We start from the raw sequence: 54,897 nt of genomic DNA on the forward strand, positions 1-54,897 counted from the left end.
CCGACATGCCGGAGGCGGCCGAGGCCAAGGCCCCGCTGATGGAACTCACCTATAACTGGGACCCCGAGGACTATTCCGGCGGTCGCAACTTCGGTCATCTCGCCTTCGAGGTCGACGACATCTACGACACCTGCCAGAAACTCATGGATGCCGGCGTGACGATCAACCGCCCGCCCCGCGACGGACGCATGGCTTTCGTAAAGTCGCCCGACGACATTTCCTTCGAACTTCTGCAGAAAGGCGATGCGAAGGAGCCTGCCGAACCTTGGAGTTCGATGCAGAACACCGGCAGCTGGTGAAAATGACTCGCCTCAAACCCTAAAAAGTTGTAAACGTCCTTTCGCCACAATACGGCCATAGAAGAAAATGGGTCGGTGTGCGGCCTCGACCGTCGGTCACATCCGGCGGCGCCTCGATGGGGATCGGGGCAGTCGCGCGCCATGGCACTTGCGGGGTCTCGAGTTTCCGCAAGGCCATGCGAACGACCTTCAACAGTCGAGCATCGGTGCGGTCGGACACGACCTCTCGAGGCTCATGGGGCGACAAGCGGGACACCGGGTTCGGTCGATAGGCTGACCCGGAAGAACAATCGGCGGAATGTCCGCCGGGGGGATGACGGGCCGGTCCGCGGCGCCGTCATGGAGAGGGGAAGACCTTGACGGCCATATCATCGGTCGCCACGGGCCGCGCGTTCGGTCGGGCGCTTGTTGCAGGTGCGCTCCTCGCAGCGCTCCCAATCGTCAGTTCCTGCGTCTCGGCAGTGGACGACACCTCCGCCTTCGGCTTTGCCACCGCTTCGAACAGCCAGCCGGCTGCCGCCGCTTCCGGCAGCGGCGATCCGGCGGCTGCCGCGAGCGAGGGCGCCACGACCAGTGCCGAGGAGATCGCAGCGGCCGCTGCTGCCAAGCCCGAAGTCGCGGACGACGCCTCTGCCGGGACAGCCGTCGCCGCCGCTTCTTCCGACAAGCCCGATGAAAAGGGGGCGAAGGTCGCCGGCGAGGCGGGATCGCTGCGCGACCGCATGACCACCGCGCGGGCCGCGGCCTTTGCCGGCGGAACCGTCGCCGAGGGCGATGCGGTCGGTGAGCCGTCCGAGCGCAAGGTCGGCGAAAAGTCGCTGTTTGCCTCCCTCTTCGCCCGCGAAGCGGCAAAGACGCCGCTCGCCAATGCCGAGAAAGGCAAGAGCCGGCGCATCGTGCTGAAGCGCGACGAGCCGGTCGAGCAGGGCGGCGGCGGCATCGCCGATCTGCCAGGAGTCGATCCCTCCTCGCTGTTCGAGATCGGCCAGAAGGCCTCCGCCAACGAGGACGCCATCGACGACGTGATGTCGTCCTATCAGGTCGCATCGCTCGGCGGCTTCGCGCGGCTCGCGCCGAACGGCCTCAGCGTTGCCCGGGACGACGTCCAGACGTCGTGCTTCCCGGCCGATCTCGTCGGACAGATCCGCGCCATCGAGCGCCGCTTCGGCGCCAAGGCCGTCATCACCTCCGGCTATCGCAGCCCGGCCCACAATGCCCGCGTCAACGGCGCCCGGCGCTCCCAGCACATGGGCTGCAAGGCGGCGGACCTGATCGTGCCCGGCGCCAATCCGATGAAGGTCGCGGCCTTCGTGCGCGCCTTGCCCGGCCGTGGCGGCGTCGGCACCTATTGTCACACCCAGGCGATCCACATCGACGTCGGGCCGAAGCGCGACTGGAACTGGCGCTGCCGCCGGCGCCAGTAGGCGCTTCGGCGCATTGCCTCGCGGCGCGCCGAAAAACCGCAGCCGGTCGCTTGCGGTCACGGAGAATCATCCGTATACAGCGCCTCGCTGCGCCCATCGTCTATCGGTTAGGACGCCACCCTTTCACGGTGGAGAGAGGGGTTCGATTCCCCTTGGGCGTACCATTTCAAAGCCCTTTCCGCAGTCTGCCCCTGACCCTGGCTTCGCAGCGATCGCTCCGGGCTGGCCTCTGGGCTGAACAGCACTTCGGGCGCTTCTCGTAAGTGTAGAATGGTCCGTTCTCCGCCGCGCCTTCCGGCTGACGCCTCCTACAGCATCCCCTCACCCGAAACTCTTGGCCACACGAAAAACCCGGGCAGATCGCTCCGCCCGGGCTGGCTGCAGGTGCATTGTCCGCAAAGGCCTCAGACCGCCTTGACCTTCGGCTCGCGGTCCCAGTGCCGCAGCTTGCGGCACATCTCGATGAAGCTCGCCGCCTTGGTCTTGGGGCCGAGCTCGAGACAACCCTCGTCCATGTCCGAAGCGATGCCGGCCTTTTCGAACAGCGGCATCGCTTCCTTCGAATAGGCGATGAACTTGCAGTGGGCGAAGGCATCGGAGACGAAGTCCTTCGCGGTCGGCTCCTTGGCGAGCATCGCCGCACCGTCGGCCGACAGCAGCACCGCCACCGCATCATAGAGAACCGAGGGGCCGCCATCGACCTTCTCGTCGCCCTCGATCATCGAGCCGTCCGAGGCGGTGACGCCGCCGATCATCGGTGCCACGATCTCGACCATCGCGCCTTCCGCCTTGGCCGCCTTCTTCAGCCCGGCGAGCAGCTTGGCGTCGACGCCATCGGAGACGAGGATGCCGATCTTGCGGCCCTTAAAGCTCTCCGGCCCGTTGAGGATGATCGAGAGGGCCGGCGATGCCTTAAGGTCCATTCTCGTGGGACGCGCCGCCGGCGCCGGATCCGGCAGGGTTTCAAGCCGCAGGCCCCTGGCGACGGTCTTGGCGAGATCCTCGTCGATGTTGAGGAGATGCGAGACGACGCGTGCACGGATCGCCGGCGTCTCGACCTTCGACAATTCGAAGGTCAGAGCGAGCGCCATGTGACCCTGTTCGACCTCGGTCTGCGACAGGTAGAACTGCCTTGCCTGGCTGTAGTGATCGGCAAAGCTCTCGGCGCGGGCGCGCCGCTTCTCGCCGGCGACCTCGGCCGGATAGCTCTTGAAGCCCCGCTCTGGATTCTCGCGCGGGCCGCCCATCTCGCCGCCCCAGGAATTCGGCTCGTAATTTGCCCGCCCCTTCGGATTGTGCATCGCCATGTGGCCGTCCTGCTGAAAATTGCAGACGGTGGCGTTGCGCGGGGCATTGACCGGGATGTGGGTGAAGTTCGGCGAGCCGAGGCGCTTCAGCTGGGTGTCGAGATAGGAGAAGTTCCGGCCCTGCAGCAGCGGATCGTTGGTGTGGTCGATGCCCGGCACGAGGTTCGCCGTGTGGAAGGCCACCTGCTCGGTCTCGGCGAAGAAGTTCTCGACGCAGCGGTCGAGGACCATTTTGCCGACCCGCTTCACCGGCAGGATCTCCTCGGGAATGATCTTGGTCGCGTCGAGGATGTCGAAGTCAAACTTATCGGCAAAATCGTCGTCGAAGAGCTGGAAGCCGAGTTCCCATTCCGGATAGTCGCCCATCTGGATGGCGTCCCAGAGGTCGCGGCGATGGAAATCCGGATCGGCACCGTTGATCTTCAGCGCCTCGTTCCAGACCACCGACTGCATGCCCTGCTTCGGCTTCCAGTGGAACTTGACATAGGTCGACTTGCCCTCGGCATTGACGAACCGGAAGGTGTGGATGCCGAAACCTTCCATGAAGCGGAAGGAGCGCGGGATGGTGCGATCCGACATGATCCACATCACCATCGCCATCGCTTCCGGCGTCAGCGACATATAGTCCCAGAAATTGTCGTGGGCCGTCTGCGCCTGCGGGAAGCCGCGGTCCGGCTCCTGCTTGGCGGCATGGATGAGATCGGGAAACTTGATGGCGTCCTGGATGAAGAAGATCGGGATGTTGTTCCCGACGATGTCCCAGTTGCCCTCCCTGGTATAGAATTTGACGGCAAAACCACGGACGTCGCGGGCGAGATCCGGCGAGCCCTTGTTGCCGGCGACGGTCGAAAATCGAACGAAGACCGGCGTCTTCTCGCCGGCGCGCTGGAAGAGATCGGCGCTGGTGATGTCGGCCAGCGACTCGTAGGGCTCGAAATAGCCGTGGGCGCCGTAGCCCCGCGCATGCACGACGCGCTCGGGAATGCGCTCGTGGTCGAACTTGAAGATCTTCTCGCGAAAATGCTGGTCTTCCAGCAGCGACGGACCGCGCTCGCCGGCCTTCAAAGTGTTCTGGTCGTCGGCGACCGGGATGCCCTGCTGCGTCGTCAGCGTCGGAACGTCGCCGCCCGCCACCTGATGGACTTCGCCGCCCTGCCCGCGATGAACGTCGACATCGCCGAATTTGGCCTTCGTCCAGCGCTCGTGATCATTGACCATTGTGGACCCCATTGGCTGATTTGAGATGGGCGATCCTTTCGGCGAAGGACGCCGAAGCCGGATCGTCGCTGCCAGAACTGCGACCCCCTGCCGCCGTTCCGGGCCAATTCATTGGTCGCACAAGGGTTTATCGGGAATTTTAGAGCTGTCGCAGGGTGACTCGCGCCGAAAGACTCAGTGAGTTTGGAGCGGCTTCAGACGCTTTTTCGGAGCGGAAACAACGCTCGCCGTCGCTGCAACCTGGCGTCGGCGACCGGCTGGACGTCGTGACGACGAGACGCGAAAGCGGAGGCTCGGCGACGGCGCAATCTTCGTAGCCGGCGAGCGAATGCCGGCAGGGTGCGGCAGCGAGTGGGTCGTGGCCGTTCGAGGTTGATGCCGTGTGCAGCATACCGCCGCCGGAAAGCCTCAGGCCGCGCTGCTCGATCCCTCGCGCCTTGCGATCGCGTCGAGCACACGCTTGCTGCCGTCGGTGATCGCCCGCTCGATGGCGGCGCGGGCGGCGTTCGGATCACGCTCGCGCATCGCCGCGAGAAGATCGTCATAGTTGGCGTGCTCGGTGACCCTGCGAGCCTCCTCAGGGTAAAGATAGTTGAATCCGGGACCGGCTTTCAGCCAAAGCATCTCGATTACGGCAAGAAGTGTTGGCATACTGGCAGCTGTATAGACGACGAAGCGAAACTCCTTGTTGACGGTCAGCGCCAGATGCGGATCACTTGCCGACTTCGCCTCCAGATAGCGGGTAAGCAGCGCTTCCATCTCGTTGATCTCGGCGGCGGAGATGCGCACGGCCGCATTCGCCGCGGCGAGCCCCTCCACCGCCTTGCGCACCTCGCAGATCTCCGAGTATTGCGCGACGCCGAGCGTCGGCACCCGGAAGGACTGCGACGGCTCGGCGGTCAGCACTCCCGACGCAACGAAACGGACAAGCGCCTCGCGCACCGGGGTGATGCTCATCCCGAGGCTGTCGGCGAGTTCGCGGGTGACGAGACGCGTCCCCGGCTCCAGCCGCCCCTCGATCAGCGCTTTGCGAAGCACGTCCTCGACATGGGTGACGAGGCTCCGCCGCGGCGCGGCGCCGAAGCTCTCGGCCGCGTCCCGCCTGTCCCAGGCCAGTTCCCTCATCTGCTGCCGCCCGCCCTCATCCCGGCCCGATCCGCCGGCGGAAGATTCTGCCATCCTGCCGTCCGCTGTCCCGACTTATCGCTTTGCCGGCCGCTGCCGCCGGCGACCAACTGGAGCGTTTCCTCATGAAACATGTTCGAGTTCTCGTCCTGGCTGCATTCGCGCTGGCGACGCCGCTGTTCCCGGCAGTCGCCGCGGACAACGAGATCACCATCGCCCGGTCGGTCTCGACGACGGCGCTCGACCCCGGCTTCCTGCGCGAGGCGGCGACGATCGTCGACAACATCTTCGATACCCTCGTCATGCGCGACGAAGACATGAAGCTGGTGCCCGGACTTGCAACATCGTGGAAACCGATCGACGATACAACCTGGGAATTCAAGCTCCGCACCGGCGTGAAGTTCCATAACGGCGAGGATTTCGACGCCGAGGCGGTGAAATTCACCATCGAGCGCATTCTCGACCCGGCCGCCAACGCCCCGACGATCTCCTACATCCGGACCATCGCAGGCGTCGAAGTCGTCGATCCGGAGACGGTCAGGGTGAAGACCAACGGGCCGGATCCGCTCCTGCCGACGAGGATGAGCCGCTACCCGACCTACATCGTGCCGCCGAAATATGTCGGCGAGGTCGGCAGCGACGTCTTCGCCACCAAGCCGGTCGGCACGGGGCCCTACGAATTCGTCGAGTTCATTCCCGACCAGCATGTGATCCTCAAGGCCAATCCCGCCTACTGGCGCGGCGAGCCGGCGATCGACAGGGTCACCTGGCGGGCGATCCCCGACGGCACGGCGCGGGTCACGGCGCTTTTGACCGGCGAGGTCGACCTCGTCGAGAACGTTCCCGTCGATCTCGTTCCGATGACCCGGGAAAGCCAGGACGTCGATCTGGTGCAGGTGAAGAACGGCGGGCTGACGATCTATCTCGGCCTCGTCATGAAGGAGCCGCCGCTGGACAAGCTGAAGGTCCGCCAGGCGCTCGACGCCGCGATCGACCGCAAGGGCATCGTCGACAACATTCTCGGCGGCATGGCGACGGTGAAGGGCACGCAGGTCGGACCGGCCGACTTCGGCTATGTCGACATTCCGCCCACTCCTTATGATCCTCAGAAGGCGAAGGAACTGCTCAAGGAGGCGGGAATGCCGGACGGCTTTGCGATCAAGATGGAATCCAGCCATCGCTACATGAAGGACGGCGAGGTCGCCCAGGCGATCGCCCAGCAGTTCGGCGATGTCGGCATCAAGGTCGATCAGAACGTCCTCGACTGGTCGGTCTATACCAAGCAGCTGCCGCCGCCGGGGCCGATCTACATGCTCGGCTGGGGATCCACCCAGACGCTCGATGCCGACGCGGCGATCTACGCCATCATGAAGAGCGGCGAGCCCTATTCGACCGCCAGCATCCCGGAGCTCGACGAGCTCCTCGAGGAAAGCCGCAGGATCGTCGATCCGGAAAAGCGCAAGGCGGTCCTGGAGAAAATCCAGAAGGTGGCGGCGGAACAGGTTCCGCTGCTGACCCTCTACCAGGAGGATGCGCTCTACGGGAAAGCCAAGGACATCGTCTTCGAAGGCCGGCCGGACGCCCGGATCCCCGTCTTCGACATCAGGCGCGAGGCCGCCAACTAGCCGATGACGCGGTTCTGGCTCGTCCGGCGCAATGCGGATGCGCTTTTCGCCGTCACGCTGCTGGCGGCGGTGGCGGCCCTCTGTGTCCTCGTGCCGCTCTTCTGGCCGCTCGACCCGGCCAGGGGCGTTCTGACGGCGACCTTCCGGCCGCCGATGTCGGTGGTCACCGGCGAGCTGCATCCGCTCGGCACCGACCAGCTGGGGCGTGACCTTCTGGCGCGGCTCGGCCTCGGGACGGCGATCTCGCTCGCCATCGTCCTACTCGCGGCAGCGATTTCCGTCACTATGGGGACAGTGCTCGGCATGCTCGCCGGCTATTTCGGCGGCTGGCTGGACATCGTCATCATGCGGGCGGTCGACATCCAGCTGGCGATCCCCTTCATCCTTCTGATCCTGCTGATCGTCGCGGTGGTCGGCCCGTCGATCGGCAATCTCGTCGCCGTCCTCGGCATCACCGGCTGGGCGATCTTTGCCCGGGTCGCGCGGGCCCGCACCCTCGAAGTGCGCGAGCTCGAATATGTCGAGGCCTGCCGCGCCATTGGCATGTCCGACCGGGCGATCATCTTCCGCCATGTCCTGCCCAACATCGCCGGGCCGCAGACCGTGCTCCTCACCCTCGACCTGCCGCGCCTCGTCATCCTGGAAGCCTCGGTCGGCTTTCTCGGCCTCGGCGTCCAGCCCCCCACCCCGACGCTCGGCAACCTCATCGGCGAAGGCCGCGCCTTCATCCTTCTCGCCGACTGGCTGGTGCTCTATCCGGGGCTGGTGATCGGCGCGCTCGTCGTCGGGTGCAATCTCCTCGGCGACTGGCTGGTCCGCCGATCCGACAGCAGGACTGCGTGAGACGCGTTGAAGAGCCTGTCCTTCATTCTTGGTCGGGCCCTGCAGGGGGTGGTGGTGATGACCGGCGTCTCGCTGATCGTCTTCTTCGCTCTGTTCCTCACCGGCGATCCGGCGGCGCTGATGATGCCACCCGACGCCAACCGGGCCGAGATCGAGGCCTTCCGCCACGCGATGGGCTTCGACGATCCGCTTCTCGTCCAATATGGCCGCTTCGTCGGCGGCGTTTTGACCGGCGAACTCGGCAATTCGCTACGCTTCCACCGGCCCGCGCTGGAGCTTCTGTTCGAGCGCCTGCCGGCGACGGCGCTGCTGGCCTGCGTGGCGCTCATCTGGAGCTCGCTGCTCGGCTTCCTGCTCGGCACCATCGGGGCGCTGCGCAGGAACAGCGCCGTCGACTTCGCCATCCGGGTGATCTCGCTGCTCGGCCAGGCGATCCCGGTGTTCTGGCTGGCGCTTCTGCTGATCATCGTCTTCGCGCTCGACCTGCGCTGGCTGCCGAGCAGCGGCATCGGCACGCCCGAGCAGCTCGTCCTCCCCTCGATCGCCCTCGGCGCCTATTACTTCAGCGCCATCACCCGGCTGGTGCGGGCGAGCCTCATCGAGGTGCTCGGCCAGGACTACATCCGCACCGCTCGCGCCAAGGGCATCTCCAGCTGGCGCATCGTCGTCCACCATGCGCTGCGCAACGCACTGATCCCGGTCATCACCGTTCAAGGCATGTATTTCGCCTCGCTGCTCGGCGGCGCGCTGATCACCGAGATCATCTTCGCCTGGCCGGGGATCGGCCGGTTGGCGGTGGATTCGATCCAGACCAAGGATTTCCCCGTCGTCCAGGCAGTCGTGCTCTTTGCGGCCTTCGTCTTCGTGGTGATGAACTTTCTCGTCGACATCGCCTATGTCTTGCTCAATCCGAGGATCCGGCTGTGACAGAGGCGACGGACAGTTTGACGGCAACGGCCCTGGCGCTCGCCCGCGAGTGGTGCGCCATCCCGTCGGTGCGCGGAAACGATGCCGCCCTCGCCCGCCAGGCCGGCGCGATCGTCGACTGGCTGCGCGGCGACCTCGGTGCGACGATCGTCACCGCCGCTTCGAGCCGTGGTCGCCCGCCGGTGATCCACGCCCGGATCGACACCGGCGCGGAGAAAAGCGTCATCCTCTACAACATGTACGACGTGATGCCGGCCGACGAGGTCGGCTGGCTGGCACCGCCCTTCGAGGGAGGAGTCGTAGACCTCGATGGCATCGGGCCCTGTTTCGTCGCGCGCGGCGCGGAAAACAACAAGGGTCCGCTCGCCGGGATGCTGGCAGTGGTCGGCGACCTTGCGGTACGCGGCGAACTCGGCGTCAATGTCGAGATCCTAGTCGAGGGCGAGGAGGAGAGCGGCAGCGGCGCAATACGCGACTATCTGGCCGAGGCCGACTGCCCTCTGCGCCCTTCGTCTGCCGCCCTCTTTCCGTCCTTCTGCGAATATGGCGGCGGGCCGCCGCGCCTCTATCTCGGCTTTTCCGGCATCGCCAAAGGCCGGATCGGCGTTGAAGGCGGCGCCTGGGGCGGCCCCTATGAGGCGATCCATTCGAGCAATGCCCCATGGATCGCCAACCCTGCGAGCCGGCTCGTCGCGGCGCTGGCGCTGTTCGGCCAGTCGCCCACCGGCCGGCTCGGCGAGATCGCCCTCGACGACAATGCCCGCGCGATCCTTGCCGATCTCGCCCGAAGCTTCGACCCGGACGCCGAGCTGACATTCCGAAAGGCCGAGCGCTACGCCGTCGAGGGCGATGCCGAGGCGCTTTTGACCAGGGTGCTTTCGACCGCCTCCGCGACGATCTCCAGCCTCGCCACCGATCCGGCGGCGGGAGACGCCGTCATTCCGTCCGTAGCCCGTGCAGGCTTCGACCTTCGCTGTCCGCCCTCGCTCGATCCGGCCGATCTGATCGCGGCTTACCGGGAAAAGCTGGCGGAGGCGGGGCTCGACGGCGTGACCGTGGAGGTGGCGGAGAGCTATCCCGGCTGCCGCTTTTCCCGCAACGCCCCCGGTGTCGACTACCTGATCGCCGCCTATGAGACGACGTCCCGCACGCCGCAGATCTGGCCCTGGGCGATCGGGGCTGCGCCTGCCTACGCCTTCATGCCACACACGCGATCCTTCCTCATCGGCGGCGCCGGTCGGGGCGGCAACGCCCACGGCGCCAACGAATTCTTCAGCATCGAGGCCTATCCGCGCTTCCTGACGTCGATCGAACTCTGGCTCCGCGCCATGGCAAGAAGCGAGGCTGCATGATCACGCTGCGCTATCTCTCGCGGGACGATGCCCTGGCGGCTGGCGCCGGCGACTTTCGACTGGCGGTCGAGGACGTCCGCGAGGCAACGCGGCTCTTGCGCGCCGGCGAGGCCTCGATGGTGGCCGAGAGCGTCCTGCCGACCGGCGCCGATCCGCGGGAGAAGGCCTATGGCCTCGCCGCCTCGCTCGGCGGGCGCTACGACGCAGCGGGGCTGAAATGGGCGATGCACCGAGCCTCTCCTCGCGACGACCTGCCGAGCATCACCAGCACGACCTTCGTCAATCGTCTGTCGGCCGGGCGTCCCCTCGGCCTCGTCGAAAGCGCCCTCCTCACCCGTATGCGCACCGCTTCGGTCACGGCGATCGCCATGGAGATGCTGCCGCGTGAGGCGATCCGCACCGTGGTGGTTCTCGGCGCCGGGGCGCAGGCAAAGACCCATGTCGCGATGCTGCAGGCGCTCTTCCCAACCGCCCGGACCATCCGGATCTGGAACCGGACGCGCACCCACCGCGACGCGATGATTGCCGAATGCCGCTTGCCGGCCGGTCCCGTGCTAGAAGCTGCCGACGAGGTTCCGGCAGCGGTCGATGGAGCCGACGTCGTTCTTTGCTGCACCACGGCGCCGGAACCGATCGTCGAGAAGGCTGCGGTCCATCCCGGCCGGCTGATCGTCCAGATCGGCTATCACGAGGTCGCCTTCGAGGCGATCGATGCCTCGGACCACGTCGTCGTCGATCTCTGGGGCGACTTCGCCGAGCGGAGCGCCAAGAGCCTCTTCCAGATGTATCGTGCCGGGCGCTTCACGCCGGACCGGGTCTCGGCCGACCTCGCCGACCTCGTCGTCGGCGGCTGGCGGCCAGCGGACAGCGCCTCGGTCTATGTCTCGAGCTTCGGGCTGAACCTCTTCGACATCGCCCTTGCGGCAAGGGTGCTGCGCCGGGCCGAGGCAGAGGGCATCGGCACGGTGCTGCCGTTCCTCTGACCCGCGCTTTGGCCGGGCGGCTCCCCTATGCCGCCTCGGCTGCCCACTCCTTGCCCGGGATCTGCACGCGGTGGCCCGGCGAGACGGTCCGCCATTGGCGCTGTGGCGGCAGATAGTCGAGCGGCCGGATCGGGTTGAAGATCTCGGCATCGTCGATGGACCGCCGGATATCCCTGCGGGCCGGATCGGGGATCGGCACTGCGGCGAGCAGCCGCCGCGTATAGGGATGCTGGGGGTTCTCGAAGATCGCCGCACGCGGCCCGATCTCGACGATCTCGCCGAGATACATCACCGCCACACGATGGCTGATGCGCTCCACCACCGCCATGTCGTGGGAGATGAACAGGAAGGCGAGGCCGAGATCGCGCTGGAGGTCGAGCATCAGATTGATGACCTGCGCCTTGATCGAGACGTCGAGGGCCGAGACTGCCTCGTCCGCGACGATGAGTTTCGGCGCCAGCGCCAGCGCGCGGGCGATGCAGATCCGCTGGCGCTGGCCGCCGGAGAATTCATGCGGATAGCGCTCCGCCATCGCCGGATCGAGGCCGACGCGTGGCAGCAGCTCGTCCACCTTTCGGCGGGCCGCCTCGCGGCTCGCAAGTCCGTGGACGAGAAGCGGCTCGGCGATCGCCGCGCCGACGCGCATGCGCGGATCGAGGCTGGCGAACGGATCCTGGAAGATCATCTGGACGCTGCGCCGCAGGAAGCCGAGATCGCCGGCCCTCGCTTCGAGCACCTCCTGCCCGTCCAGCCTGACCGAGCCCGCGCTTGCCGCAACGAGCCGCATGATCGCCCGCCCCGTCGAGGATTTGCCGCAGCCCGACTCGCCGACGAGGGCAAGGGTCTCGCCAGCGTGAAGGTCGAAGGACACGTCCTCCACCGCATGGACGCGGCCGGTCACCCGGCCGAAGAACCCCGAAGCCGCATCGTATCGGGCGGTCAGCCCGCGCAACTGAAGCAGCGGCGGGTGGGTATTTGCAGGCGCAATGCCGGTTTCCTCGACTGGACTTCCGGTTCGCTCGCCGGGCAGTGGAAATCGCGCCGGCAGCCGGCTGCCGCGCATCGATCCGAGCTGCGGCACCGCCAAGAGAAGCTGGCTCGTATAGGCGGCTTCCGGAGCCCGAAAGACCGCGGCGGTGTCGCCGGTTTCGACGATCTCGCCCTGCCACATCACCGCCATGCGGTCGGCGACCTCGGCGACGACGCCCATGTCGTGGGTGATGAACAGGACGGCGAGATCGTCTTCGTCCTGCAGCACCTTGATCAGTTCGAGGATCTGCGCCTGGATGGTCACGTCGAGGGCGGTCGTCGGCTCGTCGGCGATCAGAAGCTGCGGCCGGCAGGCGAGCGCGATGGCGATCATCACCCGCTGGCGCATGCCGCCTGACAGCTGATGGGGATAGTCGTCGAACCGCCGGGCCGCCGCCGACATCCGCACCTTGTCGAACAGCCGCAGCGTCTCGGCCTTCGCGGCGCGGAACGACATCTTCCGGTGCTGCATCAGCACCTCGGAGATCTGGTCGCCGACCGTCAGCGACGGGTTGAGGCTGGTCATCGGCTCCTGGAAGATCATCGCGACCGCGTCGCCGCGGATCCTGCGCATTGCCGATTCCGGAAGCCTCAGGAGATCGCGGCCTTGAAGCTCGACCCGGCCGGCGAGCCGCGTCGTCTCGCTGGGAAGCAGCCGCATGATCGACAGCGCGGTGACGCTCTTGCCCGAGCCGGATTCGCCGACCAGCGCCAGAGTCTCGCGGGGCCGGATCTCGAAGGACACGCCTCGCACCGCCGGGTGCCAGCCGCCCTGTCGATAGAAGGCCGCGCCGAGATTGTCGACGCGCAGGATCGGATCGGTCATCAAGCTTTCCGTCGCCATCGCCTCGCAGCAGCAAAGGGTCTCGCCGCAGCATAAGACCACTTGCCGAGCCGCCGGAAGAGCTGCGATGGATCTTTCGGATGGCGGCAGCAGCGGGCGGCGAAACATGCGGAAAAACGGCAGGACGCGCGGAGCCAAAGCCAGCCCGGGCAAAACCGGCCGCAGCGCTGCTGCCGGCAGAAGCAAATCACCGGGCGCCGACGGACAGGCCGCCACGGCCGCCTTTCTCGCGGCGGTCTCGCGCGGTGATTTCACTGCCGCCGCCGAGGCGCTGGACATCCTCGTCGTTGTCGAACCGGACAACGCCAAGCTCCATTACAACCACGCGCTCGCGCTGCGCCTTTCGGGCCGGGTGAAGGACGCCCTCGCCGCGGCGCGCCGGGCCCGTAGCCTCGACACGGCGAATGCCAAGGCGCTGTTCGAGATCGCCGCGAGCGCCCTCGAAGCCGGCGAGCCTGCCGCCTCGCTGGAGGCCGGCAGCGCCTATCTCGCCGACCATCCCGGCGATGCCGACGCGGCGCTGAATGCCGCCCGTGCCGCGCTGCTCGTCGACCGGCCGGACGCCGCCCTCGCGCTGCTCGAAAGCGTTGCCGCAGCTGACGCCACCGACGCCCATCGCCTCTGCCGCGGCGAGACGCTGCGCGATCTCGGTCGATTCGAGGAAGCGGAGAAGGCCTGGGCGCAAGCGGCACCGACACTTGCCGGACAGATCCTGTCGCTGCGCTCGAAGGGGCCGCGGGGGCGCATGGCGCTCAATCCTTCGCGCCCCTGAACCGCTTGCGATAGACGCCGGGATCGGCATCGAGCGCGTCCTGCAGGTCGAGGCTCGCCGAAAGCTCCGCCTCGTCCATCTCGCGGCAGGTGAGTGTCAGTGGCTCCCGTCTCACGAGAACGGCCTGCGCCACCGGCGTCCCGGCAGGGACGACGCCGCTGAAGGACGGGTCGGTCCAGATGGCTGGGAAATGCACAAAGCCGTCCGGAAAGGCGTCGACGAGGCCGGTCAGGGTGCGGAACGGCAGGTCGAGCCGGTTGTGTGGGTGGGAAAACAGCATCGACCATCCCTCCGGCATGTCGATCGCCCAGGGATTGGTGAACTTGACGGCGAAGCGGCCCGGATCGGCACCGGGAAAGCCGGTCAGCTGTTCCGGCAGATGCACCCCGACCGGAGACCGGGTGAGCCGCGCCAGCGGATGGGCGGGCAGCCCGCTGTCCCATTCGAAGACGCCGTCCTCGACGCGAAGATCGGCGATCAGCGGAAACAGCACGCCGGCGCTCATCGCATCGACGAAAGGCGGGCACTGCTTCACCGTGCGCACCTCGCCGCCAAGGAGCGGGGCGACGGCGCTGCGCGGCATCGCCTTCAGCCAGTCCGGCAGGTTGGCTGCGGCGATGCGAGGTTCGGGCATCCTGCCCTTCCAGCCGGGAAGGCAGCGGAACTGAAGCTTCATGGTATCGATCGTGGCGAATTCGCGCCGGCCAGACAAGCACCGAGCGGGTCGGATTGCGGCGGTACAGGCGAGGTCAGGCGGCGGTGCGCCCCCGCCGCTCGGCCCTGATCCGGCCACTCGCCCAGACCAGCGACGCGGCGATGGTGACGGCGATGAAGATGACGCCGATGGCGTTGATCATCGGCGACAGGCCGAAGCGCATTCGGCTGGCGATCTCGGTGACCAGCGTATAGTCCGGCCCGATCGAAAAGAAGGTCGTCGGAAAGTTCTCGATCGACTGCAGGAAGGCGAGCACCGAGGCCGTGCCGATGGTCGGCGCGAGGAAGGGCAGCGTCACCCGCCGGAAGGTGAAGAACGGCGTCGCCCCGAGGTCGGCCGCCGCCTCGTCGAGGCTGCGGTCCTGGCGGGCGAGGCGCGCCATGAACAGGAGCAGGCAGTAGGAGGCGATGAAGGAGGCCTGCGCCATCATCGCCGTGAACAGCCCGGCATCGACGCCGAAGGCGTCGCGCCAGAAGATCATCGAGGTGCAGCCGAGCACGATCCCGGGGATCATGATCGGCGCGACGAGGACCGTGTAGAGGATGCCGTTCGCCCGGCTCTCCAGCCGGGTGAGCAGCAGCGCGCCGGCGAGCCCGAGCGGGATGGCGATGACGATCACCCCGGCTGCGACCAGCAGCGAGTTCATCAGCCCGGTCATCATCCGGGCGTCGTGGAAGATCGCGGCGAACCATTTCAGCGTGAAACCCTGCCAGATGGTGATCGACGGCGAGGGATAGGCGTTGAAGGCGGCCGCGACCATGATGACGATCGGTGCGAACAGGACGACGAAGAAGATGCCGAGATAGACCTTGATCAGCGCCTCGCCGAGACCGCCGGAATAGCTGCCGGCAGCCGCTCTCGTGGTCGCGGTGTCGAGGGCTGCCGGCTGGCCGAGGGTCGCGCTCATTTGGCGATCTCCCGAATGGACACGCGGAACAGCGACAGCACCATCAGGATGAAGACGATGCAGCTCGCGAGCAGCATCAGCGAATAGGCCGAGCCCTGGTTCCAGTTGGCGCTCTCGAAGAAACGGCGATAGATCACCTGGCTGAACCAGTCCGGATGGAGGCCTCGGCCGATCAGCTCCGGCACGGTGATCACCCCGGCCGAAAGCATGAAGACGAGGATCGCGCCCATGGCGATGCCGGGCTTGGCGTGCGGCAGCACCACCCGGTAGTGCACCCTGAAGACCGAGGCGCCGAGGTCGCGCGCCGCCTCGACCTGGCTGCGGTCGAGGGTCCCGAGTGCATTCATCAGCGGGAACATCATGAACAGCACGAAGGTATAGGCCGAGACGAGGAAGACGGCGTTGTTCGAGGCGATCCACTGGGGCGGATCACTGCCGACGAGCCCCAGCACCTGCAGGGCGGAGTTGAGAACGCCCTCGCGGGCGAGGATCATCACCCAGGCATAGACGCGCAAGAGCTCGTTGATGGAATAGGGGACGACGAGGAGCAGCAGGATGGCCCCGGCGCCGAGCGCGCCCTTCATGGTCGAGGCAACATAGGCGACCGGATAGCAGACCACGAAGGAGATGAGCGTCACCAAAGCGGCGTAGAAGATCGTCTTGACGAAGATCGTCAGATGCAGCGGCGAGATTGTCGAATAGTTCTTCAGCGAATAGCGCGGCGCATTGGCGCGCGCCTCGATCAACCGCGCCTGGGTCTGCTTCAGCTCGGTCATCTCGGCTTCCGCCGCGGCGCGCCTGGCCTCGAGGTCGGCGATTTCGCTGGCGACCGTCTGAGGCGTCTTCTCTGCCGCCGAAGTCCCGCCGAAGGAGGGCAGCAGCGGCGATGTGCCGGAAGGCTCTTTCGTCTCCGCATTCGGCCGGTTGTCGGATGAGGGAACGCTCATGCCGGGAATGAGGAAACCGCCGCCGGAGCTCGCTCCGTCGTCCTTCGCGCCGGCACCCTCCGCCTCGAGGGCTGCCTGTTCTTTCTCATGCGCCTTCAGATCGAAGTCGATCGTCGCGATGTCGCGCGACAGCCGGTTGAGCGCCGTATTGGTCTTCGTCAGGTCGTCGCTGCGATCGACATAAACCAGCGAACGCTCGGCCATGGTGGAGAGCGGCGCGGCGATCATCCCGCCCACCCACAGGACGACGAGCGCGAGGATGAGCGTCGCCAGCGGCCAGCCATAGGTGCGGTAGAGCGCTGCCATGGCTCAGGCCCCCATCGGGGCGAGCCCGGCCTCGGCGACCGCGGCCTCGGCGGCCGGCATGCCGGCCGCGCCGTTCTCCGGCGTGCCGCCGGCGGCGGGCATGACCACCGCGTCATCGGGCATGAAGCCGATCACCGCGTCACCGCCGGTCGGATGCTGGCGGCCGTCATTGGCGAGATGGAGGACGATCCGCCGGCCGGTGGCGTCGCGGGTGACGAGATTGAGATAGGGCCCTTCGAGCTCGCGGCCCTCGACCCTGGTGCTCAGCCGGTTGCCGTTGAGGGTGGTGGCATCGACGAGACCTGTCCGTTCGGGCCGGACCATCAGCACCGCGTGCTCGCCGACGGAGAGCTCGCGCGTCGCCCTGCCGGTGAAGGTGCCGCCCGGGCCGGCGATCTTGGCAAAGCCGTTCTCGATGCCGGTGACCTTGCCCGAAAAGACGTTCTGTTCGCCGACGAAGCCGGCGACGAAGGGCGTTGCCGGCGCGTCATAGACCTCGGTCGGAGTACCGACCTGCTCGATCCGCCCCCTGTTCATCACCGAGATGCGATCCGACATGGTCAGCGCCTCGCCCTGATCGTGGGTGATGTAGATGAAGGTGACGCCGGTGCGCTTCTGCAGGGCGCGCAGTTCGGTGCGCATGTGCTGGCGAAGCTTCAGGTCGAGAGCCGAGAGCGGCTCGTCGAGGCAGAGCACCGCCGGCTCCACGGCGAGCGCCCTTGCCACCGCGACGCGCTGACGCTGGCCGCCGGAAAGCTGGTCCGGCCGCTTGTCGGCATGGGCTTCGAGCGCCACCAGCGCCAGCAGTTCCTCGGCCTTCCGGGAGCGCTCGCGCTTCGACATGCCCCGCGCCTCGAGGCCGAAGGCGACGTTCTCGCGCACGCTCATGCGCGGAAACAGCGCCAGCGACTGGAAGATCATCGCCGTCGGGCGACGATTGGCCGGCAGGTGGTTCACCGGCTCGCCGCCGATCAGCACCTGTCCGCCGCTCGGGCGCTGGAAACCGGAAAGGATCCTCAGAAGCGTGGTCTTGCCGCAGCCGGACGGGCCGAGGATCGAATGGAACTCGCCGGCGGGGATGGAGAGATCCGTCGGAGAGACGGCGGTGAAGCCGTCGAACACCATGGTGACGCCGGAAAGCTCGACGCTCTTCCCATCCATGCCGGATTTCCCCTCGACTCGTCCACTCGGCGCGGTCCGGCTTCACGCCGGCCGCATCCCCTCTGCCATCTTCTGCCCGCTCAGATCGCCGGCACGGCCTCGCTCTCGCCAGCCTCCTCCTCGAACATGCCGGCAAAGAAGTCCGGCTCGTCGGGAGCGCCGGCAGTGCCGAGCGAAAACACCTGCCAGCGCAGCCATTCAGTCAGCGCCACGGCATCAGTGAAGCCGGCGATGACCGCGGGATCGATCGGCCGGCCCACCGTCATGGCGATCCGCCCGTCGATCATCCGCGCCGCCTCGTGGAATAGCAGGGCATAGCGAAGCGATTGCGACAGATGGCTCGCAACCTGGAAGAGGCGCGAATTCTGGCCGGGAATGTGCACCGGCAGGACCGTCGCGCCGGAACGCATGATCAGCCGGGCCGACAGCGGCCCCCAGGTCAGCTCGACGGCACGGCGGGCGAGCGGATGCGGCGTCGTCATCACCGCACCGGCCGGGAAGACCATCAGGCAACCGCCGCCCTTGAGATGATTCAGCGCCTCGGCCCGCGCCTTGATGTTGGCGCGCTCGGCCTCGCGGGTGCCGGAAAAGTCGATGGCGAAGAGCTTTTCGGCGAGCTCGGGGATCCGGGCGAGTGCCGAATGGGCGATGATTTTGACGTCGCCGCGCATGCGCCCGAGCAGGCAGCCGAGCGCGATCCCGTCCATTGCCCCGAAGGGATGGTTGGAAACGACCGCCAAGGGCCCGACCCGCGGGATCTGCGAGGTGCCGCGGGCGGCGAGGCGGATGTTCATCCGCGCGATCGCCTCGGCGAAGAAGTCGCCCCGGCCCGCATCGCCCAGAAACTCGTGATAGAGCCTTTCGAGCTTGCGCCGTCCGGTCGCCGCCTCGAGACCGAGGCACAGGCCACGCATCAGCCGGTGATCGATCGTCGCCGCGTAGGACAACCGAACCTCGGGGCGGAACGTTGCTCGCGTCGAGCCGGCGGCAAGATCGCCGATCGCAGTATGGTCGTCCAAGTCTCGTTACCTTCCGGACCGAAGGGCCGGGCGCGGCCCCCGAGTTGCTCGACGGCGCGCGAGAGGCATGGCTCCCCGCGCGCCGCAGTCATCGACCGGTCGGCGGCATGGGCCGCCGGCCTACTCAGGACGCGTTGGTGATCCGGTCGACATATTCCTGCTGGCCGGACGCGAAGAACGGCGTATCCGGCTGCCACCACCAGAGATTCGCGAGGTTGTCCTTGTTGTAGACTTCCTGGAACTGGCGGGCATAAACCTCGCCGGCGTGCTGCGCCGCGCCGTCGGCGCAGGAGTTGTAGCCGGTGTTGGCGCTCATCATGCCGGCCATTTCCGGGTCCAGCATGGCGTTGATGAAGGCATAGGCCTGATCGAGATTCTCGGCGCCCGACGGGATGGCCATGGAGTCCATCCAGGTCATGCCGCCTTCCTTGGGCATGCGATATTTCAGGTCCGGCTTGTCGCGGTTGAGCAGAAGGCCGGTGGAGTCCCAGGTCTGGCCGGCGACGCAGCCGGACTGCTGGAAGGCGGCGAGCGCCTCCGTCGCGTTGTTCCAGAAGGCGCCGAAATTCTCCTTGTGGTCGACGATATAGGCGGCGACCTTGTCGAAGATCCGCCGCATGTCCTCTTCGCTCTTGTAGACGTCGAGCATGCGGTTCGACTGGATCTCGCCCTTGGCGTCGAGATAGAGGCCGGTGCCGATCAGCACCGACTTCTGCCGGAAGGCGGCCTTGCCCTTGGCCTTCGGGTCCCAGAGCATGCCGTAGGAGACGTCGGCGTCGTCGACACCGTCGAAGACCGACGCGTCGAAGGTCACCGCCTCGGTGCCCCAGTTGAAGGGGATGGCGACGCGCTTGCCGTTCTGCACCGCGCCGAGCTGGATCGAGTCGCGATACATCGACGAGATGACGTTGCCGACCTTGGCCTTTTCTTCGTCGATCGGCTGCAGGAGGAAGGTGTCGCCGTCCTGGTAGTTGGCGACGTTGGTGATCGACGGGAAGATGACGTCGAAGCCCTTGCCGCCGGAAGCCTTGAGCTTCTGGGTGGCCTCGTCGTTGGAGCCGTAGGTCGACAGGTTCAGCTTGATGCCGGTGTCCTTCTGGAACTTGTCGATCATGTTCTGCTGAACATAGTCGCCCCAGACGAAGACGTTGACGACGCCGGAGCTCTGGCCGAAGCCCGGGCGGGTGAGGATGGCCGGCGCGGCGAGGACGGTGGCGGTAGCGGCGCCAGCCTTCAGCATCGAGCGGCGAGTGATCGAGGTCGCGAGGGTCATGAAGAGGGTCCCATCCGGTGCGGGGAGAATTTGACGGCGCCTTTTAGACCTCCGGCATGACGTTTCGTTATCGGCTCGATGACAGAGTGGTGACGGCCACCGCCACCCTTTGCGCGCGTCGTCATCGGGGCGTCATCGAAGCCGCGGAAGGATCGCGCGACGATGATCCCACCCGGAGCCGAACACGATGGACGGACGCGAAGCGTTCACAGCCCCAGGACGATTCTGGCGCGGCAATATCCACACCCATTCAGACCGCTCGGACGGCGCGCTGCCCCCGGGCGAAGTCTGCGGCCACTACCGGGCCATGGGCTATGATTTCCTCTGCCTGTCGGACCACTTCCTGCCCGCCTACGACTTCCCGATCACCGACACCAACGCCTTCCGGGGCGACGACTTCACGACGATCCTCGGCGCCGAGATCCATGCGCCGAAGAACAGCCAGGGCGAGATCTGGCACGTGCTCGCCTGCGGCCTGCCGGCAGACTTCGACCCGCCCTTCCCCGACGAGCAGATGGAATCGCTGGCAGCCCGCGCCCGTGACGCCGGCGCCTTCGTCGGCATCGCCCATCCGCAATGGTCGTCGCTGACGATCGAGGACGGCCGGGCGCTCGCCGGCAGCGCCGACGCGGTGGAGATCTGGAACACCGGCTGCGCGCTGGAGACGGCCCGCGGCGACGGCACGGCGCTTTTCGACCAGCTCCTGAACGAAGGCCACCGGCACCTCACCGGCTATGCCACCGACGACGCGCATCTGAAGATCCCCGATTCCGGCGGCGGCTGGATGATGGTGAAGTCGGAGAGCAACAAGCCGGCCGCGCTCCTCGAAGCGATGAAGGCCGGCCGCTATTATTCCAGCCAGGGACCGGCGATCAAATCGATCGACCAAGACGGCGAGAGCCTCCGCGTCCACTGCTCGGAAGCACGGACGATCACCATCGTCGGCCGCGGCAGCCGGGCCGAAACCGCCTTCTCCGAAGCTGGCTCGCTGACCCGGGCCGAACTCTCGCTGAAGCGCTTTGCTGGCGACTGGTGCCGCCTGGTCATCGCCGACGGCGACGGCAGGCTCGCCTGGTCCAACCCGATCTTCCCGGCCGGATCGTCTGCTGCCGGAGACTGACTGACGCTTCAGATTCCAGCCTGATCGGCTCCATGGTAGAAGACCAGTTCGATGCGGCTGCCGAGGAAACGCGAGCGGGCAAACTGCAGCGGCTCGCTTTCCCTCGTGACGGTAAGGCTGGTGGTGACGATCAGCGGCGCGGCCAGCGGACAGTGCAGCCGCTCGGCATCGGCCGGCCCGGCGGCGATCGCCGAGACCCGCGTCCAGAGCCGGCGGTGGTCGGCGATGCCGAGAAGCGCCAGCGCTCGCGTGATCGATCCCGCCTCGGCATAGGCCTCGACGATACCCGGCATCCGCGCCTCCGCGAACCACAGGGTCGATAGGATCAGCGGCGCGCCATCGGCGACCCGCAGCAGTTCCAGCCTGATCAGCGGCGCCCCCGGGCGCGCGTCGAAATGGCTGGCGAGTTCCACCGATGCTAATTCGCGCCCGGCGGAAATCAGCGCCCCGCCCGGCTCGCGTGCGGTCGCGCCGATATTTTCGGAGAACCGGCTCTGCGAGCCCACCGGATAGGTGATCCGGCTCGGCCGCGGCGTGACGAATGTGCCCTTGCCGCGGGCGGCGGTCAAAAGGCCTTCCTCCCCAAGCGCCGCGATCGCCCGCCGCACGGTGTGACGGTTGACGGCGAAGCGCTCGGCAAGCTTCGCCTCGCTCGGCAGGAGGTCGGCGATCCGACCCTCGGCGATGTCGAGCCTCAGGCTGTCGGCGATCTGCCGCCAGCGAGCAATGCCAGCGCTGTCTCGGGTCGTCATGTCTCGCACCCATCCGTCGATTTGCGGCACGCCTGCCGGCGCAGCACTCGCGAGAAACACACGAACTCGCCGCGACACGTCATAGCTTCGTCACGATCGCCATGCTATACGGGCTTACAACAATTGTCTATATAATTAGACAACTCAAGTTACGGCGGATCTGAACGATGAGCGAGCCGGCGAGCCCCGAACCCGACACCCGTGTCGTCCAACGCCAGCGCGCCGTCTCGGCCTTCGCGCAGGCCGACGGGCAATTCCTGGCCGATGCCTGGCGGCGGCTGGGCGGCGATCGCGCGGTCACGACGCTGCGCGGCCCGGAGGTCGGCCTCGTGATGGTACGCGGCCGGGCCGGGGGTGGCGGCGCGCCGTTCAATCTCGGCGAGGCGAGCGCCACAAGGGCAAGTGTGCGGCTCGCCGAAGAGACCGTAGGCCACGCGATGGTGCTCGGCCGCGACAGGGAGCGAGCCCGACTCGCTGCGGCCTTCGACGCACTCTGGCAGGTCGAGAGCGAGAGGGTGGCGGTCGAGACCGAGGTCGTCGCCGTCGTCGAGGCGGCGCTTGCTGCAGAAGACCACAAGCGTCGCTCCGAGACCGAGGCGACGAAGGTCGACTTCTTCACCATGATGCGCGGAGAGGACTGATGGCGGGCGAGACAATCGACCTATCCCGCAGAGCCGTCGAAGGCGGCTTCGCCGACCCGGTGTTCGATGCCCAGGCGGTGTTTGCCGCGATCCTGCGGGCGATGGCCCGCCCCGGCACCGTCGTCGATCTCGGCCATCGCGCGGTCCCGCCAGCGCCACTTTCCCCGGCGCAAGGGGCCATTCTCTCGGCTCTTGCGGATCAGGACACGCCGGTCTTCGTCGAGGGCGTCGGCGAGGCGCTTGCCGCCTGGCTCGGCTTCCAGACCGGCGCCCGGCTGGCACACGCCGCCGAGGCCCGGTTCGCCGTGGTTTCAATGTTCGGAACTGTCTCGCTGGAACGCTTCGCCCTCGGCACTCTCGCCTTTCCGGACCGGTCGGCGACGCTGCTCCTCGAGGTCGCCTCGCTAAAGGACGGCCCGACAATGCGTCTTTCAGGACCCGGCATCTCCGGCAGCACCGTCATGCAGGTGTCGGGGCTCGGCGAGGCTTTCCTCGAGGCAAGGCGGGCCAACCGGGCGCTCTTGCCCTGCGGCCTGGACCTCATCCTGACGTCGGGAACGCTGGCGCTCTGCCTGCCCCGCTCCACGGTCATCGAGGAGGCTTAGGATGTATGTCGCGGTCAAGGGCGGCGAGGCCGCCATCGCCAACGCTCACCGGCTGCTCGCCGACAGGCGGCGCGGCGACCGGTCGGTGCCGGCCCTCACCCTCGCCCAGATCGCCGGCCAGATCGCTCTTGCCGTCGACCGGGTGATGGCCGAAGGCTCGCTCTACGATCCGGAGCTTGCGGCAATGGCCGTCCGCCAGTCCCGCGGCGACCTGATCGAGGCGATCTTCCTCCTTCGCGCCTATCGCACCACGCTGCCGCGCTTTGCCGCCTCGCGGCCGGTCGATACGGCAAAGATGCTGATCGAGCGGCGGGTCTCGGCGACCTACAAGGATATTCCCGGCGGCCAGTTGCTTGGCCCGACCTTCGACTACACCCACCGGCTGATCGAGCCGGAAATGGCCGATAACGGCATCGTCGCCGAGCCGGAACGCCGCGAGCCCCCCGAAACCACCGCAGCGCCGCGCGTCACCGACATTCTCGGCGACGAGGCGATGATCGAGGCCGACGGTATCGACGACGGCGAGGAGCCCGCCGACCTCACCCGCTCGCCGCTCGCATTTCCGGCCTCGCGCGATCTCAGGCTGCAGGCGCTCGCCCGCGGCGACGAAGGTTTTCTCCTTGGCCTCGGCTACTCCACCCAGCGCGGCTATGGCCGCACCCATCCCTTCGTCGGAGAGGTGCGGATCGGCGAAGTGGAGGTCGAGGTCGACCTGCCGGAATTCGGGTTCCCCGTGACGATCGGCCGGGTGCGGGTGACCGAGTGCCAGATGGTCTCGCAATTCACCGGATCGAAGTCGGAGCCGCCGAAGTTCACTCGCGGATACGGGTTGGTATTCGGACAGCTCGAACGCAAGGCGATGGCGATGAGCCTCGTCGACCGGGCGCTTCGTGCCGACGAGTTCGACGAGGAACGCCGAGCCCCGGCGCAGGACGAGGAATTCGTCCTCGCCCATTGCGACAACGTCCAGGCGACCGGCTTCGTCGAGCATCTGAAGCTGCCGCATTACGTCGACTTCCAGGCCGAATTGGAGCTGCTGCGGATGATGCGGGCCGAGCGGCCGGCGGAGGCGGACAGCGGCGATGACCGAGCGAGCGAGAAGGAGGCTGCCGAATGATCGGCCGCCTGTCCTCAGCCCGACCGACGGGGCGGCTCGTCGCCGTCTGCTCCCCGCGTCTCGCCCTCGCCGCTCTCGCGCGGCAGGCCGGTGATGCCGCGGCCATGCCGGCCCGTCACCGGATCGCGATAGACGAGAAAGTACCAGCCTGCCGCAAGGCCGAGAAGCACGGCGACGAGTTCACCGAGAGCCAGCCAGCCGCCTCTCATCGCCTCCTCTCCTTTCAATCGTTCCCGCGTTCCGTCGCAAGAGAAGGTCCGGTACGATGACCACCGCGTCCCTCACCTACAACTTCGCCTATCTCGACGAGCAGACCAAGCGGATGATCCGCCGGGCGATCCTCAAGGCTGTCGCGATCCCCGGCTATCAGGTGCCCTTTGCCTCGAGGGAAATGCCGATGCCCTATGGCTGGGGCACCGGCGGCGTGCAGGTGACGGCGGCGATCATCGGCCCCGACGACGTCCTCAAGGTCATCGACCAGGGCTCGGACGACACCACCAATGCCGTCTCGATCCGCGCCTTCTTCGCCCGCGTCGCCAAGGTCGCGGTGACGACAAAGACCCGCGAAGCGACGATCATCCAGACCCGCCACAGGATCCCCGAAGCGCCGCTCGCCGCAGGCCAGACCCTAGTCTATCAGGTGCCGATCCCCGAGCCGCTGCGTTTCCTCGAACCGCGCGAGACCGAGACGCGGATCATGCACGCGCTCGAAGAATACGGGCTGATGCATGTGAAGCTCTACGAGGACATCGCCCAGCACGGCCACATCGCGACGACCTACGCCTATCCGGTGAAGGTCGAGGGCCGCTATGTGATGGACCCCTCGCCGATCCCGAAATTCGACAATCCGAAGATGGACGACAGCCCGGCCCTTCAGCTTTTCGGCGCCGGCCGCGAGCAGCGGATCTACGCGATCCCGCCCTTCACGAAAGTCGAGAGCCTCGACTTCGAGGACCATCCCTTCTCGGTGCAAAAGTTCTCCGTGCCCTGCGGCCTCTGCGGCGCGACGGGCGTCTATCTCGACGAGATCGTTACCGACAACCGCGGCGGCCGGCTCTTCGCCTGTTCCGACACCGACCATTGCGAGGAGCGGCGGGAGGCGGGGCATGTGGGGGCGGATGCTTATGCCCGGTCGATGCCTGGAGCTTCGGGAGGCCGCCCGTGAGGGCGCTCGCAACCGCTGCCGTGGCGGCGACTGCAGTGGGCCAAGCTCATTCCGCCGGCGCCGCCTCGCGCAGGATTGCGTTAATGCGCTCTTCCCAATCGTCGCCCGCCCGGCGGAACCTTTCGACCGTCTCTCTGTCGACACGGACATTCGTCTGTTCGCCCTCGATCCGATCAAAGGGACGGTCGAGCGGCATCAGGCAGGCATCGTCTTCGATCGGCGGATTGTCCGAGTCGAGGAGCGCATCCGCAGTGATCGCCGCGTCTTCTTCAGGGGTCATCTCCGCCAGAGCCTTCCGGGTCTTGCGGCGAGCTTCGACCCAATCCTCCGCGCTGGCCTCGGTCTTTACGAAGACTGTTCGCGTGACGAGCATAGATGCCAACCTCTCTGTCATTGGCCTTTCGGAACGAGATGACACGAACCCGGGCGCCACGTTCCGTGTATACGATGACATGGTGGCGATCGCCGATCATGCCAATAGCGATTTTGCGTGTCTCACCATAGTTGCGCCGGTTGTCGACGAAGATCGCCGCCGTGGCGAAATCGAAGCGTTCGACATCGGAAAAAGGTGGCCGTCCCAATGCGAGGTTCGCGTTGGACTTTGCTTCATCCCACTCGAACCTAACGTCGTGCCCCACAGGGAAGCGATAGCTCAGGTTGCTGGGAGCCGGCAATATGTTGCTCGAGGAATCTTGCTGCCATGACCGACCTCCCCCTCCTCTCCGTCCGCTCGGCCACCCGCCTCTATGGTAGCCGTGTCGGCTGCGAGGACGTCTCCTTCGAGCTTTATCCGGGCGAGATCCTGGCGATCGTCGGCGAGAGCGGCTCCGGCAAGACGACGCTCCTCAACTGCCTCTCCTGTCGCATGGCTCTGACCGGCGGCAGCGTCTCCTATCGCATGCGGGACGGCGCGATGCGCGACCTCGCGACCCTCACCGAGGCCGAGCGCCGTTTCCTGATGCGCACCGACTGGGGCTTCGTCCACCAGAACCCCGCCGACGGCCTGAGAATGCGGGTGTCTGCCGGCGCCAATATCGGCGAGCGGATGATGGCCGTCGGCGACCGGCACTATGGTCGCATCCGCCAGACCGCCGAAGACTGGCTCGGCCGCGTCGAGATCCCCGGTGCGCGGATCGACGACCGGCCGACGGCCTTTTCCGGCGGCATGCGCCAGCGACTGCAGATCGCCCGCAACCTCGTCACCGGCCCGCGCCTCGTCTTCATGGACGAGCCGACCGGTGGGCTCGACGTCTCGGTGCAGGCGCGGCTCCTCGACCTCCTGCGCTCGCTGGTCGGCGAGATGGGCCTCTCGGCGATCGTCGTGACCCATGACCTTGCGGTGGCGCGCCTGCTCTCCCACCGCATCATGGTGATGAAGGAGGGCCATGTCATCGAACATGGCCTGACCGATCGGGTGCTCGACGACCCGCAGCACGCCTATACCCAGCTCCTCGTCGCCTCGATCCTGGAGGTCTGACTGAAATGACGACCGCAACCCCAGACGCGCGGCTGATCCTGAAGGACGTCGCCAAGAGTTTTACCAATCACTTGCGCGGCGGCGTCCACCTTCCCGTCGTTGCCGGCGTGTCGTTTCGCATCGATGCCGGCGAGGTCGTCGTCCTTGGCGGCCCGTCAGGCGTCGGCAAGTCCTCGATCCTCCGGATGATCGTCGGCAACTACGCGGCAGAACGCGGGCAGATCCTGATGCGCAGTTCGGCGGATGCGGCCTTCGTGGACGTCGCCGCCGCCAGCCCGCGCGAGGTCATCGCGCTCCGCCGCAATGTCGTCGGCTATGTCAGCCAGTTCCTCAGGGCAATCCCGCGGGTCTCGGCCCTCGACGTCGTCGCCGAGCCGCTGCTCGCCCGCGGCATCGGGCAGGCCGACGCGAGGCGGCAGGCCGGCGAGCTGCTCGAACGGCTGAACCTTCCTTCGGCCCTCTACGACCTGCCGCCCGCCACCTTCTCCGGCGGCGAGAAACAGCGGGTCAACATCGCCCGCGGCTTCCTCACCGACCACCCGATCCTGCTCCTCGACGAGCCGACCGCCTCCCTCGACAACGCCAATCGCGACGTCGTCTGCGGGCTGATCGCGGACAAGCGCAAGGCGGGCGTCGCCATCCTCGGCATCTTTCACGACGAGGAGGTGCGCTGCCGGGTCGCGACGCGCATCGTCGACGTCTCGGGCTTTTCGGCGCGCAGGGCCGCGGCGTGATGGCGAAACTGTCCGAAACGCCGCTGATCCATCCGAGCGCCGAGGTCGATGCCTCGCATCTCGGCCGCTACACCGAGATCGCAGAACGATGCCGCATCTCCGAAACCCGGCTCGGCGACTATTCCTACGTCATGCAGGACTGCGGCGTCTGGGCGGCCGAGATCGGCAAATTCGTCAATATCGCTGCGGCCGTGCGCATCAATGCCACCAACCATCCGACCTGGCGGGCGACGCTGCACCACTTCACCTATCGCGCCGGCGACTATTTCGACGGCGAGGCGAATGAGGCGGAATTCTTCGACTGGCGACGCGCCCATGCCGTGACGATCGGCCATGATGTCTGGATCGGCCACGGCGCGACGATCCTGCCCGGCGTCACCGTCGGCAACGGCGCCGTCGTCGGCGCCGGGGCGGTGGTCTCGAAGGACGTCGAGCCCTATACGATCGTCGGCGGCGTTCCCGCGAAGACGATCCGCCGGCGATTTTCCGAGGAGGTCGCCGCCGGCATGGAGCGGCTGGCCTGGTGGGATTGGCCCCATGCCGCGCTGCACGCCGCGCTCGATGATTTCCGCCACCTCGACGCTGCGGCATTCATCGCCAAACATAGATCGTAAGCCATTCTTTCCGTTGGCGATTCAATCGTCATCGAACCATCGTGAAAGCGTCATCGAAGTCTCATGCTGCGGCTCTAAAGCTGCCTCGACGCGGCAGCGCGACCTCGATCAGGAGCACGCCCATGATGGCGATCTCAGTCGAAAAGCTTTCCAAGCGCTTCGGCCGGAAGCAGGCCCTTTGCGAAATCGACCTTTCAATCGCCGAGGGCGAGATGGTCGCTCTGATCGGTGCGTCCGGCTCCGGCAAGTCGACGCTGATGCGCCACATCGCCGGGCTGGAGCGCGGCGATACCGGGTCGTCAGTCAAGATCCTCGGCGACGTCCAGCAGAAGGACGGCAGGTTCGGCCCGAAAATGCGCGAGTTGCGCAGCCAGATCGGCGTCATCTTCCAGCAGTTCAATCTGGTCGCCCGGCTGCCGGTGATCACCAATGTCCTTACCGGCATACTTGGTCGTATCTCGGCCTGGCGCGGCACCTTCGGCATCTTCTCGAAATCCGAGAAGGCCGATGCGATCCATGCGCTGGCCCGGGTCGGAATCCCCGAGGTCGCCTGGCAGCGGGCGTCGACGCTCTCTGGCGGCCAGCAGCAGCGGGCAGCAATCGCGCGGACGCTGATGCAGCGCTCAAAGATCCTGCTTGCCGACGAGCCGATCGCCTCGCTCGATCCCGCCTCGGCGCGGCGGGTGATGGACGTTCTCGCCGACATCAACCGCACCGAGGGCATGACCGTGCTCGTCTCGCTGCACCAGGTCGAATACGCCCGCGTCTATTGCGATCGCACGATCGCGCTGCGGGACGGAAGGGTCGTCTATGACGGCTCGTCCGACGCTTTGTCCGACGATTTCCTGACCAGGCTCTACGGCGCCGCGTCGGAGGAACTCGTGCTGCCGCAGCGCCTCCCCGTCAAGGACAGCCGCGCCCCGGCCCCCGCATCGTCCGCCCCCGGCATCCGCCAGGGGCAGGAGGAACTGGCGCCCGCCTAAGACGGTCCGTCACCTACCCCCCCATCATCAACAGGGAAGAACGACAGATGAACTTCTTTTCCAAGGCCCTTGCTGCCGCCGCGGTGACGCTGTCACTCGCCGGACCTGCCCTTGCTCAGGACACGATCAATTTCGGCATCATCTCGACCGAGAGCCAGCAGAACCTGCGCCCGAAGTGGGAGCCGTTCCTGAAGGACATGGAAGAGCAGACCGGCCTCACCGTGAAGCCGTTCTTCGCCTCCGACTATGCCGGCGTCATCGAGGGCATGCGCTTCGGCAAGGTGCAGGTCGCCTGGTTCGGCAACAAGTCGGCCATGGAAGCCGTCGATCGCGCCGATGGCGAGATCTTCGCCCAGACCGTCGATGCCTCGGGCAATCCGGGCTACTGGTCGCTGATCCTCGTTCCGGCCGATTCCAAGCTGACCTCGCTCGACGACCTGCTGAAGTGCGACAAGACGCTGAACTTCGGCCTCGGCGACCCGAACTCGACCTCGGGCTATCTCGTCCCAATGACCTTCGTCTTTGCCCAGAACGGCATCGACCCGAAGCAGTGCTTCAAGACGGTGACCAATGCCAACCACGAGACCAACGCCATGGCGGTCGCCAACGGCCAGGTCGACGCCGCGTCGAACAATACCGAAAACCTTGCCCTGATCGAGAAGAACCAGCCGGAAGCCTTCAAGCGGATCAAGATCCTCTGGAAGTCGCCGCTGATCCCGTCCGACCCGCTGGTGATCTCCAAGAAGGTCGATGCGGACACCCGCCAGAAGATCTCGGACTTCGTGCTCAACTACGGCACCGAGAACTCCAAGGGCGATGCCGCGAAGGAAAAGGAAATCCTCGCCGGCCTCGAATGGGCGCCGTTCAAGAAGTCGAACGACGACCAGCTGCTGCCGATCCGCGTGATGGAAGTCTCCAAGAAGATCGGCCAGCTTCAGGCTGACGACAAGATGGACGAAGCCGCCAAGAAGGCCGAGATCGAGAAGCTCGAGGCCGAAAAGGCCGAGTATCAGAAGAAGATCGAAGCCAACGAGACGAAGTCGGGTGCCTGATCGCCCTGCACCCGAGGCCGCCTGCGGCCACGGGCAGACAATCGGCGGCCGGTCGCGCATCTGCGACCGGCCGCTTTGATGAAGCGCTTCGAAGGGATCGATCTCAGATGAGCACGACCAGCGAGACCGTTGCGGGCGCCTCCGCCGCCACGCCGGCCGACAGGGCGTCGGACGTCAATGCCGGCCGCGACTGGTCGCGATCCGTCTGGAACCTCGTGATCCTCGCCGGCCTCGTCGCCGCGCTGGCGATCAGCTGGGGTCCCTCGGAGATGGGGCGCTGGACGTTCCTCTTCACCGATTCCGCCAATATGGCGGAATATGCCTCGGGCTTCCTGCGCCCCGACTTCACCGACTGGCGCTACTATGTCGACGAAATGATCGTCACCGTCGAGATCGCGCTCTGGGGCACCTTCCTGTCGCTGATCGTCTCGATCCCCTTCGGCATTCTCTGCGCCCACAACATGGTGCCCTGGTGGATCCTCCATCCCTGCCGCCGCCTGATGGACTTCTTCCGGGCGATCCACGAGGTGGTCTGGGCGGTGCTGTTCGTCGTCGCCGTCGGCCTCGGGCCCTTCGCCGGGGTCATGGCGCTGTTCGTCCACAACACCGGCATCATGGCGAAGCTGTTTTCCGAGGCGGTGGAATCCATCGATCCGCGGCCGGTCGAAGGCATCCGCTCCACCGGCGCGACGCGCATTCAAGAGGTCGTCTTCGGCGTCATCCCGCAGGTGCTGCCGCTCTGGGTGTCCTATACGCTCTACCGCCTCGAGACCAACGTCCGCACCGCGACGATCCTCGGCGTCATCGGTGCCGGAGGCATCGGCCAGGTGCTGTTCGAATCGGTGCGCGGCTTTTATTATCCGCAATCATCGGCGATCCTGATCATCATCGTCGTGACCGTCGTCCTGACCGACCTTCTGTCCCAGCAGCTGCGCAAGTTCGTCACCTGACCGACAGTGTCCGGGTCCTTGGGGACCATCCGCATTCTGCTTCTGAAAGACCCTTAATGTCCTCCGAAACGGTTCTCACCAACGCCCGTGTCGTCCTTCCCGGCGAGACGATCGACGGGCATGTCGTCATCCGCGACGGCATGATCGCGGCGATCGGCGAAGGCGCCGCCGCCGGCGAGGATCTTGGCGGCGACACGCTGATCCCGGGCCTCGTCGAGCTTCATACCGACCACATCGAGACCCATTTCATGCCACGGCCGAAGGTGTTCTGGGACATGTTCGCCGCGCTGCATGCCCATGATGCGCAGATCGCCTCGTCGGGCATCACCACCGTCTTCGACGCCATCCGCGTCGGCACCGACGAGGACGCGACGCTGACCGTCGACACGATGGAAAAGCTGTCCGACGTCATCGCCGAGGCGGCAAAGGCCGACGTCACCCGCGCCGAGCATTTCATCCATCTGCGATGCGAGGTTTCCGCGCCCGACGCCGTCGAGGGCTTCGAGCGGCTGTCGAAGAATGTCCGGGTGCGCCTCGCCTCGCTGATGGACCACGCACCGGGCCAGCGCCAGTTCGTCAGCTTCGACACCTATCGCACCTACTACCAGAAGAAAAAGGCGCTGTCGGACGAGGAGTTCGACCGCTTCACCAAGCGGCGTATCGCCGAGTCCGAAAAGAACAGCGGCCCGTCCCGCCGGGCGATCGCCGCTGCGGCCATGGAGCGCGGCATCGCCCTCGCCTCCCACGACGATGCCACCGACGCGCATGTCGAGGAGGCGCTGGCGCTCGGCACGCAGATCGCCGAGTTCCCGACCACCACCGAAGCCGCTGCGGCATCCCACGGCGCCGGCCTCGGCGTCCTGATGGGCGCGCCGAACATCGTTCGCGGCGGTTCGCATTCCGGCAATGTCGCAGCACACGATCTCCTCGCCGCCGGCCATCTGGACATTCTCTCCTCGGACTACGTGCCGTTCTCGATGCTGCAGGCGGTCTTCGTCCTTGCACGCGAGGGAACGCTCGACCTGCCGGCCGCAATCCGCCTCGTCTCCAGCAATCCGGCCAAAGCGGCCGGTCTTGCCGATCGCGGCGAGATCGTCGTCGAAAAGCGCGCCGATCTGGTGCGCGTGCGCGAGAGCCTTCCCGGGCGGCCGCCTTTCGTCGCATCGGTCTATCGGGCCGGCCGCCGTGTCGCCTGAGCAGGCACAGCAGAGCCCGCTCGGTGCGTTCGTTGCCGTCGTCGGGCCGAGCGGCGCCGGCAAGGACACGCTGATCCGGCTCGCGGCCCGCCATTTCGCGCGGGATGACGGCTTCCACTTTGCCCGCCGCGTCGTCACCCGAAAGGCCGATCCCGAAGCGGAGGACCACGCCGAAATCGACGAGGCGGAGTTCGAGCGGCGGCAGGATGCCCGGGACTTCGCCCTTTCCTGGCGCGCCCATGGCCTCGGCTACGGCCTCGACCGCAGCCTGTTGTCGCGTGTTTCTCACGGCCAGACGGTGATCGCCAACATCTCCCGCCGCCAGATCGGCGATGCGGCGGCGGTGTTTCCGCGGCTTGCCGTCGCCCATGTCGTCGTCGCCGAGCCGCTCTTGGTCGAACGCATCGTCAGACGCGGGCGGGAAAGCCGCGAGGCTGCCGTCGAACGCGCCAGGCGAGAGGCGCCGTTGGAGCTGCCTCGCGCGGTCTGGCGGGTGGCGGAAATCGACAATTCCGGCCCGGTCGAACAGGGACTCGGGCGGTTTCTCGAATTTCTCGAAGCCTGCCAGCCGAAGGTCTAGCGGTCGCTTCGCCACTTCGCGACAGGTCTTTCGCCGCTGCACCGAAGTTCCAACCACACGCTCAAATTGCCGACCCCAAAGAAAGCGTGCTTTACTATTCATGTGAACGGTTCGCCGAAATTGGAGCGGGGCTTGAAATCAGTGCTTTGTACGTACATTGTGAGTACGCGACAGGCTCCGTGAAGTTCGGCTGGGACGAAGGCAAACGGCGCTGGGTCCTGAGCGATCGCAAGATCGACTTGGCGGACATGACAGCACTTTTCGACGGGCGCCCACGAGTCTCCTATTCGTCGCCACGAAACGGGGAGGATCGCATCGTCTCTGTGGGCGAGATCAACGGGCGTCTGTTTGCCGTCATCTGGATGTGGAGGGAGGAGACCCTCTGGTTGATAACTGCCAGACGAGCATGGAAACGCGAAGAACGACAGTATCTAGCAATGATCGAGAAGCAGTAGCCATGAACGGCGGTGAGACAGACTTCGACCGAATTGACGACGAGGCAGAACTTGCCCGACAGGAGGGCGCTGATCCCGATCTCCAGGCCATTCCTGCCGACTGGTTTCTCCATGCCCGCCTGGAGACCGGCATCCCCGCTCCTCCTTCACCGGCGAACAAACGCCCCGTCACTATCAGGCTCGATCCTGAAGTCATCGACCACTTCAAGGGACAGGGGCGCGGATGGCAGACGCGGATCAATGCGGTTCTGAAAGCATTCGTCGTCGGCCAGCGGGGGAACCGTTAAGTCTCTGCAAGTTTTGAATGATTCCAGACAGAGATTTGATCGATTCCAATCTTTGCGGTGGCGGTTGACAGGGAAAGTTGACCGGCCTAGCCAAGATTTGTCGTATCCGCCGTGCCCATTCCCGCACCATCGATCACTGGACGCAAGATCGCGCCCGGGAGGAGATCCGTCGTCATGAAAATTCTCGCCCGCTCCCTCACCTTCGCTCTCGCCGCCGCGACGACGCTGGCCGCCGGCCACGCCGCATGGGCCGATGCCCCCTCCGCCGACGCCGTCTTGAAGAACTACGCGGACATCGCGCTTGCCGGCTATTCCGACGCGCTGGAGAAGGCCAAGGCGCTCGACGAGGCGACGGACAAGCTGATCGCCGATCCGAGCGAGGCGACGCTGAAGGCGGCCCGCGAGGCCTGGCGCAACTCCCGCCCCTTCTACCAGCAGACCGAGGCCTTCCGCTTCGGCAATCCGATCGTCGACGACTGGGAGGGCCGGGTGAATGCCTGGCCGCTCGACGAAGGGCTGATCGACTATGTCGACCAGAGCTACGGCACCGAGTCCGACGAGAATTCGCTCTATACCGCCAATGTCATCGCCAACCAGACGATTACCGTCAATGGCGAGAGCGTCGACGTTTCGAAGATCACGCCTGAGCTCCTGCAGGACAAGCTGCAGGAAGCCGGCGGCATCGAGGCGAATGTCGCCACCGGCTACCACGCCATCGAATTCCTGCTCTGGGGCCAGGACCTGCACGGCACCGATGCCGGCGCCGGCGAGCGACCCTATACCGATTATGCCAAGGGCGATGCCTGCACCGGCGGCCATTGCGACCGGCGCGGCGAATATCTCGACGCGGCGACCGATCTCCTCGTCTCCGACCTCGAGGAGATGGTCGGCAACTGGCAGGAAGACGGCGCCGCCCGCAAGGAGCTGCTCGCCGATCCGGCCAAGGGGCTGTCTGCCATCCTCACCGGCATGGGCTCGCTCTCCTATGGCGAGCTTGCCGGCGAGCGCATGAAGCTCGGCCTGCTGCTGCACGATCCCGAGGAGGAGCATGACTGCTTCTCCGACAACACCCACATCTCGCATCTCAACGACGTCCTCGGCATCCGCAACGTCTATACCGGCCGTTACGAGCGAGCCGACGGCTCGATGGTCGAAGGTCCGGCGATCGCCGAACTGGTCGCCGCCAAGGCGCCGGACATCGACAAGGAGATCCGCGCCGACCTTGACGACAGCGTCGGCAAGTTCGAGGCGATCGCCAAGGCGGCCGTGGGCGGCGAAGCCTACGACCAGCAGATCGGTGAAGGCAACGACGCCGGCAATGCACGGGTCCAGGCAGGCATCGACGCGCTGATCACCCAGACCCGGGCGATCGAGCGGGCCGTCGCCGCCCTCGATCTCGGCGGCGTGACCATCGAAGGTTCCGATTCGCTGGACAATGCCGGAGCGGTCTTCCAATAGGACCGGCCGTCCGAGCCGGCGCCCGTCCGGGCAGCGGGTTCCGGCGCGAAGTTACGAAGGGCCGCTCAGGCGGCCCTTCGGCCGTTGAAATGGATAGGGACGCGAAAAGATGCGTTTCGCCACGCGAGTGACGCTCCTGGCCGGCATGATCCTCCTGCCCGCCGCCATTCCGCTTTCCGAAAGTCTCGGCCTCGACAGGCCCGTCCGGCAGGATCTTTCCAGAAAGGACCTCGCCCGCGTCCGCGCCGTCGCCAAACCGACGACGGATTTCTCGCAGCCCGAGAAATTCGAGCTGATGCAGGCCGGCGCGACGACCTCCACCAAGATGGTCAACCGCGACTCCTTCAGCCAGGTTTCGGCGAACCAGACCTTCGAGGGCGAGGATCGCTTCAAGCTCGGCAATGCGCTGTTCCGCAAGCTGTGGGTCTCCTCGCCCTCCTCCACCGAAGCCTCCGACGGCCTCGGGCCGCTGTTCAATTCGCGCTCCTGCCAGTCCTGCCATCTGAAGGACGGCCGCGGCCATCCGCCGGGGCCGAACGAGCCGGCGGTGTCGATGTTTCTGCGCCTGTCGGTGCCGCCGAAGACCGCCGAAGACCGCGCCAAACTCGCCTCCCATGAATTCACCCGCATCCCAGAGCCGACCTATGGCGGCCAGCTGCAGAACTTCGCGGTCGGCGGCCTGAAGCCGGAAGGCCGCATGGTCGTCACCTATCGCGAGGAGCCGGTGACGCTTGGCGACGGCACGGTCGTCAATCTGCGTCATCCGACCTATTCGGTCGCAGATCTCGGCTACGGCCCGATGGAGGACGACGTGATGCTCTCGCCGCGGGTGGCGCCGCCGATGATCGGCCTCGGCCTCGTCGAGGCGATCGAACCCGCCGACATCCTTTCGAATGCCGATCCGAACGACGCCGACGGGGACGGCATTTCGGGCAAGGCCTCGATGGCCCGCGATCCGGAGACCGGCGAACTCGTCCTCGGCCGCTTCGGCTGGAAGGCAACGGTCCCGTCGATCAAGGTCCAGAGCGCAGAGGCGTTTTCCGGCGACATCGGCATCTCGACACCGCTCGTGACCGACGCCTTCGGCGAATGCTCGATCGCCCAGACTGTCTGCCGCGACGCGCCCTCCGGCGTTCAGGAACGGCTCGGCGACGTCGAGGCGCCGGATCCGATCCTTGACCTCGTCGCCTTCTATTCCCGCAACCTCGCCGTCCCCGCCCGCCGCGATGTCGGCGACCCGGAGGTCCTGCGCGGCAAGAAGCTGTTCTATGACGCCGGCTGCACCAGCTGCCACACGCCGAAATTCGTCACCTCGAAGAAGGCGGCGGACAAGGCCCAGCGCTTCCAGCTGATCTGGCCCTATTCGGACTTCCTGCTGCACGACATGGGCGAAGGCCTCTCCGATCACCGGCCGGTGGGCGACGCCTCCGGAAACGAATGGCGGACCCAGCCGCTATGGGGTATCGGGCTGACCAAGACCGTGAACGGCCATACGCTGTTCCTGCATGACGGCCGGGCGCGCAACCTCACCGAGGCGATCCTCTGGCATGGCGGCGAGGCCGCGGCCTCCCGCGACGCCTATGCGGCAATGGCGAAAGCCGACCGCGACGCGCTGCACGCATTTCTGGAGTCCCTATGAGACAACCCCGCTTCGAAAATCGCAGCACTGCCGTGCCGACGACCGCCCTTGGCATGCGGTTCGCGATGGCCATTCTCGCGACGCTTCTCTGCCTGGTCGTCCTGCCGCCACAGGCACAGGCACAGGAAAACAGCGCGCCGGAGGTTTCCAAGGCGACCCGCGAGGAGAAGCTCGACGTCGTCTGGAACGCCGTCGACGGGACGATCCGCCCCGGCTACGCCGCCTTCGCCGATGCGGCCGAAGAGACCAGGGGCGCGATGGACGACCTTTGTTCGTTGCCGAACGGCGAGAATGTCCAAGGCGCCCGGGAGGCTTTCGCCGAACTCGTGCGCAGCTGGTCGAGGATCGAGTTCATCCAGTTCGGCCCGGTGATGGACGACAATCGCGGCTCGCGCATCCTGTTCTTCCCCGACCGCCGCAGCATCGGCCTGAAGCAGGTGCAGGCGATCCTCGCCGACAAGGACGAGAGCGCCACCTCGCCGGACGAGCTTGCCGGCAAGTCGGTTGCCGTCCAGGGCCTCGGGGCACTCGAATATGTCCTCTATGGCACCGGGGCGGAGACGCTTTCGACACGAGACGGCAATTTCCGCTGCCGCTTCGGCGCGGCCATCGGCGGCAATCTTGAGCGTCTCGGCCGGGCGATCTCGGACGACTGGGCGAAGGACGAGGGCGGCATCGTCGAGCGGCTCACCAACCCGAATGAGGACGATCCCGCCTATCGCAGCGCCGATGATTCCCTGAAGGAGATCGTCGGGGTTTTCATCAACGGCTTCGAGGCGATCCGCGACCTGCGGCTCAATCCGGCGATGGGCGAGAACGAGAAGAGCGCCAAGCCGAAGCTCTTCCTGTTCCACCGGTCGGAGCTGACACTGGCTTCGCTGCAGGCGAATTTCGCCGGCATGAAGGACCTCTTCACCAGCTCGGACATGGCCACGCTGCTGCCGCCGGCCCACGCCTATCTGAAGGACTCGATCGCCTTCGAGTTCGAGAACGCCGAAATGGCCCTCGACAAGCTGTCGCCGCCGCTGACCAAGGTCGTCGCCTCCAAGGCCGATCGCCAGAACCTCACCTATCTGCTGATCGTCACCGACAGCCTGCAGAGCCAGTTCGCCGGCCAGCTTTCGCCGCTTCTCGGCCTCTCAGCCGGCTTCTCCGCGCTGGACGGCGACTGACCCCGCATCACCCAAAGCATGAAATGACAGAGGGAGCAGCGACGATGCGCCTGTTTCATCGAGACACGCCGGCTAAGAGCGCGCTGATCGACCGCCGCAGCTTCCTGATCGGTGCCGGCGCCGCTTTCGCGACTGGCCTCTCGCCGCGCGGCGCCGAGGCCTTCGAGCGGGCCGAGGGTCTGTTCGGCGCGTCCTGCCTGAAACGCGACGGCAGCTTCGGCTGCGCCATCTTCACCGATCGCGGCGAGATCGTCTCGACGGTGTCACTGCCCGATCGCGGCCACGACGTCGCCTTCGATCCGACGTCCGGCCGCGCCGTCGTCTTTGCCCGCCGGCCGCGCACCTTCGCCGTCGTCTTCGACCCGACCTCCGGCGAGACGGTGAAGACGCTGACCTCGCCTGAGGGCCGGCACTATTTCGGCCACGGCTTCTTCTCGCCGGACGGCCGACTGCTCTATGCGACGGAGCACGACTACGACGCGGCGAAGGGCCTCGTCGCCGTCTATGACGTTGCGGCGGGCTACAGGCGGATCGGCGAGTTCGACGCCCACGGCATGGACACCCACGAGGCGCTGCTGATGCCGGACGGCGAGACCATCGTCATCGCCAATGGCGGCATCGAGACCCATCCGGACTACGGTCGGCAGATGCTGAACATTCCGACGATGGAACCCTCGATCGTCTTCATCGACCGCAGGACCGGCGACCTCATCGACAAGCAGCTGTTGCCGCAGCATCTCCACAAGCTGTCGCTTCACCACATGGCCATCGATGCGAAGAAACGCGTCTGGTTCGGCGGACAGTATCAGGGCGCCGCCTCGGATTCGCCGCCGCTCGTCGGTTTCGCCGAGGCCGGACGGCCGCTGACCCTCAACGAGTTCCGCCCCGCCGATCTCGCGTCCCTCTCGAACTATATCGGTTCGGTCGCGGTCAGCCGCGATGGCGAGCGGATCGCCGTCTCCTCCCCGGTCGGCGGCACGGTGATGATCCTCGACGCTGCAACGGGCCGGAAGCTGCAGCGGCTGCGCCTGACGGACGGCTGCGGGCTTGCCCCGGACGATGACGGCTTCCTCGCCACCAGCGGCCGCGGCGCCATGCTGCGGCTGGAAGAAGACGACCGCCCGACGACCTCCGATCTCGAATGGGACAACCATATCCTGGCGCTTTAGAGCGCCGTGCGTCCGAATGGACGCACAAGGGAGGCTCTCAGTTATCGAACATACGCATCGTGCATTTTAGAAAATCGGTTCCGATTTTCGGGTCGATGCTGTGAGCATCGGCGGCTGCCGGCGCCAGTGCCTCCCGCCGCTCCCAGACAAACCGCCTTCCGTCCACACCCGAGCCTGCCCTGCCGGCCGTCGCATCAGGCAGGCCGCCCGCGTTCCATATCGTTACCGGATCGCTAACAACTGCTTCGTTCTGGCACGGAGCAGCCGCAAAATCGTGCCGAAATGGCGCAAACGCGCTGGCACGAAACCTGCTACACCTCTGAAAGGTTAATGAAGCGTTACTTTCAGGGAGCAGCCCATGGCTCGCCTTTTCTCCGCGACGGCCATCTTGACGGCAGCACTGGCCATCGGTCTTGCCGGCCAGGCCAGTGCCGGCGATAGCGGTCATCACGTTTCGGGCAAGGCCCCAGGCGACCAGCGCTATCTGCGCGACGGCGGCGCCGTTCGCATCCAGCTGCCGCGACGCTCCAGGGAGGGGAAGGACGGTGAGCGCGGCCGTATCCAGTCGATCAGCGGCATCGATCGGCTGACGGGCGACGACACGCTCGAGGATGCCCGGGAAGACAATCTCGGCACCGCGCCGGATATCTATTCGACCGGCGAACGCGAGGAATTCATCGAAGATGGCGGCGTGCCGGTCATCGAACACCGGGCGGGCATCACGGTGCTGCGCGGCAATACCAGCGGCCACTGGCGCCATGTCGTCGTTGAGCCGATCGATCTCAGCGAGCGCGGCTCGTTCGCCTTCATCGCCACCGACGTCGGCTACGAGCCCGGCAATCGCGGCTCCTACCAGCGGCTGCCGACGGAGGGCTTCCGCGACAGCCCGAGCTATCGGCCGTTGCCGACCGGCCCGAAGATCATCGACGTCGAGACGGAGCGCCTCGATCGCCGGCCGATCCCGGCTTCCGGCATCGAAACCATCTCGAGCGGCGGCGCCAAGATCATCCGCATCGCGCGGGACTACCAGAGCAGCGCCTATCGCGTCGGCACGAGGGATAACGGCCTGAAATAAGGACGGTCCGCAGCCTCAGCGCAGGAACGGATTGGTCCGGCGCTCGTCGCCGATCCGGCTGCCCGGGCCGTGGCCGCAGAGAAAGCCGACCTCGTCGCCGAGCGGCAGGACCTTGTCTCGGATCGAGCAAAGAAGCGTTGCGTGGTCGCCGCCCGGAAGATCGGTGCGGCCGATCGAGCCGGCGAAGAGCACGTCGCCGAGATGGGCGAAGGCCGCCGCCCGGTTGAAGAAGATCACGTGACCCGGCGCATGGCCCGGCGTGTGATAGACCTCGAAGTCGTGGCCGGCGAAGGTCAGAGTCTCGCCCTCCTCCAGCCAGCGGTCGGGCGTGCAATTCTTCATGCCGCCAGCGACACCGAACATCTTCGACTGATCCTCGATCGAGGCGAGCAGCCTCGCATCGTCCTTGTGCGGGCCAACGATGTCGACACCGAGAAGCGCCTTCAGGTCCATCGCCCCGCCGGCATGGTCGAGATGGCCGTGGGTGAGCCAGATCTCCTTCACCGTGACGCCGAGGTCCTTCACCGCCGCAGCGATCACCTCGGCGTCGCCGCCGGGATCGATGACGACCCCGACCTTTTCCTCGGCATCGAAGAGGATGCAGCAATTCTGCTGGAACGGGGTGACAGGCACGATCTCGGCACTGAGCTGGGACAATTGAGGCTCCGGCTTGTCAGGCATGGAAGGACGTGACGCTGGCGCCGCATCGGCGAGACGTCTGCCTCTCCGCATAACCATCCTGCCATCGTGAGGCAAATCGGACACGACCCGGCGCCTCACTCCTCGACGAAACTCTTCAGCCGTCCGAGGGCGTCGTCCCACTGCCGCGAAACCATCTCGAGATAGGCGCGCGCCGCATCGAGCGCGACAGGCCGAAAGGTGTAGCGGCTTTCCCGACCCACCCTCGCCACTTCGACGAGCCCCGCCTCCTCCATCACCCGGAGGTGCTTGGTGACGGCCTGCCGCGTCAGCTCGGTGTCGGCGGAAAGGACCGCGATCGACCGGCTCTGCCCGTCGCTGAGACGCGCTACCAGCGAAAGCCGGGTCGGATCGCCCAGCGCCGCGAAGACGACGTCCGGCGCAGGAACCGGCTCAGCTGTCGACATGCGCGCGAATGTTCTTCATCTGGATGTCCCAGCCGCCTTCGTTCATGCGCATCGCCTCCGGCATGCGGCCGGGCGGCAGGCCGTCGAAGCCGCTTTCGACGAGCGTCAGCTTCGTGCCGGTGTCGATCGGATCGAGCCGGAACTCGACCCTGGTCCGCGCCTCGGCGGAATAGTCGACATCCGGCTCGACCGCATATGGGTGCCACGTCAGTGCAAAGAGGTGCGGCCGCTCCATGGCGACGATCTTCGCCTTCCACTCCACATGCTCGTAGCCGGGATAGGTGATGCGGCCTCGCGTCTCTTCTCCGACGACGAAGGGCCCTTCCAGCGCAACCCTGAACCAGGCGCCGAACTCCTTGTGATCGGTCAGCGCCCGCCAGACCCGCTCGATCGGAGCGGCGAGGTCGATGGTCTTGCGGATCTCATTTCCGGTGATCGTGCTCATAGGCAACCTCCTGATTGCCTATTCGTAGTCCGCAATTTCGAAATACGCAACCATTTTGTTGCGCATTACTGACCCAGCCGGAGACCGGGATCCAGGACAAATCTCTCAACGCGTTCCGAACCATATGACGTGCCGCGCGCCGCGCTTGCCGCGATTCGCCTTGACCCGGACCTCCTCCACCGCAAAGCCACCGTTCCGCAGCCGCGACGCGAACCTTTCGTCCGGCCCCTGCGACCAGACGGCCAGCACCCCGCCGGGCTGCAACGCCCGCCGTGCCTCGCCGAGCCCCCTGGCCGCATAGAGCGCGTCGTTCGCCTCGCTGGTGAGGCCGCCGGGACCGTTGTCGACGTCGAGCAGGATGGCGTCGAAGCGAGACCCGGCCGCGCCGATGACCGAGGCGACATCCTCGACGACGATCTCCACCCGTTTGTCGTCGAGACTGCCGGCAAAGATGTGCGCCATCGGGCCCCGCGCCCATTCGACGACGGCCGGCACGAGTTCGGCGACGACGATGCGCGCGTCGGCGGGAGCCGTTGCCAGCAGCGCTCGCAGGGTGAAGCCCATGCCGAGGCCGCCGACGAGGATCGTCGGTGCCGGCCGACCGGCGATCTTTTCGCAGGAAAGCCTGGCAAGCGCCTCCTCCGACCCCGACAGCCGGCTGTTCATCAGCTCGATCGGGCCGAGCATGATCGAATATTCGCTGCCCCGCCGCATCAGCCTCATCTCGCCGGCGGTGCCGGGGATTTCAGCGGTGGCGAGGTGCTCCCAGGGGATCATGGCGTGCTTTCAGATTTGAGGACATGCGACCCGACCTACCGAAAGCAGTTGCCGAAGTCGCCCGAGGCTTCTAGAGCGAAACGCGCCGGCGCGGGAATGCGCCTGCCGTTCCCCACATGCTGGACGCCTTTCGAGGATCTTCTGCGCCCACTCGCGACCGGCGCCAGGATCGATCGCTCGCTTGAGGGTCTTCGCCGCAGCTTCAGGCCCCTCGATGACCACGCGTCTCGCACCAGCCCTTCCCATTGTCGGTCCCGTCGCGCTCGGCGTCATCCTGATGCTCGTCGGCGACTTCATGTTCGCGCTCAACGACGCGATGGGCAAATGGCTTGTCGCGAGCTATTCGGTCGGCGAGGTGCTGCTCGTGCGCTCCGTCGGCGCGTTCCTCATTCTCGGCCCGCTTCTGCTTCGTCAGGGCAAGGCGGCGCTGTTTGCGGCCGAGAGGCCAGGGCTGCAGATCACCCGCGCGGCGTTCGCGACGGCGGATACCGGCCTGTTCTACGCGGCAGTCGCGACGATGCCGCTCGCCGACGTCATGACCTTCTATATGGCCGGGCCAATCTATGTGGCGGCGATCTCGCACATCTTTCTCGGCGAGAAGGTCGGCTGGCGCCGCTGGCTGGCGATCTCGGTCGGCTTCGTCGGCGTGGTGATCGCGCTGCGCCCCTCCGCCGCCTCGCTGTCTCTGGCCTCGCTGTTCGCGCTTGCCGGCAGCCTCTCCTTCGCGATGACGCTGGTGCTGGCGCGGATCTTGCGCAAGACGTCCGACGCGACGCTGGTCGGCTGGCAGACCCTTGCCGCCCTCGTCGCCGGCGTGGTCTTTTCGGTGACCACCTGGGAAACGCCCTCCGCTCTCGATCTCGGTGCGCTGCTCCTGCTCGGCGTCGTTTCCTGTTCGGCGCACATGCTGATCACCCGCTCGCTGAAGCTCGCTCCGGCTTCGACACTGGCGCCGCTGCAATACACCCTGCTTCTGTGGGCGGCGGTCTTCGGCTTTGCCTTCTTCGGCAACCTGCCGACGCCCCAGGTGCTGTTCGGCGCGGCGATCATCATCGTCGCCGGGCTGTTCCTGTTTCACCGCCAGCGGGTGGTCGACGACGGGGTTCCGCCAAAGACCGTGCCGCGGACGCTGCACTGAGCGGGCCTCCAAACGAAAGAGGCGCGCACCGCTCTGGCACGCGCCTCGTATTCTCACCGTCGATCCGGCATCTCCGGCCGCTTCGGCCTGCCTACTCGGCAGCCGCGCGCTTCGGCGTGACCTCGGATGCGTAGTCGTCGACGAGGCGGCGCGAGATCTCGCCTGGCGTGAAGCGCCAGTCGGCGATCTCGGCAACCGGCGTCACCTCGGCCGCCGTGCCGGTCAAAAAGCATTCGGAAAAGCCCGAGAGTTCTTCCGGCATGATCGCGCGCTCGACGACCTCGATGCCGCGGCGGCGGGCAAGATCGATCACGGTGCGGCGGGTGATCCCGTCGAGGAAGCAGTCGGCCTTCGGCGTGTGAATGGCGCCGTCCTTGACGAAGAAGACGTTGGCGCCCGTTGCCTCGGCGACCTGGCCCCGCCAGTCGAGCATCAGCGCATCCGCATAGCCCTTGGCCTCGGCGGCGTGTTTGGAGATGGTGCAGATCATGTAGAGGCCGGCCGCCTTCGAACGCGACGGCGCGGTCTTCGGATCGGGCCGGCGATATTCGGCAAGGTCGAGCCGGATACCCTTCATCTTCTGCTCGGGATCGAAATAGCTCGGCCACTGCCAGATCGCGATCGCGACATTGATCCGGTTGTTCTGCGCCGAAACGCCCATCATCTCCGAGCCGCGCCAGGCGATCGGCCGGACATAGGCGTCGGAGAAGCCCTGCCGCCGGAGGAGCTCGTTGGTGGCGGAATCGATCTCGTCGGCGGTGTAGGGCACCTTGAAACCGAGGATCCGCCCCGATTCGATCAGCCGCTCGGTGTGCTCACGCAGCTTGAACACTTCGCCGGCATAGGCCCGCTCGCCTTCAAAGACCGCACTCGCGTAATGCAGACCATGGGTCAGCACGTGGATCTTGGCGTCCTTCCAGGCGACGAATTCGCCGTTGAACCAGATTTCGCCGTCGCGTTGGTCGAATGGAACCGCGCTCATGGTGTTATCAGCGCCACGAAACGGGCGCTCTCCCTAGATTGCCGTTGGACGTGGCATCGCAGTGCGGGCACAATCAGGCAAAGCAGTGCGAAAGGACGGCGATTGATGGTATCTGCTCGGTGCCGCCAGGGCGGTATCGCGCGGTTTCCACATCCAGGGCGGCGGTGTAACAATAAAGCCCAATTACGTCAATGGTGCTGACCTATCTTATGGACACTTCGGCCGTACGAAGCGACCCGAGCCGGAACGAGGAGCGCGAAATCGTGCGCGAACCGCTTCCGACTCTCGGTTCGCTGGATTTCCGTGTCATCGAGCTGTTGTTCTTCGCCTATCGGGAATTCACCGCCGATGCGGACGAAATCCTGGCGCTTTACGGCTTCGGGCGTGCCCATCACCGGGTGCTGCATTTCGTCAACCGGGAGCCCGGCCTGACCATCGCCGAACTGCTCGACGTCCTGCAGATCACCAAGCAGTCGCTGTCGCGCGTCCTGCGCCAGCTGATCGACGAGGATTTCATCGGCCAGATCCCCGGCGACGAGGACCGCCGCCAGCGCCGCCTCTACCCGACGCGCAAGGGCCGGGCGCTGGCGATCGAACTGTCGGAGGCGCAGGTCCGCCGGATCGACGCCGCCCTCGCCCAGACGAGCGACGAGGATATGCGGCCGATTGCGGCCTTCCTGAAGGCGATGGCCTCCGAGCGGGCCTCCGCCCGCGACTGGTTCGAGCGCAAGGACATCACTTGGAAAGACCCCGAATGACCGAGACCGAAGGCCCTGACGGGGACGCGTCCGCCATCATCGGCGATGACGCCAGGCACATTCTGATCGTCGACGACGACCGGCGCATCCGCTCGCTGCTCTCCCGCTTCCTCGCCGAGAAGCATTTCAGGGTCTCGGTCGCGGCGGACGCCGCCGAGGCCCGGCGCATCTTAAGCGGCCTCGACTTCGATCTCGTGGTGGTCGACGTGATGATGCCCGGCGAAAACGGCATCGAACTCGTTCGTTCGATCCGCAAGACCCGCGATGCGCCGATCCTGATGCTGACCGCGCGTTCCGAGACCGCCGACCGGATCGAGGGGCTGGAGGCGGGTGCCGACGACTACCTGCCGAAGCCGTTCGACCCGCGCGAACTGCTTTTGCGCATCAACAACATCCTGAAGCGCGGATCGCCCCAGCCGGTCTCGAAACTCGAGCATGTCCGCTTCGGCCCTTTCACCTTCTCGCTGTCGCGTCGCGAGCTGAAGCGCGGCGTCGAGGTCATCCGGCTGACCGAGCGCGAGCAGGAGATCATGGGCCAGTTCGCCGCCAAGGCCGGCGAGACGATCCCCCGGCTCGAACTGCTCGGCGAGGAGAGCGAAGTCGGCGAGCGCACCGTCGACGTCCAGATCAACCGCCTGAGGCGCAAGATCGAGCAGGACCCGACCAATCCGCTCTGGCTGCAGACGGTGCGCGGCATCGGCTACCGGCTGAACATCGATTGAGGAACGCTGGGCTCCGATCGCAGTGGTCGCGCGGTGCCGATTGATCCTCGAACGCATGGCCGAGCAACTCGACGAGGCCGGTTGTGCGGGCACCAAGCATTCGGCGCTCGATGAGTGTCCGTGGCCACCCCACCCGAGCGTTTGTGCGGGACGCGGCCCCGTCATATGTTAGAGGTTGAGGCCCGAACGTGAGTAAGTGCGATGCAGGAAGTCAGTCTGCCGCTTCGCCGGCTCGGCAGTGACACGGCCCGGCGCTTGCAAAGCGTCGCCGACCATCTTGCGAGGCATACGGGCGCAGAAGCCGTTGTCCTGTTCGGAAGCCGCGCGCGGGGTGACGCGAGCCCAAGCAGCGACTGGGATCTTTGCGCAATCCTTCCAGACGACGTTCTGCCCGGCCGATACAATGCCGTCGATCTCTGGCGCGAGGTTTCGGAATTTGATCTGCCCGTGCAGATCTATCCGATCCGCCGCTCGGTCTTCATCTCTCGCGCGTCCGACGTGAACAGCGTCAGCCACGATATCCTCAGGGACGGACAGCCGATCGTCGGCAGTCTGGACTTTGCGCGATTTCACGAGGACCCTGCATGAGCGCGGGAGCCCGGGCATGGATCGCCAAGGCGGAGGCGGATATCGATGCGGTTCGCCGATCTCTCGAACCGGACCCGGACATCAACGAGGAGATTGCGGCCTATCACCTGCAGCAGGCGGCAGAAAAACTGCTGAAGGCCGCACTGGTCCACTTGGGGATCGCCTATCCACGGGGATCAGGCGGACATGACCTACGACTATGTGCGAACCTTCTCCCTCCGGGCTTCCCGCTCAACGCGGACGCTCGTGCGCTGGTCCCGATGTCTCCTTGGGGGACGGCCTACCGTTATCCCGACGACGATCCGGTGACGGCCGCGCCTCTGCCGACCGATGCCGAGCTCGAGGCCGCCAGCACGAAAGTCGCCGCATTCCGCATCAAGCTGCTCGCCCTTCTCGATGCATCGTCTGCGATCTAACAGTCGGACCTCTGGGCCCTCCTCGAGCCATCTCGGGCGTTCTGCCGAAGATGGATCGACGCGCAGCCGTTTACCCGCCCGAACAGGTCAGCTAGGCGGATCAATGATCGATCCGCAGTTGCCAGGAAGTGCAATTGTAAGGCCATGACGTTCATCGACCGCCTTTTTCGATCGCGATCCGATCGCCGCCGCAAGATGACGCTGCGCGAGCTGCGGGCGCGGCTGCCTTCGGCGCGCATCGCCCGCTTCGTCGAATGCATGGTCAGTCGGACGCCGAGCCGGTTGGACATCTGGCGCGGCCCGCTGCGGCCGATCCCGCGGCTGGTCCGCCGCTTCATGCCGAAGGGGCTCTATCCGCGTTCGCTGATCATCATCCTCGCGCCGATGATCCTCCTCCAATGCGTCGTCACCGTCGTCTTCATGGAGCGGCACTGGGCGATGGTCACCGAGCGCCTGTCCGAGGCGGTGGTCGAGAACATCGCCGCGGTGGTCGACCTCATCGAGATGAACAAGAACGGCGGCAATCTCGACGAGATCCTCGCCATCGCCCAGGAGCGGCTCGATCTCAATATCTCGCTGCTGCCTCCCGGGCCGCTGCCGCCGCCGGCGCCGAAGCCGTTCTTCAACATTCTCGACGGCATCCTGTCGGACGAGCTCATCAAGCAGATCGGCCGGCCGTTCTGGATCGACACCGTCGGCAATTCCAAGATCGTCGAGATCCGCATCCGGCTCGATGACGGCATCCTCAGGGTGTTCGCGCCGCGCAATTCGGCCTATGCCTCGAACACCCACATCTTCCTGATCTGGATGGTCGGCACCTCGCTGGTGCTGCTGGTCATCGCCGTCCTCTTCCTGCGCAACCAGATCCGGCCGATCCAGGCGCTCGCAGCCGCCGCCGACGATTTTGGCCGCGGCAAGCCGATGCCGCAGGATTTTCGCCCGCGCGGCGCCTCCGAGGTTCGCCAGGCCTCCGTCGCCTTCATCCAGATGCGCGACCGCATCGAGCGCCAGATCGAGCAGCGCACGCGCATGCTCTCCGGCGTCAGCCACGACCTTCGCACGGTGCTGACGCGCTTCCGCCTGCAACTCGCGCTGCTCGGCGAGGGCGAGGACCAGGACGAGCTCAACAACGACATCGACGAGATGCAGCGCATGCTCGAGGGCTATCTCGCTTTTGCCAAGGGCGAGGCCGGCGAGGACGTCGCCGAGATCGACCTCGAGCCGCTGGTCGAGCGGTTCGAGGCCGAGGCGGAGTTGAAGGGCAAGGCGCTGAGCTTCGACATCAACGGCGATTCGCGCGTCACCGTGCGGCCGGATGCCTTTACCCGGATGATCTCCAACCTCGTCGCCAACGCCCTGCGGCATGGTGACAGGGTGCAGATGACCGTCACCCACGACGCCCGCTGGCTCTCCATCGTCGTCGAGGACAACGGCCCAGGCATCGCCGCCGATCAGCGCGAGGAGGTGTTCAAGCCCTTCGTGCGGCTCGACACCGCGCGCAATCTCGACGCCGGCGGTACCGGACTTGGCCTCGCGATCGCCCGCGACATCGCACGAGCCCACGGCGGCGACATTCTTCTGTCCGACAGCGCTCTCGGGGGCCTTCGCGCGCTGATCCGCATCCCGGCGTAGGGAGCGGAACAGGAAGGGTCATGCTTCGCGGCGAAATCCGAGGACCGACGGCTCGGCTCCGTCGAAATGTGCAACGCCCCCCTCTGCCTGCCGGCATCTCCCCCTCAAGGGGGGAGATCGGCGATTTTGAAGTTGCGCGACCATTCTCAGCCGCCTGAGCAGCCTGCGCTGCAGCCGAATGGGCGAATGCGCCCGAACGAGGTTCGATCTCCCCCCTTGAGGGGGAGATGCCGGCAGGCAGAGGGGGGTAGCGGGGTGGAGCGTCTCGATAAGCCGCGCTCACAACACCCGCCGCACCGGGTCGCCCGCGACGAATTTGTCGATGCTTTCGACCACCTGTCGCCAGACCTCGGTCTGGGCCTCGTTGCTTGCCCAGGCGACATGCGGCGTGACGATGACGTTAGGACGGTCGAGCACCGTCAACAGCGGATTGTCCGGCGCGGGCGGCTCCTTGGTGAGGACGTCGAAGCCGAAGCCGGCGATCAGCCCGTCGTTCAGCGCCCGGACGAGATCCGCCTCGTCGACGAGGCCGCCGCGCGAGGTGTTGATGATCAGCGGCTTCTTCCTCATGCGGCGAAATTCCGGCATGGCGATCACGCCCCGCGTCTTCGGCGTCAGCGGCGCATGCAGGGTGATGACGTCGGCGGTCTCGATCACCTCGTCGAACGGGGTATAGAGCGGACCCAGCCCATCGACCCCCTTGTGGGCGGCGAACATCACCTGCATCCCGAAAGCCGAGGCGCGCTTCGCCACGCCCTGGCCGATCACGCCCTCGCCGATGATGCCGATCTTCCGGCCCGAAAGATCGAAGATCGGATGGTTGAAGAAGCAGAACTGGCCGGCCTTCTGCCACTCGCCGTCGATGACGTCCTGCCGGTAGCCGGGGATCGAGCGCGACAGCGCGAGGATCAGCGCCATCGCATGGTCGGGCACGGTGTTCTCGGCATAGCCGCGGACGTTGGAGACCGGGATGGCCTTGTCCCGGCAGGCCTCGATGTCGATGACGTCGTAGCCTGTCGCCGCGACGGTGACGAATTTGAGGTCCGGCAGCTGCTCGAGGCTTTCGCGCCGGATCGGCACCTTGTTGGTGACGGCGATCGTCGCCCCGCGCAGCCGCTCGACCACCTCCTCCGGCCTGGTCGAAGCATATTCGACCCATTCGTGCCCGCCCGACGGCTTGGTCAGCTCGATATCAGGGCCGATGGTCTCGCGGTCGAGGAAGACGATCTTGGTCATGGGGGTCTCCGGTCTCATCAGGTGCCTTGCCAGCATTCTAGGGCAGAGCCGCGCGATGACCGTCCGGCGCGGCAACAATCGGCCCGCGTCGCGCGAGGTGTTTAGTGCGCTGTTCACCTTCTTCTGCAACCCTTCGCGGCAAATGGCTCGCGATCTGCGGCTGCCGCCGTCGGTGAATGGCCGCAATGGGTTCCCGGCAACCGGGAGGAGACGGATGGGACGGCGGAACGCCCGTGCGGAGAAGGAGACGGCGGGAGAAACAGCGTTCGGCCGCATCGGACAGCTGCGCTCAAGCCCCCGGGCTATCGCGTTCGCCGCTGCGGCGGCCATCGCTGCCTTGCTCGGCTCGGTCCTTCCCGCCGGCGCCGATCCGGCCCAGACCGCCAGCGCCGGCAGTGTGACCGTGACGGTCATCGGCTGTTCCGCCCGGTGTCTGCATTCCGCCGGCGGCGGCGTCCTCGTCACCGTCGGCGACGACAGGCTGGTCGTTCGTCCCGGCTTGCTGGCACTGAACGGCGAAGCGCTCCCCGCCCACGGGTTTCAGGCGGTCGCTGTCGACGCGTCTGGCTGGGGGCTTGCAATCACCGCCGACGGGAAACCTGTCGGCGGCACCGACGAACTGGTAGGACTGCGCAAAGCCGCCGGACAAGGCAACAGCGATGCTCTCAACGATCTCGCCTTGCGCCATGTCGGCGGCATCGGCGTGGCTCGGGATCTCGAAAAGGCTGCCGAGTTTTACCGGCGCGCGGCGGAAAGAGGTCAGACGCTCGCGGCCCGCAACCTCGCGCTGCTCCTATGGAACGGCGAGCGGCAGGACACGGCCGAGGCCCTCCGCTGGCTTCGCCAAGCGGCCGAAGCAGGCGATGCGCCTTCCCAGACCATGCTGGCGGCCGCCCTTTCGGCGGGGATCGGCAAGGAACTCGAACCTGGCGAGGTGAGGGGCTGGTACGAGGCGGCTGCCAGGGCAGGCGAGGCCGTCGCCATGAACAATCTCGCCAATCTCCTCAAATCCGGCCCTGACCGCGACCCGGCGCGGGCCGCGCTGCTGCATCGAAAGGCCGCCGGTAAAGGGCTGATGGTGGCTGTGGCAAATGTCGGCTTCGACCTCTGGCACGGCGACGGTGTCAACGAGAACCGGCCGGAGGCGCTTCGCTGGTTCGAGCGGGCGGCGCAAGCCGGCTCGGTTCCTGCGATGACGATGCTGGCTGAGGCCCATCTCGACGAAGGGCGCGCGGCAAGAAACCCGGCGCTCGCCGTCCGCTGGCTCGAACGCGCCGCCACGGCCGGAAACGGCGAAGCGGCCAACCGGCTCGGTGCGCTGCATCTTCGCGGCGACGGCGTCGGAAAGGATGCCGATGCAGCCTTCCGCTGGTTCAGCCTCGGTGCCGAGCGCGGCGACGCCGCCGCGACCCGTAATCTGGCGATGCTCTATCGCGACGGTCTCGGCGTTTCCCGGGACGAAGCGCGGGCAAGGTCGCTGTTCGAGACCGCTGCCACCCTCGGCAGCCGCTCGGCGGCGCAAGATCTTGCGGCGCTTGGATCGCCGTCAGACGGTCCTCCATTCGGGCGGATCGCCTCGGCGGCGGGGCGCTGACGGGATCCTGTCGCCTTGAAACGACAAGAGCCCCGCGCCGTCCGGCGCGAGGCTCTTTCATACAGGTGCTGACGGGCCGTCAGTGCTTGGTGCGGCCGGCGATCCAGTCGTCGATCTGCCGGTGCGCCTCTTCCTTCTCGATCCCGTACTGCTCCTGCAGCCGGCCGGCGAGGACATCCTTGTTGCCGTCGATCCGGTCGAGATCGTCGTCGGTCAGCTTGCCCCACTGTTGTTTGGCGCTGCCCTTGAACTGCTTCCACTTGCCTTCGATCTGGTCCCAATTCATGAGAATCTCCTTTCGTTGTTGCAGGCAGAACGCCCGCCGGGCGGTCGCGTTCCAATCCGCTCCTGCAGCAACGGCGGCGCTCAGGCGGCTTCGACGAAGGCGATGTGCATCGGTGTCCTGAGGCGAAACCCCAGCGTCTCGTAGAGCCTGATCGCCCGCTCGTTCCAGGCGTAGGCATGCAGGAAGATGCCCTCGCCGCGAGCGGAGATCCGGCCCGCGACATAGGTGAACATCAACGTACCGAGCCCCCTGCCCTGCACGTCCGGATGGGTACAGAGCCCGCTGAGTTCGGTCATTCCCGGTACCTTCAGCCGCTCGCCGGCCATGGCGATCAGGCGCCCCTCGGACTTCACGCCCCAGAATGCGCCGAAACTCTGCGCCTTGAGGGAGAACGGCCCGGGCCTGGTGAGTTCGGCAAGTTCCAGCATCGCCTCGGCGTCCTCCGGCCCGAGCGGCGCGACACGAGTGTCCTCGAAGGCGGCAAACGGCCGTTCGGCCACCATCTGCACGCCCTCGGCCGTCTTCGTGGTGACAAGCCGCGGCGGCAGCAGGATCGGATCGGCCTGCAGGAAGAGCATCGTCGTGCCGGGCTGCGCCAGATCGGCCAGCGCGCTCATCGCCGCCTCGCCATCGTCAGGCGTCGCGGTGAAGGCGCTGACATCCGGCGGATAGCGCCGGGCCATCTCGCCGCCAACGGCGAGATGGCGGTGGCGGGTGGTGAGCGCCCGCCAGATCGGGCGGTCGAGGCCTTCATTCATGTCACGCCTCGCTTGTTTTCGGCGGCCCGGCGCGATCTGCCAGCGGCGTCGCCTCGAGCCTTGCTTCGATGGTGTCGAGCTGTGCCAGCAATGCGCCGTCGAGGTCGGTGCAGAGATCGCTGACGGCTGCGGTGACGCGCGGCCAGAGTTCGCTCTTGCCGATGTCGACTGTGCGCCGGCCCTTTTCCGACAGGGCGATGATCTTGCGGCGCTGGTCGTCGGCCGCCGGCTCGGCGGTGACGTAACCCTGCCTGATCAGCGCATTGACACTGCGGGTCGCGCCCGGCTGGCTGACGCCGACAGACGTCGCGAGTTCGCCGAGTGTCAGCGGCCCCAGCCGGTCGAGGCTGGCGAGATATGGAAACTGGCTGGCGCTGATTTCGAGCCCGCGCGCCGCGATGATCGCATCGGTATCGGCCTGCAGCCTCTCGCCGACCCGCCTCAACCGCGTGCCGAGACATAGAAGCCCCAATGCGCGAACCACATCCTCCGTCAAAGCGTCACTCCCGATTTTGATAACGCGTTATATAACACGTAATGTAAATTGGCAAGAGCGAATTTGAGCAAGCGTCGCTCCGTACTGTCCGTGGCGGGGAAAGCAACTTGCGCTCGAGCGGCCATAGTGAAAAATGCCTACACCGCCCAGTCAATCTGCGCTCCCGGGGCGTCGCAGCCGCTGCTACTCCGCCTCATCCTCATAGCCGACGAGATGCAGCGGCCGGGCGCGCATCTGGCGCAGTTCGCACCATCGGACCAAGGCCTCTTCGCGGCCATGGGTCACCCAGAGTTCCTGCGGCGAGAGATCGCCGATCGTTTCGGTCAGCTCGTCCCAGTCGCTGTGGTCGGAGATGATCAGCGGCAGTTCGACACCGCGCTGGCGAGCCCGCTGGCGCACTCGCATCCAGCCGGAGGCAAAGCTCGCCACCGGATCGGGAAACCGCCGCGCCCACTTGTCGGCGAAGGCCGAGGGCGGGCCGACGATCACTGCGCCGGCAAAGTCGCCCTTCTTGCCGCCCTCGACGGTGGCGGGCCGCAACTCGCCGAGATCGACGCCTTCGCTCTGATAGTAGTCGCAGAGTTTTTTCAGCGCGCCGTGGATGTAGATGGGCCGGTCGTAGCCAGCCTCGCGCAGATGCTTGATCACCCGCTGCGCCTTGCCCAGCGCATAGGCGCCGACGAGATGCGCCCGTTCAGGGAAATGCTTCAGCGAGACGAGGAGCTTGTCGACCTCCTCGGCGGTCGGCGGATGGCGGAACACCGGCAAGGCGAAGGTCGCCTCGGTGATGAAGACGTCGCAGGGGACCGGCTCGAAGCCGGCGCAGGTTGGGTCGGCGCGGCGCTTGTAGTCGCCCGAGGCGACGATCCGCAGCCCCTGCCATTCCACGGCGATCTGCGCCGAGCCGAGGACGTGGCCCGCCGGATGGAACGATACGGTGACATCGCCGATCCGCTGCTTCTCGCCGAGTTCTGCCACCTGCCGCTCGGAGGCAAAATCCTCGCCATAGCGCAGCGCCATGATGTCGAGCGTCTGGCGGGTGGCCATGACCTTCTGATTGCCGGGCCGGGCGTGGTCGGCGTGGCCGTGGGTGACCAGCGCCCGCTCGACCGGCCGGACGGGATCGATGAAGAAGCCGCCGGGCGGGCAATAGAGCCCCTCGGGCGTCGGTCTGAGCAGGTCTTCGGGCTTGATCATCGGCGCAGAAACTAGGGCGGGCTGCGATCGCAGACAGCACCTCCTGCAAGGCACACCTGCGGCGCGCGCTCTTCCCCTTGCCCGGCCCGCGCGCTAGCGTTCTCTTTCCCGCAGCGCAAAAAGCCGGAGCCGGAGCGCATGAGCCAGTCGGTCGAGACCCGTGAGAGCGAGGCGTCCGCCGAACGCCGTTCCCGCTTCGGCGACTGGAACGCCACGGCGACTCACCACACTCCGGCCGAAGACGCCCAGGCGATCCTCACCGGCGTGCTGCTGGCCGCCCTCGGCCTTGCGATCCTCGCCCATCTGAAGTTCCTCACCGGCGGCGTCGCCGGGCTGGCGCTGATCGTCTCCTATGTCTTCGGCATCAATGTCGGCGTCGCCTTCTTCCTGATCAACATTCCCTTCTACGCACTGGCCATCGGCCGGATGGGACGGGCCTTCACCATCAA

Annotated in this window: 59 protein-coding genes and 1 tRNA gene (2 of these 60 running past the window's edge); 37 read left to right on the top strand and 23 right to left on the bottom strand. The window is 66.4% G+C overall.

Annotation, left to right across the window (positions count from 1 at the left end):
* From E3C22_RS05640 to E3C22_RS05650, 3 genes are all read left to right on the top strand, one after another.
* Window positions 1-299 carry the 3' portion of a VOC family protein gene (locus E3C22_RS05640; protein WP_134761042.1) on the top strand. Its footprint begins 142 nt before the window's first position, so only the last 299 of its 441 coding nucleotides appear in the window; its start codon lies beyond the left edge, outside the window; the stop codon is at window positions 297-299.
* Window positions 300-760: 461 nt separating this feature from the next.
* Window positions 761-1,723, top strand: coding sequence for a YcbK family protein (locus E3C22_RS05645; protein WP_245514807.1), 963 nt, complete (start codon window positions 761-763; stop codon window positions 1,721-1,723).
* A gap of 89 nt (window positions 1,724-1,812) precedes the next feature.
* Window positions 1,813-1,887, top strand: a tRNA-Glu gene (locus tag E3C22_RS05650).
* 240 nt (window positions 1,888-2,127) lie between these two features.
* Here the strand turns inward: E3C22_RS05650 and E3C22_RS05655 are convergent.
* Entirely contained in the window at window positions 2,128-4,248 is a 2,121-nt protein-coding gene (locus E3C22_RS05655; protein ID WP_134761043.1) for a catalase, read from the bottom strand.
* 408 nt (window positions 4,249-4,656) lie between these two features.
* Window positions 4,657-5,373, bottom strand: coding sequence for an FCD domain-containing protein (locus E3C22_RS05660; RefSeq protein ID WP_134761044.1), 717 nt, complete (start codon window positions 5,371-5,373; stop codon window positions 4,657-4,659).
* 125 nt (window positions 5,374-5,498) lie between these two features.
* On the opposite strand from E3C22_RS05660, the gene E3C22_RS05665 reads away from it, so the two are divergent.
* From E3C22_RS05665 to E3C22_RS05685, 5 genes are read left to right on the top strand one after another with little or no spacing between them, the layout of a single operon-like run.
* Window positions 5,499-6,998 carry an ABC transporter substrate-binding protein gene (locus E3C22_RS05665; RefSeq protein WP_134761045.1) on the top strand — a complete coding sequence of 500 codons (1,500 nt, stop codon included), beginning with the start codon at window positions 5,499-5,501 and terminating at the stop codon, window positions 6,996-6,998.
* Between the two features lie 3 nt (window positions 6,999-7,001).
* Window positions 7,002-7,841 carry an ABC transporter permease gene (locus tag E3C22_RS05670; protein WP_134761046.1) on the top strand — a complete coding sequence of 280 codons (840 nt, stop codon included), beginning with the start codon at window positions 7,002-7,004 and terminating at the stop codon, window positions 7,839-7,841.
* Between the two features lie 6 nt (window positions 7,842-7,847).
* Window positions 7,848-8,768: an ABC transporter permease gene (locus tag E3C22_RS05675; protein WP_206026913.1), complete on the top strand. Its 921-nt coding sequence runs from the start codon at window positions 7,848-7,850 to the stop codon at window positions 8,766-8,768.
* A gap of 17 nt (window positions 8,769-8,785) precedes the next feature.
* Window positions 8,786-10,120: a M20/M25/M40 family metallo-hydrolase gene (locus tag E3C22_RS05680; protein ID WP_167591654.1), complete on the top strand. Its 1,335-nt coding sequence runs from the start codon at window positions 8,786-8,788 to the stop codon at window positions 10,118-10,120.
* Entirely contained in the window at window positions 10,117-11,103 is a 987-nt protein-coding gene (locus E3C22_RS05685) for an ornithine cyclodeaminase family protein (RefSeq protein ID WP_134761048.1), read from the top strand. The genes E3C22_RS05680 and E3C22_RS05685 overlap by 4 nt, the downstream gene beginning before the upstream one ends.
* A gap of 25 nt (window positions 11,104-11,128) precedes the next feature.
* Here E3C22_RS05685 and E3C22_RS05690 read toward each other — a convergent pair whose 3' ends face one another.
* Window positions 11,129-12,958 carry an ABC transporter ATP-binding protein gene (locus E3C22_RS05690; protein WP_134761049.1) on the bottom strand — a complete coding sequence of 610 codons (1,830 nt, stop codon included), beginning with the start codon at window positions 12,956-12,958 and terminating at the stop codon, window positions 11,129-11,131.
* An 85-nt stretch (window positions 12,959-13,043) separates the two neighbouring features.
* On the opposite strand from E3C22_RS05690, the gene E3C22_RS05695 reads away from it, so the two are divergent.
* On the top strand, window positions 13,044-13,748 hold the full coding sequence (locus E3C22_RS05695) for a tetratricopeptide repeat protein (protein WP_134761050.1): 705 nt from the start codon (window positions 13,044-13,046) through the stop codon (window positions 13,746-13,748).
* Here E3C22_RS05695 and E3C22_RS05700 read toward each other — a convergent pair.
* From E3C22_RS05700 to E3C22_RS05725, 6 genes are all read right to left on the bottom strand, one after another.
* Window positions 13,729-14,382, bottom strand: coding sequence for a hypothetical protein (locus tag E3C22_RS05700; protein ID WP_210234783.1), 654 nt, complete (start codon window positions 14,380-14,382; stop codon window positions 13,729-13,731). The two genes, E3C22_RS05695 and E3C22_RS05700, sit on opposite strands and share 20 nt — an antisense overlap.
* A 115-nt stretch (window positions 14,383-14,497) precedes the next feature.
* Window positions 14,498-15,370 (bottom strand): ABC transporter permease, encoded by an 873-nt coding sequence (locus E3C22_RS05705; protein ID WP_134761052.1) that lies wholly within the window; start codon window positions 15,368-15,370, stop codon window positions 14,498-14,500.
* The gene (locus tag E3C22_RS05710) at window positions 15,367-16,623 is read right to left on the bottom strand and encodes an ABC transporter permease (protein ID WP_134761053.1); all 1,257 of its coding nucleotides are present in this window, start codon (window positions 16,621-16,623) and stop codon (window positions 15,367-15,369) included. Before E3C22_RS05710 ends, E3C22_RS05705 begins: the two co-directional genes overlap by 4 nt.
* A gap of 3 nt (window positions 16,624-16,626) precedes the next feature.
* Window positions 16,627-17,784, bottom strand: coding sequence for an ABC transporter ATP-binding protein (locus E3C22_RS05715; protein ID WP_134761054.1), 1,158 nt, complete (start codon window positions 17,782-17,784; stop codon window positions 16,627-16,629).
* An 80-nt stretch (window positions 17,785-17,864) separates the two neighbouring features.
* Window positions 17,865-18,803, bottom strand: coding sequence for a lysophospholipid acyltransferase family protein (locus E3C22_RS05720; protein ID WP_134761055.1), 939 nt, complete (start codon window positions 18,801-18,803; stop codon window positions 17,865-17,867).
* A 124-nt stretch (window positions 18,804-18,927) separates the two neighbouring features.
* Window positions 18,928-20,076, bottom strand: a complete 1,149-nt coding sequence (locus tag E3C22_RS05725; protein WP_134761056.1) for an extracellular solute-binding protein — start codon at window positions 20,074-20,076, stop codon at window positions 18,928-18,930.
* Window positions 20,077-20,263: 187 nt separating this feature from the next.
* Here E3C22_RS05725 and E3C22_RS05730 point away from each other — a divergent pair, with 187 nt between their 5' ends.
* Window positions 20,264-21,196: a CehA/McbA family metallohydrolase gene (locus E3C22_RS05730; RefSeq protein WP_134761057.1), complete on the top strand. Its 933-nt coding sequence runs from the start codon at window positions 20,264-20,266 to the stop codon at window positions 21,194-21,196.
* Between the two features lie 8 nt (window positions 21,197-21,204).
* On the opposite strand, the gene phnF is transcribed toward E3C22_RS05730, so the two are convergent.
* Window positions 21,205-21,948 carry a phosphonate metabolism transcriptional regulator PhnF gene (gene phnF, locus E3C22_RS05735; protein WP_134761058.1) on the bottom strand — a complete coding sequence of 248 codons (744 nt, stop codon included), beginning with the start codon at window positions 21,946-21,948 and terminating at the stop codon, window positions 21,205-21,207.
* A 167-nt stretch (window positions 21,949-22,115) separates the two neighbouring features.
* Here phnF and phnG point away from each other — a divergent pair, with 167 nt between their 5' ends.
* From phnG to E3C22_RS05750, 3 genes are read left to right on the top strand one after another with little or no spacing between them, the layout of a single operon-like run.
* Window positions 22,116-22,589, top strand: a complete 474-nt coding sequence (gene phnG, locus E3C22_RS05740; RefSeq protein ID WP_134761059.1) for a phosphonate C-P lyase system protein PhnG — start codon at window positions 22,116-22,118, stop codon at window positions 22,587-22,589.
* Window positions 22,589-23,194 carry a phosphonate C-P lyase system protein PhnH gene (phnH, locus tag E3C22_RS05745; RefSeq protein WP_134761060.1) on the top strand — a complete coding sequence of 202 codons (606 nt, stop codon included), beginning with the start codon at window positions 22,589-22,591 and terminating at the stop codon, window positions 23,192-23,194. The genes phnG and phnH overlap by 1 nt, the downstream gene beginning before the upstream one ends.
* A 1-nt stretch (window position 23,195) precedes the next feature.
* On the top strand, window positions 23,196-24,311 hold the full coding sequence (locus E3C22_RS05750; protein WP_134761061.1) for a carbon-phosphorus lyase complex subunit: 1,116 nt from the start codon (window positions 23,196-23,198) through the stop codon (window positions 24,309-24,311).
* A 14-nt stretch (window positions 24,312-24,325) separates the two neighbouring features.
* Here the strand turns inward: E3C22_RS05750 and E3C22_RS05755 are convergent, their stop codons facing one another.
* Window positions 24,326-24,520: a hypothetical protein gene (locus E3C22_RS05755; protein WP_134761062.1), complete on the bottom strand. Its 195-nt coding sequence runs from the start codon at window positions 24,518-24,520 to the stop codon at window positions 24,326-24,328.
* Window positions 24,521-24,576: 56 nt separating this feature from the next.
* On the opposite strand from E3C22_RS05755, the gene E3C22_RS05760 reads away from it, so the two are divergent.
* The gene (locus E3C22_RS05760) at window positions 24,577-25,476 is read left to right on the top strand and encodes an alpha-D-ribose 1-methylphosphonate 5-phosphate C-P-lyase PhnJ (RefSeq protein ID WP_134761063.1); all 900 of its coding nucleotides are present in this window, start codon (window positions 24,577-24,579) and stop codon (window positions 25,474-25,476) included.
* 46 nt (window positions 25,477-25,522) lie between these two features.
* Here the strand turns inward: E3C22_RS05760 and E3C22_RS05765 are convergent, their stop codons facing one another.
* Together E3C22_RS05765 and E3C22_RS05770 are read right to left on the bottom strand one after the other, a co-directional pair.
* Complete coding sequence (locus tag E3C22_RS05765) at window positions 25,523-25,849, bottom strand: BrnA antitoxin family protein (protein WP_167591655.1); 327 nt, start codon at window positions 25,847-25,849, stop codon at window positions 25,523-25,525.
* Window positions 25,746-26,114 carry a BrnT family toxin gene (locus E3C22_RS05770; protein WP_134761828.1) on the bottom strand — a complete coding sequence of 123 codons (369 nt, stop codon included), beginning with the start codon at window positions 26,112-26,114 and terminating at the stop codon, window positions 25,746-25,748. Before E3C22_RS05770 ends, E3C22_RS05765 begins: the two co-directional genes overlap by 104 nt.
* A gap of 62 nt (window positions 26,115-26,176) precedes the next feature.
* Between E3C22_RS05770 and phnK the strand changes: the two genes are divergently transcribed.
* From phnK to E3C22_RS05845, 15 genes are all read left to right on the top strand, one after another.
* The gene (gene phnK / locus E3C22_RS05775) at window positions 26,177-26,953 is read left to right on the top strand and encodes a phosphonate C-P lyase system protein PhnK (protein WP_134761064.1); all 777 of its coding nucleotides are present in this window, start codon (window positions 26,177-26,179) and stop codon (window positions 26,951-26,953) included.
* A gap of 5 nt (window positions 26,954-26,958) precedes the next feature.
* Window positions 26,959-27,687: a phosphonate C-P lyase system protein PhnL gene (phnL, locus tag E3C22_RS05780; RefSeq protein WP_134761065.1), complete on the top strand. Its 729-nt coding sequence runs from the start codon at window positions 26,959-26,961 to the stop codon at window positions 27,685-27,687.
* A complete protein-coding gene (locus E3C22_RS05785) occupies window positions 27,687-28,301 on the top strand; it encodes a DapH/DapD/GlmU-related protein (RefSeq protein WP_134761066.1) in 615 nt (204 codons plus the stop codon). The genes phnL and E3C22_RS05785 overlap by 1 nt, the downstream gene beginning before the upstream one ends.
* Before the next feature lie 122 nt (window positions 28,302-28,423).
* Window positions 28,424-29,284, top strand: coding sequence for a phosphonate ABC transporter ATP-binding protein (gene phnC / locus E3C22_RS05790; protein WP_134761067.1), 861 nt, complete (start codon window positions 28,424-28,426; stop codon window positions 29,282-29,284).
* 47 nt (window positions 29,285-29,331) lie between these two features.
* Window positions 29,332-30,336, top strand: a complete 1,005-nt coding sequence (gene phnD, locus E3C22_RS05795) for a phosphonate ABC transporter substrate-binding protein (RefSeq protein WP_134761068.1) — start codon at window positions 29,332-29,334, stop codon at window positions 30,334-30,336.
* 107 nt (window positions 30,337-30,443) lie between these two features.
* Entirely contained in the window at window positions 30,444-31,286 is an 843-nt protein-coding gene (gene phnE / locus E3C22_RS05800; RefSeq protein ID WP_134761069.1) for a phosphonate ABC transporter, permease protein PhnE, read from the top strand.
* Window positions 31,287-31,342: 56 nt separating this feature from the next.
* Window positions 31,343-32,482, top strand: a complete 1,140-nt coding sequence (locus E3C22_RS05805; RefSeq protein WP_134761070.1) for an alpha-D-ribose 1-methylphosphonate 5-triphosphate diphosphatase — start codon at window positions 31,343-31,345, stop codon at window positions 32,480-32,482.
* Window positions 32,472-33,062, top strand: a complete 591-nt coding sequence (gene phnN, locus E3C22_RS05810; RefSeq protein ID WP_167591656.1) for a phosphonate metabolism protein/1,5-bisphosphokinase (PRPP-forming) PhnN — start codon at window positions 32,472-32,474, stop codon at window positions 33,060-33,062. The genes E3C22_RS05805 and phnN overlap by 11 nt, the downstream gene beginning before the upstream one ends.
* A 179-nt stretch (window positions 33,063-33,241) precedes the next feature.
* Complete coding sequence (locus E3C22_RS24415; protein ID WP_167591657.1) at window positions 33,242-33,517, top strand: BrnT family toxin; 276 nt, start codon at window positions 33,242-33,244, stop codon at window positions 33,515-33,517.
* Window positions 33,518-33,519: 2 nt separating this feature from the next.
* The gene (locus tag E3C22_RS05820; protein WP_134761073.1) at window positions 33,520-33,804 is read left to right on the top strand and encodes a BrnA antitoxin family protein; all 285 of its coding nucleotides are present in this window, start codon (window positions 33,520-33,522) and stop codon (window positions 33,802-33,804) included.
* A gap of 174 nt (window positions 33,805-33,978) precedes the next feature.
* The gene (locus E3C22_RS05825; RefSeq protein ID WP_134761074.1) at window positions 33,979-35,262 is read left to right on the top strand and encodes an imelysin family protein; all 1,284 of its coding nucleotides are present in this window, start codon (window positions 33,979-33,981) and stop codon (window positions 35,260-35,262) included.
* Window positions 35,263-35,371: 109 nt separating this feature from the next.
* On the top strand, window positions 35,372-36,901 hold the full coding sequence (locus tag E3C22_RS05830) for a di-heme oxidoreductase family protein (RefSeq protein WP_134761075.1): 1,530 nt from the start codon (window positions 35,372-35,374) through the stop codon (window positions 36,899-36,901).
* The gene (locus E3C22_RS05835; protein ID WP_134761076.1) at window positions 36,898-38,073 is read left to right on the top strand and encodes an imelysin family protein; all 1,176 of its coding nucleotides are present in this window, start codon (window positions 36,898-36,900) and stop codon (window positions 38,071-38,073) included. The genes E3C22_RS05830 and E3C22_RS05835 overlap by 4 nt, the downstream gene beginning before the upstream one ends.
* 44 nt (window positions 38,074-38,117) lie before the next feature.
* Window positions 38,118-39,242: a DUF1513 domain-containing protein gene (locus tag E3C22_RS05840; RefSeq protein WP_245514809.1), complete on the top strand. Its 1,125-nt coding sequence runs from the start codon at window positions 38,118-38,120 to the stop codon at window positions 39,240-39,242.
* A gap of 388 nt (window positions 39,243-39,630) precedes the next feature.
* Window positions 39,631-40,317, top strand: a complete 687-nt coding sequence (locus tag E3C22_RS05845; protein ID WP_134761078.1) for a hypothetical protein — start codon at window positions 39,631-39,633, stop codon at window positions 40,315-40,317.
* 15 nt (window positions 40,318-40,332) lie between these two features.
* On the opposite strand, the gene E3C22_RS05850 is transcribed toward E3C22_RS05845, so the two are convergent.
* The 4 genes from E3C22_RS05850 to E3C22_RS05865 all read right to left on the bottom strand — a co-directional run bounded on the left by E3C22_RS05850 (window position 40,333) and on the right by E3C22_RS05865 (window position 42,645).
* A complete protein-coding gene (locus tag E3C22_RS05850) occupies window positions 40,333-40,974 on the bottom strand; it encodes an MBL fold metallo-hydrolase (protein ID WP_134761079.1) in 642 nt (213 codons plus the stop codon).
* A 119-nt stretch (window positions 40,975-41,093) separates the two neighbouring features.
* Window positions 41,094-41,423, bottom strand: a complete 330-nt coding sequence (locus E3C22_RS05855; protein WP_134761080.1) for an ArsR/SmtB family transcription factor — start codon at window positions 41,421-41,423, stop codon at window positions 41,094-41,096.
* Window positions 41,410-41,868, bottom strand: coding sequence for an SRPBCC family protein (locus E3C22_RS05860; protein ID WP_134761081.1), 459 nt, complete (start codon window positions 41,866-41,868; stop codon window positions 41,410-41,412). Before E3C22_RS05860 ends, E3C22_RS05855 begins: the two co-directional genes overlap by 14 nt.
* A 105-nt stretch (window positions 41,869-41,973) precedes the next feature.
* Window positions 41,974-42,645, bottom strand: coding sequence for a spermidine synthase (locus E3C22_RS05865; protein WP_134761082.1), 672 nt, complete (start codon window positions 42,643-42,645; stop codon window positions 41,974-41,976).
* A 214-nt stretch (window positions 42,646-42,859) separates the two neighbouring features.
* On the opposite strand from E3C22_RS05865, the gene E3C22_RS05870 reads away from it, so the two are divergent.
* Window positions 42,860-43,783, top strand: coding sequence for a DMT family transporter (locus E3C22_RS05870; RefSeq protein WP_134761083.1), 924 nt, complete (start codon window positions 42,860-42,862; stop codon window positions 43,781-43,783).
* 91 nt (window positions 43,784-43,874) lie between these two features.
* Here the strand turns inward: E3C22_RS05870 and E3C22_RS05875 are convergent, their stop codons facing one another.
* On the bottom strand, window positions 43,875-44,765 hold the full coding sequence (locus tag E3C22_RS05875; RefSeq protein WP_134761084.1) for a branched-chain amino acid aminotransferase: 891 nt from the start codon (window positions 44,763-44,765) through the stop codon (window positions 43,875-43,877).
* A gap of 209 nt (window positions 44,766-44,974) precedes the next feature.
* Between E3C22_RS05875 and E3C22_RS05880 the strand changes: the two genes are divergently transcribed.
* The 5 genes from E3C22_RS05880 to E3C22_RS05900 all read left to right on the top strand — a co-directional run bounded on the left by E3C22_RS05880 (window position 44,975) and on the right by E3C22_RS05900 (window position 48,881).
* Entirely contained in the window at window positions 44,975-45,523 is a 549-nt protein-coding gene (locus E3C22_RS05880; RefSeq protein ID WP_134761829.1) for a MarR family winged helix-turn-helix transcriptional regulator, read from the top strand.
* Window positions 45,520-46,245, top strand: a complete 726-nt coding sequence (locus E3C22_RS05885) for a response regulator (RefSeq protein ID WP_134761085.1) — start codon at window positions 45,520-45,522, stop codon at window positions 46,243-46,245. The genes E3C22_RS05880 and E3C22_RS05885 overlap by 4 nt, the downstream gene beginning before the upstream one ends.
* 201 nt (window positions 46,246-46,446) lie before the next feature.
* On the top strand, window positions 46,447-46,833 hold the full coding sequence (locus E3C22_RS05890; protein ID WP_134761086.1) for a nucleotidyltransferase domain-containing protein: 387 nt from the start codon (window positions 46,447-46,449) through the stop codon (window positions 46,831-46,833).
* Complete coding sequence (locus E3C22_RS05895) at window positions 46,830-47,249, top strand: HEPN domain-containing protein (protein ID WP_134761087.1); 420 nt, start codon at window positions 46,830-46,832, stop codon at window positions 47,247-47,249. Before E3C22_RS05890 ends, E3C22_RS05895 begins: the two co-directional genes overlap by 4 nt.
* A 258-nt stretch (window positions 47,250-47,507) precedes the next feature.
* Entirely contained in the window at window positions 47,508-48,881 is a 1,374-nt protein-coding gene (locus E3C22_RS05900; protein ID WP_425364961.1) for an ATP-binding protein, read from the top strand.
* A gap of 279 nt (window positions 48,882-49,160) precedes the next feature.
* Here the strand turns inward: E3C22_RS05900 and E3C22_RS05905 are convergent, their stop codons facing one another.
* Window positions 49,161-50,006, bottom strand: a complete 846-nt coding sequence (locus E3C22_RS05905; protein ID WP_167591646.1) for an NAD(P)-dependent oxidoreductase — start codon at window positions 50,004-50,006, stop codon at window positions 49,161-49,163.
* Between E3C22_RS05905 and E3C22_RS05910 the strand changes: the two genes are divergently transcribed.
* Entirely contained in the window at window positions 49,969-51,711 is a 1,743-nt protein-coding gene (locus E3C22_RS05910; protein WP_245514871.1) for an SEL1-like repeat protein, read from the top strand. The two genes, E3C22_RS05905 and E3C22_RS05910, sit on opposite strands and share 38 nt — an antisense overlap.
* 79 nt (window positions 51,712-51,790) lie before the next feature.
* On the opposite strand, the gene E3C22_RS05915 is transcribed toward E3C22_RS05910, so the two are convergent.
* The 4 genes from E3C22_RS05915 to E3C22_RS05930 form a co-directional block, all read right to left on the bottom strand.
* Window positions 51,791-51,997, bottom strand: coding sequence for a CsbD family protein (locus E3C22_RS05915; protein ID WP_134761091.1), 207 nt, complete (start codon window positions 51,995-51,997; stop codon window positions 51,791-51,793).
* An 80-nt stretch (window positions 51,998-52,077) separates the two neighbouring features.
* On the bottom strand, window positions 52,078-52,755 hold the full coding sequence (locus E3C22_RS05920; RefSeq protein ID WP_134761092.1) for a GNAT family N-acetyltransferase: 678 nt from the start codon (window positions 52,753-52,755) through the stop codon (window positions 52,078-52,080).
* Between the two features lies 1 nt (window position 52,756).
* On the bottom strand, window positions 52,757-53,251 hold the full coding sequence (locus tag E3C22_RS05925) for a MarR family winged helix-turn-helix transcriptional regulator (RefSeq protein WP_134761093.1): 495 nt from the start codon (window positions 53,249-53,251) through the stop codon (window positions 52,757-52,759).
* A 183-nt stretch (window positions 53,252-53,434) separates the two neighbouring features.
* The gene (locus tag E3C22_RS05930; protein ID WP_134761830.1) at window positions 53,435-54,445 is read right to left on the bottom strand and encodes a ligase-associated DNA damage response exonuclease; all 1,011 of its coding nucleotides are present in this window, start codon (window positions 54,443-54,445) and stop codon (window positions 53,435-53,437) included.
* A 141-nt stretch (window positions 54,446-54,586) separates the two neighbouring features.
* Here E3C22_RS05930 and E3C22_RS05935 point away from each other — a divergent pair, with 141 nt between their 5' ends.
* Window positions 54,587-54,897 carry the 5' portion of a YitT family protein gene (locus E3C22_RS05935; protein ID WP_134761094.1) on the top strand. The gene runs 361 nt beyond the window's last position, so only the first 311 of its 672 coding nucleotides appear in the window; its start codon is at window positions 54,587-54,589; its stop codon lies beyond the right edge, outside the window.

Origin of the sequence: Jiella endophytica (assembly GCF_004519335.1) — a bacterium.
Classification (GTDB): Bacteria; Pseudomonadota; Alphaproteobacteria; order Rhizobiales; family Rhizobiaceae; genus Jiella; species Jiella endophytica.

What these genes read in the sequence shown, in the direction of transcription:
- E3C22_RS05690 (WP_134761049.1), bottom strand. Translation starts at nt 12,958, where the DNA reads ATGACCGATCCGATCCTGCGCGTCGACAATCTCGGCGCGGCCTTCTAT.
- E3C22_RS05825 (WP_134761074.1), top strand. Translation starts at nt 33,979, where the DNA reads ATGAAAATTCTCGCCCGCTCCCTCACCTTCGCTCTCGCCGCCGCGACG.
- E3C22_RS05730 (WP_134761057.1), top strand. Translation starts at nt 20,264, where the DNA reads ATGGACGGACGCGAAGCGTTCACAGCCCCAGGACGATTCTGGCGCGGC.
- E3C22_RS05885 (WP_134761085.1), top strand. Translation starts at nt 45,520, where the DNA reads ATGACCGAGACCGAAGGCCCTGACGGGGACGCGTCCGCCATCATCGGC.
- phnG (WP_134761059.1), top strand. Translation starts at nt 22,116, where the DNA reads ATGAGCGAGCCGGCGAGCCCCGAACCCGACACCCGTGTCGTCCAACGC.
- E3C22_RS05880 (WP_134761829.1), top strand. Translation starts at nt 44,975, where the DNA reads ATGGACACTTCGGCCGTACGAAGCGACCCGAGCCGGAACGAGGAGCGC.
- E3C22_RS05920 (WP_134761092.1), bottom strand. Translation starts at nt 52,755, where the DNA reads ATGAATGAAGGCCTCGACCGCCCGATCTGGCGGGCGCTCACCACCCGC.
- E3C22_RS05875 (WP_134761084.1), bottom strand. Translation starts at nt 44,765, where the DNA reads ATGAGCGCGGTTCCATTCGACCAACGCGACGGCGAAATCTGGTTCAAC.
- E3C22_RS05670 (WP_134761046.1), top strand. Translation starts at nt 7,002, where the DNA reads ATGACGCGGTTCTGGCTCGTCCGGCGCAATGCGGATGCGCTTTTCGCC.
- E3C22_RS05750 (WP_134761061.1), top strand. Translation starts at nt 23,196, where the DNA reads ATGTATGTCGCGGTCAAGGGCGGCGAGGCCGCCATCGCCAACGCTCAC.
- E3C22_RS05685 (WP_134761048.1), top strand. Translation starts at nt 10,117, where the DNA reads ATGATCACGCTGCGCTATCTCTCGCGGGACGATGCCCTGGCGGCTGGC.
- E3C22_RS05660 (WP_134761044.1), bottom strand. Translation starts at nt 5,373, where the DNA reads ATGAGGGAACTGGCCTGGGACAGGCGGGACGCGGCCGAGAGCTTCGGC.
- E3C22_RS05710 (WP_134761053.1), bottom strand. Translation starts at nt 16,623, where the DNA reads ATGGCAGCGCTCTACCGCACCTATGGCTGGCCGCTGGCGACGCTCATC.
- phnC (WP_134761067.1), top strand. Translation starts at nt 28,424, where the DNA reads ATGATGGCGATCTCAGTCGAAAAGCTTTCCAAGCGCTTCGGCCGGAAG.
- phnK (WP_134761064.1), top strand. Translation starts at nt 26,177, where the DNA reads ATGACCGACCTCCCCCTCCTCTCCGTCCGCTCGGCCACCCGCCTCTAT.
- E3C22_RS05860 (WP_134761081.1), bottom strand. Translation starts at nt 41,868, where the DNA reads ATGAGCACGATCACCGGAAATGAGATCCGCAAGACCATCGACCTCGCC.
- E3C22_RS05895 (WP_134761087.1), top strand. Translation starts at nt 46,830, where the DNA reads ATGAGCGCGGGAGCCCGGGCATGGATCGCCAAGGCGGAGGCGGATATC.
- phnF (WP_134761058.1), bottom strand. Translation starts at nt 21,948, where the DNA reads ATGACGACCCGAGACAGCGCTGGCATTGCTCGCTGGCGGCAGATCGCC.
- E3C22_RS05695 (WP_134761050.1), top strand. Translation starts at nt 13,044, where the DNA reads ATGGATCTTTCGGATGGCGGCAGCAGCGGGCGGCGAAACATGCGGAAA.
- E3C22_RS05840 (WP_245514809.1), top strand. Translation starts at nt 38,118, where the DNA reads ATGCGCCTGTTTCATCGAGACACGCCGGCTAAGAGCGCGCTGATCGAC.
- E3C22_RS05765 (WP_167591655.1), bottom strand. Translation starts at nt 25,849, where the DNA reads ATGCTCGTCACGCGAACAGTCTTCGTAAAGACCGAGGCCAGCGCGGAG.
- E3C22_RS05830 (WP_134761075.1), top strand. Translation starts at nt 35,372, where the DNA reads ATGCGTTTCGCCACGCGAGTGACGCTCCTGGCCGGCATGATCCTCCTG.
- E3C22_RS05870 (WP_134761083.1), top strand. Translation starts at nt 42,860, where the DNA reads ATGACCACGCGTCTCGCACCAGCCCTTCCCATTGTCGGTCCCGTCGCG.
- E3C22_RS05655 (WP_134761043.1), bottom strand. Translation starts at nt 4,248, where the DNA reads ATGGTCAATGATCACGAGCGCTGGACGAAGGCCAAATTCGGCGATGTC.
- E3C22_RS05835 (WP_134761076.1), top strand. Translation starts at nt 36,898, where the DNA reads ATGAGACAACCCCGCTTCGAAAATCGCAGCACTGCCGTGCCGACGACC.
- E3C22_RS05820 (WP_134761073.1), top strand. Translation starts at nt 33,520, where the DNA reads ATGAACGGCGGTGAGACAGACTTCGACCGAATTGACGACGAGGCAGAA.
- E3C22_RS05865 (WP_134761082.1), bottom strand. Translation starts at nt 42,645, where the DNA reads ATGATCCCCTGGGAGCACCTCGCCACCGCTGAAATCCCCGGCACCGCC.
- phnD (WP_134761068.1), top strand. Translation starts at nt 29,332, where the DNA reads ATGAACTTCTTTTCCAAGGCCCTTGCTGCCGCCGCGGTGACGCTGTCA.
- E3C22_RS05915 (WP_134761091.1), bottom strand. Translation starts at nt 51,997, where the DNA reads ATGAATTGGGACCAGATCGAAGGCAAGTGGAAGCAGTTCAAGGGCAGC.
- E3C22_RS05900 (WP_425364961.1), top strand. Translation starts at nt 47,508, where the DNA reads ATGGTCAGTCGGACGCCGAGCCGGTTGGACATCTGGCGCGGCCCGCTG.
- E3C22_RS05855 (WP_134761080.1), bottom strand. Translation starts at nt 41,423, where the DNA reads ATGTCGACAGCTGAGCCGGTTCCTGCGCCGGACGTCGTCTTCGCGGCG.
- E3C22_RS05725 (WP_134761056.1), bottom strand. Translation starts at nt 20,076, where the DNA reads ATGACCCTCGCGACCTCGATCACTCGCCGCTCGATGCTGAAGGCTGGC.
- phnL (WP_134761065.1), top strand. Translation starts at nt 26,959, where the DNA reads ATGACGACCGCAACCCCAGACGCGCGGCTGATCCTGAAGGACGTCGCC.
- phnH (WP_134761060.1), top strand. Translation starts at nt 22,589, where the DNA reads ATGGCGGGCGAGACAATCGACCTATCCCGCAGAGCCGTCGAAGGCGGC.
- E3C22_RS05705 (WP_134761052.1), bottom strand. Translation starts at nt 15,370, where the DNA reads ATGAGCGCGACCCTCGGCCAGCCGGCAGCCCTCGACACCGCGACCACG.
- E3C22_RS05785 (WP_134761066.1), top strand. Translation starts at nt 27,687, where the DNA reads ATGGCGAAACTGTCCGAAACGCCGCTGATCCATCCGAGCGCCGAGGTC.
- E3C22_RS05760 (WP_134761063.1), top strand. Translation starts at nt 24,577, where the DNA reads ATGACCACCGCGTCCCTCACCTACAACTTCGCCTATCTCGACGAGCAG.
- E3C22_RS05715 (WP_134761054.1), bottom strand. Translation starts at nt 17,784, where the DNA reads ATGGATGGGAAGAGCGTCGAGCTTTCCGGCGTCACCATGGTGTTCGAC.
- phnE (WP_134761069.1), top strand. Translation starts at nt 30,444, where the DNA reads ATGAGCACGACCAGCGAGACCGTTGCGGGCGCCTCCGCCGCCACGCCG.
- E3C22_RS05890 (WP_134761086.1), top strand. Translation starts at nt 46,447, where the DNA reads ATGCAGGAAGTCAGTCTGCCGCTTCGCCGGCTCGGCAGTGACACGGCC.
- E3C22_RS05700 (WP_210234783.1), bottom strand. Translation starts at nt 14,382, where the DNA reads ATGCCCGAACCTCGCATCGCCGCAGCCAACCTGCCGGACTGGCTGAAG.
- E3C22_RS05665 (WP_134761045.1), top strand. Translation starts at nt 5,499, where the DNA reads ATGAAACATGTTCGAGTTCTCGTCCTGGCTGCATTCGCGCTGGCGACG.
- E3C22_RS05805 (WP_134761070.1), top strand. Translation starts at nt 31,343, where the DNA reads ATGTCCTCCGAAACGGTTCTCACCAACGCCCGTGTCGTCCTTCCCGGC.
- E3C22_RS05755 (WP_134761062.1), bottom strand. Translation starts at nt 24,520, where the DNA reads ATGAGAGGCGGCTGGCTGGCTCTCGGTGAACTCGTCGCCGTGCTTCTC.